Genomic DNA, 55,998 nt, shown 5'->3' with positions numbered 1-55,998 from the left:
GCAGCACCGCCGCGCACACCATGCTCACCTTGTCGCGGGAAAAGCGGCGGCCCACGGTGGCCCAATAGCCGCGGGCCTTCTGCACCGGGGCGGCCTGGAGGGCGGCGTCGGATGTGGCGCTCATGTCCTCAGCTCCGCTTGATGCGCGGATCGATGGACGCCTGGGCGATATCGACCACGAGGTTGAGGAAGACGAAGAACAGCGCCAGCACCAGGATGGTGCCCTGCAAGAGCGGCAGGTCGCGCTGGAAGATCGCCGAATTGAGCAGGAAGCCCGTGCCCGGCCAGGAGAACACCGTCTCGATGAGGATGGAGCCGCCGAGCAGGTAGCCGAGCTGCAGGCCCATCACTGCTACGGCGGTGGGAGCGGCATTCTTCACCACATGGCGGAATACCTGGGTTTCCCTCAGGCCCTTGGAGCGCAGCGCCTCCACGAAGTCCTGCGAGAGGATGTCGCCGGTGAGCGCGCGCACGGTGCGCGTGACGATGCCCATGGGGATCACCGACATGGTGACGGCGGGCAGGATGAGGTGGCGCATATGCACCCAGTCCCACGCCCAGCCGCTGGGGCCGTTGCCCACCGCCGGCAGCCAGTTGAGCCACACCGAGAAGATGATGACCAGCACCATGCCCAGCCAGTAGTGGGGCACGGACACGCCGGCCACCGCGATGGAGGTGGCGAGCTTGTCCACCCACGTATTGCGGAAATAGCCGGCGAGGAGGCCGAAGAAGACGCCGAAGACGAAGCCGATGAGGGAGGCCGTCACCGCGAGGATGAAGGTGTTGCCCACCGCCTGAGTCACCTCCGCCAGCACCGGGCGGCCAGTGGCGATGGAGGTGCCGAGATTGCCGTGCAGCGCCTGCCACACCCACAGGCCGAACTGCACCGGCAGCGGCCGGTCGAAGCCATAGGCGGCACGCATCTGTGCGGCGAGTTCGGCCGAGGCATCGGCCGGCAGCACCGCCACCAGCGGGTCCCCCGGCGTGATGTGGACCAGCAGGAAGCACACCAGCGCGACGGCGATGACGATCGGGATCACATAGATGATCCGCCTCAGGATATAGACCAGCACGGGGCCACCTTGCGCAGGGGGAAGAACACGCGGGGCGCGTTCAGCACCCCGCGTTCCGGTTCAAGGCATCACTGCGAGATCGACACCGGCGAGAAGTCCACGAACCAGCTCTTGGGCTGCACGAAGCCCTTGATCTTGGGGCTCATGGCGCGGGGGCCCACGTCGTGCGCCACATAGAGGAAGGCGGCGTCGTCCACCGAGGCAGCATGCAGCTCGGCGAGCGCCGCGTCCCGCGCAGCGGGATCGAACGAGGTACGAGCCTTCTTCACCAGCTCGTCGAACTTGGGATTGTTGTTGAAGCCCCAGTTGTTGGACACCGGCGGCGCCATGCCCGACTGCAGGAAGCGCACCATGGCGAAGAACGGGTCCATGGCCGCATAGGTCACGTTGATGGCGTTGGCGCCGTTTGCGGTCGGGTCCTTGGCGCCCTTGCGCCAGTTGGTGAACAGGGTGTTCCACTCGATCACGTCGAGCTGAACGTCGAAATAGCAGTCCGCCAGCGCCTGCTGGAGATATTCGTTCATGGGCAGGGGCAGCATCTGGCCGGAGCCGGAGGCGGAGGTCTGGGTCTTCACCGTCAGCTTCTTGTCGGGGCCGTAGCCGGCCTCCTTCATCAGCTTCTGGCCGGCGGCCACGTCATACTTGATCTGGAAGGTGGGGTTGCCGCGCCAGGGGTGGCCGGGCTCCACGGTTCCGGTGGCCGGCACCATGAGGCCGCCGAGCAGGCCGTCCTTCATGCCTTCCCGGTCGATGCACAGGTTTGCCGCCTTGCGCACGCGGATGTCGTTCCACGGCGAGCCTTCGACGCGGGAGAACTGCCACGGCCACACGTGGGGCTGCTCGTTGCTCTCGATCTTGAAGCCGCGGGATTTCAGCTGGGCGATGGCGTCGGGGGCGGGGGCCTCGATCCAGTCCACCTGGCCGGCCATGAGCGCGGCGGTGCGGGCGTTGGCCTCGGGCATTGGCAGGAGGACCATCTTGTCGGTCTTGGGCACCCGCGCCTTGTCCCAATAAGCCTCGTTCTTCACCAGCTCCAGCCGCTCGCGGGGCACGAAATTGGTCATCTTCCACGGGCCGGTGCCCGACGCGTTCTTGGCGAAGGCGGTCCAGGCGGCTGCCGCCTTGGCTTTCGCGTCGGCGCCGTCGGCGGCGTCATAGAATTTCTGCCACTGGGCGGGGCTCGCCATGAACAGGTTGGTGAGGTTGTAGGGCAGGAAGCTGTCCGGCTCCTTGGTGGTCAGCTCCACCGTCAGGTCGTCGATCTTCTTCGCCGAGACCAGGGTCGGCATGCGCGAGGCGGTGACGCCCACCTGGCTGGCGTCGAATTGCGGGGCCTCCTTGTTCAGCACCTTGCCCACGTTCCAGACCACGGCATCGGCGTTGAACGGCGAGCCATCGTGGAAGGTGACGCCGGGGCGCAGCTTGAATACCCACTTGGTCTTGTCGGCGTCGTCCACCTTCCATTCGGTGGCAAGGCCGGGGATGAGCACGCTGGGCTTGGTGGCGGAGGACAGGTCCCAGTTCACCAGAGCGTCATACATGGTGACGCCGGTGAAGCGGTTGCCCTCGAAGCCCTGGTCGGGCTGGCCGAGGGTGCGCGGAATGTCGGCGGCGGTCATGCCGATGCGCAGGGTGGTCTCGGCACCGGCGATGCCGGGAGCGATGCAGGCAAAGGTCGTGGCCAGCAGAAGGGCGGCGGTCTTCATCGTGTGGCGACCGGAGCGGATCCGCTTTTCAGTTTGCAGCATCATGGAGTCCTTTGCGGCGGGATGCCCAATTCACGAGATGCCCAGAACGTTAGCAACCGCCGTGCCACACCCCGCAAATCGAAGAGAACAAAGCTCCCGCTGCGGGAGTCTGGGAAAATTTGTCGTCAAATTATCCGCGAATTATCTTTTTGCCTAAAGTACGGGCACAAGTTGCGCATAAGTATGCGATGCTGCTCTGTTCCCTGCTCCTGATCGCCGCTCCCAAGGCGGACGTTTTCCCCAGACCGGAAGGGTCGGTGTGCCCGGGCCTCATGAGAGGCAGGAAGGGAGATCATCTTACCGTTCGGATTGCGGTCCGGTCCCATGGCCTCGTAGTGTCGCCGACGATTGACCCTTCGTGACCCGGCGAGGCCGCCTTGAAAATCCTGGTGCTGAACGGAAATACCACTGTCGCCGTGACGGAGCGCATGATTGCGGCGCTCAACCCCCTGTGCCCTGAAAATGTGCAGCTCATCGGCGCGACGGCGCCCTTCGGCATGCCCTATTTGTCGACGCGCGCCGCCGTGGCGGTGGCCGCCCATGCCGTTCAGGATGCAGCGCGCGCGGCGGTGGAGCGCGAGCAGGCGGCGGGCCGCGCGCCCTTCGATGCCTGCTTTTATGCCTGCTTCGGCGAGCCGGGCATCGAGGCGCTCAGGATCGAGCATGCCTTTCCGGTGGTGGGCATGGCGGAAGCCAGCGTCCTCACCGCCCTGCAATTGGGAGAGCGTTTTGCCATCGTCACGGTGGGGGCGGCGTGGCCGGCCATGCTGCGCGACCTGATGCGGCGTACCGCCCTGGAGGCGCGCTGCGCCGGCATCGCCGTGGTGCCGGGCGATGCCCTTGCCGTCGCCACCGACCGGGAGGACGGGCTGAAGCTGGTGCGCGCGGCGGTGGACGAAGCGATCGTCCGCACCGCGCCGGACGTGGTCATCGTCGCCGGCGCGGCGCTGGTAGGCTATGGCACCGCCCTCGCCGGGCAGGTTCCGGTTCCGGTTCTCGATTCCCTCACCGCCGGCTTCGAGCAGGCCCTCGCCCTGGCCCGGCTGGGCCTGAGGCGAGGGGGCTGAGGCCGGCCACCCGGCTTCCTCAGGACAGGGACCCGGTCGCCACCGCGACCAGCAGAAACGTGCCCATGGCGATGCGGTAGAACACGAACGGCCAGGCGGAGAGCCGCTCCATCACCTTCATCAGGGTCCAGATGGCGACGAAGGCCGAAAGCGAGGCCGTCACCAGGCCCACGCCCAGCACGATCCAGCCCTGGGTATCAAGGCCTGCCTGGTGGAGCACCAGCAGTTCCTTCACGCCGGCGGCGAAGATGGCGGGCAGGCCGAGCAGGAAGGAAAAGCGGGCGGCATCCTCGCGCTTCAGGCCGAGGAACATGGCCGCCGTCAGCGTCGAGCCCGAGCGCGACACGCCGGGGATCAGCGCGCCCACCTGGGCGAGGCCGACCACGAGCGCGTCGCTCAGCTTGATGTGCTCGAATGAGCGGGTGTGGCGGCTGACGAGTTCCGCGATGGCGAGCAGCAGGCCCATCACCAGGCTCGCGGCGCCGATCACCCACAGCTCGCGGAACGCGGAGCCGCAGGCGTTCAGCTTGTCCTTCAGCAGCACACCGGCGATGACGATGGGCAAGGTGCCAAGGATGATGCCCAGCACCGTGCGCGGGGCGTGGGCGCTATAATCCCCCGTGCGCACCGCCCGCAGCGAGCCGCAGGCCAGATCGCGCAGGTCCGACCAGAAATAGGTCACCACGGCGAACAGGGCGGCGAGCTGCATGGCCGCCGAAAAGGCCGAGCCGGGATCCGGCCAGCCGAGCACCGCCGGAACGAGGCGCATGTGTGCCGTGGAGGAAATGGGCAGCAGCTCGGTGATCCCCTGAACCACACCGAGAACCGCCACCTTGGTGGTGCCGAGGGCGACGAAACCCGTGTCCACCCCGTTCGTGCAGACGCTGGCCATGATGTCGGTTTCCAATTGCAGATGAAGACGAGGATGGTCCGCCTGCCGCCGCCCCCATCGCGCGGCGCGGGGGAACGTGGCGCCGAGGTCTCTGACTAACCGGTTCGCGACCGCGCCGGAACCGGGCGGGGTGCGCGTTGTCAGCGCAGTGGCGTTGGGGAATGCTTACTCCGCGCCGCTTTGCTGCCCTTGGGACACCGGCGCGGTGGCGTTGCGGCAGGGGCGCGTCACACCGCGTGTTACGGATATTTAATCTGCCTCCCGCTCAGCATCAGGCAGCTGAAAACGCACGACAATCGCCCTCCTGCCGCAGGCGACGCGAGACGCGCGACAGGGCGCTGACTGGTCAAATCCAAAAAAACGCAGATAGGACGAACCGACAATTCCTGTTTAGCGCGCCCCGATGACAGTTGAAAAACGTCTTCCCAAAGGTCATCGCGCCCATTACCTGTCCCAAGGTCAGTCTCTATGGCGAATATAGACACGGTACCGCGCGAGGAGAGCCCAGTCCCGCCCCAGGTCCCGCTCGAGGCCGCGCCCCCGCAGGCGAAGGAACCGTTCGAGGCCCTGGCGCGCGATCAGGTGGCCGACATGCTGCGCCTGCCGCACTTCGGGCGCTGGGGGGCGCTCATGGTCGCCGGCATCCTCGTGTTCCTGTGGGCGGCGAGCGGTTTCTACCGGGTCCAGCCGGACGAGCAGGGCATCGTGCTGCGCTTCGGCAAATGGGTGTCCACGCAGGCGTCAGGGGTCCACTATCACTGGCCCTATCCCATCGAAACCGTGCTGCTGCCCAAGACCACGCAGATCAACCAGCTGGTCATCGGCAAGCGCGACGGCTCCCGCGAGCGCAACCAGATCCTGACCGGGGACGAGAACATCGTCGAGGCGGAGGGCGTGGTGTTCTGGCGCATCCGCGATGCCGGGCAGTTCCTGTTCAAGGTGGCCGACTCGGAAGGCACGCTCAGGGTGGCGGCCGAGAGCGCCCTGCGCGAGGTCATCGGCCAGAACCCGATCCAGTCGGCCCTCTCCGACAAGCGCCAGCAGATCGCCCAGCAGACCGAGGTGGTGCTGCAGCGGCTGCTGGACAAATACGAGGCCGGCATCACCATCACCCAGGTGCAGCTGCTGCGCATCGATCCGCCGCCCGCCGTCATCGACGCTTTCAACGACGTGCAGCGGGCGCGGGCGGACCAGGAGCGGGCGCGCAACGAGGCGGAAGCCTATCGGAACGACATCCTGCCCCACGCCCGCGGCGAGGCCGAGCACATCACCCAGGAGGCCGCAGCCTATGGCGAGCAGGTGGTCGACCTGGCGCGCGGCGAGGCCCAGAGCTTCCTCGCCGTCGCCGCCGCCTACGAGCGGCACAAGGATGTGACCCTGCGCCGGCTCTATCTGGAAGGCGTGGACGAACTGCTGAAGCGCTCCGGACGGGTGATCGTGGACCTGTCGGCCCACGGCGGCGGCGTGGTGCCCTACCTGCCCCTGATGGAGCCGGGGCCGAAGCCGGCCGCGGTCGCCGAGGCCCCGGTCGCGGGAGCGGTCAAATGAAGCGCTATGGTTTCGTCGCTCTGGCGGCGGCGGCCATTCTGGGGGCCGTCGCCCTGTCCTTCGCCTTCACGGTGGAGGAGACCCAGCGGGCGCTGGTGGTGCGCCTCGGCATGCCGCTGGCGGTCCATGATGACCCTGGCCTGTACTTCAAGGTGCCGTTCATCGACACGGTGATCTTCTTTGAGCGCCGGCTGGTGTCGCTGGAGCCGCCCGCCGAGCAGATCATCCTGGGCGACCAGAAGCGGATCGAGGCGAGCACCTATACCCGCTTCCGCATCAGTGATCCGCTTGCCTTCTACCAGGCGGTGGGCGGCATCGAGCAGGGCCAGTCGCGCCTTGCGCAGATCGTCAATTCGGCGGTGCGCCGGGAGCTGGGGCAGGCGAAGCTGGTGGACCTCCTGTCCACCGAGCGCGACCGCATCATCGATGCCATCCGCTCCCAGGTGATCGAGCGCAGCCGGTCGCTGGGCGTGGACGTGGTGGAGGTGCGCCTTTTGCGCGCCGACCTGCCGGCGGAAACCAGCCAGGCCATCTACGACCGCATGAAATCCGAACGCCAGCGCGAGGCCAAGGAACTGCGCGCCCAGGGCTTTGAATGGGCGCAGGAAATCCAGGCCCGCGCCGACCGCCAGAAGACCATCATCCTGGCCGAGGCGCAGCAGAAGGCCAAGGTGACGCGGGGCGAGGCCGATGCAGCGGCCTCCCAGATCCTCGGCGACGCCTATGATCGCAGCCCCGCCTTCTACACCTTCCTCCGGACCCAGCAGACCTACCGCCAGACCCTGGCAGGGGCCTCCCCCACGCTGCTGCTGTCGCCGGACGTGGACTTCCTCGGCGCGCTGACGAAGGGGCCGTCGCCGGAGCCCGTGACCGGCGAAAAGCCCAGCGCGCGGGCCGAAGGCGGCCCAAGGCCATGAGGCATGCCGGATGCCGCACCCGGCCCCGCGTGTTGACCGTAGAGGACGCACCCCATGGATCTCGGCGCTGATCTTTCCTGGTTCGGCATCAGCCTGAAGATTTTCTTCATCGACCTGTTGCTCAGCGGCGACAACGCCATCGTCATTGCGCTGGCCTGTCGCGGCCTGCCGGCGCAGCAGGTGCCGAAGGCGGTCGCGCTCGGCGCGGCGGGGGCAATCTTCTTCCGGCTGGTCATCGCGGCGGTGGCGGGGATCCTGCTCACCATCCCGCTGCTGAAGATCATCGGCGGGGCGCTGCTCTTCGTCATCGCCATCAACCTGCTCGCGGGAGAACATCTGCGGCGGCGGGAGGGCGAGCCGAGCCCCGGCCTTGACCCGGCGATCAGCAACGACAGCGGCTTCATGGGGGCGGTTTTCGTCATCCTGATCGTGGACGCGATCATGAGCCTCGACAATGTGGTGGCCCTCGCCGCCGTGTCGGAAGGCAACCTGCTCTATCTCATCGGCGGGTTGCTGTTCAGCGTGCCCCTGATCTTCTTCGGAAGCTTCGTCGTCACGGAGGCGATGAAGCATTTTCCGGCGATCATCCTCGTCGGCACCGCTTTCCTCGGCTGGGTGGCGGGCGGGATGATCGTGTCCGACCCGCTGTGGTCCGGCTGGATCGCAAGGCACGCCGAAGCGCTGTCGGTGCTGGTGCCGCTGGCATCGGTGGTGTTCGTGCTGGTCGAGGGCCGGATCACGGCGCAGGCGCGTTTCAGGGAGGCAAATGTTGCCGTGGCCAGCGGCGGCACGCCGAGCCGCGCCGAAGCAAAACCCCGCACGCCGGCGCGACCCGCGCCCCGCAAAGTCGAGGCGCCCGCGCCGCGCGCGCTGGAGCCGCGTGCTCTGGACGTGGATGCGTCCGCGCCTGTTCTTCTCGCCGCATCCCTTCCGGCTTCGCCCGGCGTCCTGCTGGCGGCCAAGGACGACCAGGGGGCCGTCGCCCCGACGGAAAGCAAGGGGGACCGGCTGGTCCTCGTCGGCCTCATCCTCTTGTTCTGCGTCATAGCGGTGGTGATGGCGACCGTCGTGGCCGCCGGCAGCCGGCTCGGCTAGCCGGCTGCCTCTGGGCCTCCTGTCGCCGCGCCCTACTTGCCGACCGCGTCCGCCACGCACTTGGTGGTGAAGCTCTTCTTGGCCGCGCCATAGAGCTTCTTCTCCGCGGCCTGTGTCTCGCAGGCGGCGGTTGCATCCTTCTGGCACTTGGTGAGGAAGCTGGTCTTGGCTGCGCCCGCCAGGCTCTTGCTGGCAACGGTGGCGGTGCAGGTTTCCGCGAAGGCGCCGGCGGCCGAAACGGCCAGGAGGGCCAAGGCGAGGGCGAATGTTTTCATTGTCGATCCTCCCACCGGACCTTGAAAGGTCCCGTGGCGAAGCTAGCACCGAAGCGATGGCCATTCGACGGTGCCGGAACGTCAGTGCTGACCCGCTTTACACGCCATTTGCCGTGCTCCGGATCTGATGGAACCAGTTCGCCCGCCGCAGGTCGCGACCGGAGCGGACAGGCGCCACCCCTTGCGCCCGCGTGCGAGGTGGCCCCAACTGTGCGGCCTGTCGAGGGCAGGGGGTCGGGGTGGACGTGACACCGGAGAGATCCAATCACGGCACGCGCGCAGACGGCTTCGGCCCGGATCTGCCACATGGGCGCTGGCGCGTCATCTGGCTCGCCTGGCGCGGCGTCGCGATCTGCCTCGTGTTGATGGGAGCGGTGGCCCCCGCCCGCGCCGAGACCGCCCGCCGTCATGTGCTGGTCCTGTTCGAGAACAACCGCCTGTTGCCGGCCAACGTGCTGGGCGACCGGGGCATCACCAGCGCGCTGGGGGAGGTGGACCGCAGCACCGAGATCAGCACCGAGTTTCTGGATTATCCGCGCTTCAGCGGCGCGGCCTACGTGGGAACCATCACGCGCTTCCTGCGTGAGAAATACGCGGCGCGACCGCCCGGCGTCATCATCGTCGCCGGCGACACTGCGCTCGACTTCGTGCTGAACACCCGGGCCGAGCTTTTTCCGCAGGTGCCGGTGGTCCATGTGGGCGTCGCGAGTTCCTTCCTGGCCTCCCGCCCGCCGCTGCCTGAAGACGTGGTGGGCGTGCCCTTCGCGCAGGATTTCGCCGCCACCGTCGCGCAGGCGTTGAAATGGCATCCGCAGGCCCGGCATCTGGTCCTGATCACCGGCGCGGCCGAGCGTGATCGGGAATGGGAACAGGACCTGCGCCGGGCGGCCGGAGGCTTCGAAGGCCGGGTGAGCATCGAGATGCTTGCAGGGCGCCCCATGGCGGAGGTGTTGAAGCGGGTGGCGGAGCTGGGTCCCGACACCGTGGTGGCCACGCCCGGGTTTTTCCGCGACGGGGCGGGCAGCATCTACCTTCCGGCGGACTCGGTGCGGCTGATCGCGCAGGCGGCGACGGCGCCGGTCTACGGACCCTTCGTCACCTTCATCGGCACCGGTGTCGTGGGCGGATGGATGACCAGTTTCGAGGCCATGGGCCGTGAGGGCGGGGCCATCGCCAATCGCCTGCTGGACGGGCAGGCGGCTGCCACCCTGCGCCTGCCGCAGATGATGCCGTCCGCGCTTTATGTGGACTGGCGGCAGATCGAGCGCTGGGGCATCGATCCGGATGCGGTGCCGGCTGATGCGGTCATCCAGTTCCGCGCGCCCGGGTTCTGGCAGACCTACCGGAAGGAGGCGATGGCGGTTGCCCTGGCCTTCCTGTTGCAGAGCCTGCTTCTGACCGCCCTGCTGCTTGAGCGCAACCGCCGGCGCCTGGCGCAGTCGAGCGTGGACCGCCATCGGTTCGAGCTGGCCCATGCGTCCCGGCTGGCGGTGGCGGGGGAACTGACCGGCTCCATCGCCCACGAGATCAATCAGCCGCTGGCCGCCATCCTGAGCAATGCGGCGGCGGCGGCAATGATGCTGGACCGCGGCACCGCACGGCCCGGCGAACTTAAGGACATCCTAGCCGACATCAGGCGCGACGACCTGCGGGCGAGCGAGGTCATCCGCCGGCTGCGGGCGCTGCTTGCCAAGCACGAGGTGGAGCGCCAGCCCGTCGACCTCAACGACATCCTGAGCGACGTGATCGCCCTGCTGAATGCCGAGGCCCGCCGCCGGCGCATCGCCCTGAGCGCACGGCCGGTGGGGGAGACAATCACGGTGGTGGGCGACCGCATCCAGCTCCAGCAGGTGCTCATCAACCTGATCATGAATGCCATGGACGCGCTGGCGGATACTCCCGAGGAGCAGCGCAACATCGTCCTCTCGCTCGAAGGCTCGGCCACCGACGCGACCATCCGGGTGCGCGACCGTGGACACGGCATTACTGCGGAACACCTGCCGAAGCTGTTCGACTCCTTCTTCACCACCAAACGCAAGGGCATCGGCCTCGGCCTGTCCATTGCGCGCACGCTGGTCGAGGCCCATGGTGGCACCATCACGGCCGAGAGCGCGCCGGGGGAGGGCGCCACTTTCACCATCCAGCTTCCCCGGGTCGCGCCCGGCGGCAGCGCATGGGTTGGGAGAGCATGAGTTCGTCACCTCTGGTCCACGTGGTGGACGACGACGATTCCCTGCGCACCGCCGTGGTGCGACTGCTGACCGCCGCCGGCCTGGAGGTGCGGGCCTACGCCTCCGCCGGCGATTTCCTGCTCCATCCGCTGCCGCAGGGTCCCGGCTGTCTCCTGCTGGATCTCAGGATGCCCGGGCCGTCCGGACTGGAGCTGCAGCGGGCCCTTCAGAATCTCGGCGCAACGCTGCCCGTGATCTTCTTCACCGCCCATGCGGATGTGGCCTGCAGCGTGGAGGCCATGAAGGCGGGGGCGGTGGATTTCCTCATGAAGCCGGTGGAGCCGCAGGTGCTGCTGGATGCCGTCCATCGCGCGCTTGAGCGGGACAGGCGGCTGCGGGCCGCACGCGCGGATGCGCAGGACCTGCGGGCCCGCTTCGCTCTGCTGACGCAGCGTGAGCGCGAAGTGTTCGACCTGGTGGTGGCGGGCAAGCTGAACAAACAGATCGCCGATGAACTCGGCATCGCCGAGCGCACCGTAAAGGCGCAGCGCGCGCAGCTCATGACCAAGCTCGGAGCCGAATCGGCCGCCGAGCTGGGGCGCCTTGCCGAACGGCTGCAGCGCCTGCCGGAAGGCCCGCTAGACTCAAGGTGAGCGCACGGGGCCGGGACTTTGTCGTTCGGTACAGGTCTCCCCGTTTTTGTGATCCGCGCCCAAGGCGGGCCCGTGCGGCAGAGGCGTATCCTGAAATATCCCTCTGCCCTTTCGGGCATCGCGTATGGCCCCTTTTACGGATGGTCCGAAGGGCGTTCCGGCTCCAAAGATGCGTGGCAAGTCCCGTGTCGATGACGCGCGTCACGGGGAGGCGTCGCTCATTGCGTGTCAACACCCTCGGCGGCGGCTACATGAACGACTTCTCCGCCCTCGAGTTCCGGGCCCTCGAGTTCCGGGCCCTCGCGTTCTGGCGCTGCGTCGGCGTCCGGGAGGCGGTGGGCAGGCTGGCCGCCATCGCCATCTACGATCTGCCCATGCAGGCGCCGGCCACGTTCACCCTCGACGCCGTGAAGCGCAAGACCGACGCGGCCATCAAGAACCACGCCGGACAATGGGCTTGATCTGCGGTCATCACGTCTCCCGCCCCGTCCTCCGCGGTGGCGGGCTAGACCGGTAGCCGCCGACCAGGGCCGCCGCGATCGCGCCGCAAGGCCCGGTCGCGGCGGATAGTCCGCTGCCCCGCCCAGGGCGGAGAAGCCCATCTTGAAGGTGCCTGCGCGGCCTATGAGGTGGCCGGCGGCGCGATGTGGACCGGCCCGAAGGGCGCACGAACCAGCCGCCTCCTTCCTGCGTCGGGGTCAAACCGCCGCCGCCGAGGGGGAACTGAGCGCCGGAATGCGCGCAACAGGCTTGCGCGTCACTCCACCGCCAGCCGCTCTGCCAGTTCCGTCACATCGTCCCAATTCAGATGGCGGCGCCCCTCCGCCGTTTCCACATGAAGGCCGTCCTGGGTGACGGCCGCCGAGAATTCATCGTCGCTCCCGACCGGGCTCAGGTAGATGGAATCGGTCCGCCGCCAGTCAAAGGCAACGGCGGTGAAGGCGCGCGACAAGGTCCGGCCCTCTTCCAGGGTCAGATCGAAATACAACTTGTCGCTCAACATCATCCTCAGCATGTCGCCGAGCCTCCGATGCGGCACGCGCTTGACGAGAGGATAGCTCATGTGTCGTTGCCCAATATGGGTCGTGGACAGCCCTGTATCTTGAAAGATACGGGGCGCGCGCCGATCAACACCCCGCTAGACAGCGCGAACCTCCTCCGGCTTCGCGATGAAATCCAAGCGGTCGGCCTGATCGAAATCCGCCATCGGCACCTCGAACACAAAGCGGTTCGGATACCAGAAATTGGCGTAGGGCAGGAACAGCACGCTGGAGGACAGGCTGGCCAATGGCTGCGCGCCCGCAAACAGCGTTGCTTCGAACCCGCCTCCGCTTGTCGCCGCTGCGGTGTCGTCGCCGAACACCTCGAACTGGATGAACACTTTGGCCGACGGAACCCCGGCCTCCATCGTCTTGATCCCGATGACGCGAAGGTCCTGGAAGCGACGGCCGATCTTGCCGTCCGCCAGAAGCTGCGGGAACTCGTGCACGCGTCCCTTCTTGACCAGGGCGGCATCGACCGACGGCACGCCCAGATCGGCCAATCCGGCAGGCTTTGCGGGCGCCAATGTCACGGCGGTGCGGGTTTCCTGCAATGCGGGCAAGAGCTGCTCCTGTATGGCTCGATGTCGCAAACCCGACCAAAAGCCGGGTCCGGGCCGCATAAGGCATATTGCGCGCCAGATTGGAGCGGGGAGCTTGTGACCGGTTGCAGCGGGCCGGCTCGGGCCGCTACCGCGCCGCGCCCATGGATTGCAGCACCGCCTCGCTCGGCCAGCAATCCACCTTCAGCCCGGCCGATTTCTGGTAGGCGCCGAGGGCGGCGCGGGTCAGCATCCCCGCCTTGCCGTCGATCTTGTCGGCGTAGAGGCCGACGCGCGTCAGATGCTTCTGCATCGCCGCGACCGAGGTCGTGCGCAGCTGGGTCGAAGCCGCCCACGGCGTGGCGAAGGGCCCGGCGCCGGCGATACGGTCGGAGAGATGACCGACGAACAGCACGTAGAGGTCGGAGAAATTGTACTGCTTGATCACGAAATAGTTGGCCGTGGTGAGGAACGAGGGGCCGTAGATGCCCTCGGGCTGGAGCAACGACGCCGGCTGCGCCTGCTCGCCGGCCGAGATCCGCGCGAACGGCGCGAACCCGGTGCGCAGCCACTCCCCGATGGGCTTCTTCACCTCCGGCACGCCCAGGGTGCAGTCAGCGTTGGCCGGCGCGCGGACCTCATAGGCCCAGCGCACGCCGGGCTGCCAGCCCTTGTCGGCCAGCTGCTTGGCGGCGGAGGCCAGCGCATCGGGCACCGAATGCCAGATATCCACGCGGCCATCGCCGTCGAGATCGACGCCGTGCTTGAAGTATTCGGATGGCAGGAATTGCGTGAGGCCGGTGGCGCCGGCCCAGGAGGAGCGGAAGTCCTTGCGCGCCACCGCGCCCTCATCGAGGATTTTCAGTGCGAGGATGAACTCGTCGCGATACTGGTCCTTGCGGCGCCCCGCATAGGCCTGTGTCGCCACCACGCGCAGGGTGTCATAGGGGGAGGTGTAGCGGCCGTAATCGGTCTCGCGGCCCCACAGCGCCAGCACCATGGTCCCCGGCACGCCGAACCGGCTTTCGATCTGGTCGAGGGCGGCGCGATGCTTCTGCATCAGCCGCTGCCCGTCGGCGGCAAGCCGGGCGATGGTGGCCTCCTTCACATAGCTCGCGGGAACCTGCACGAACTCGGCCTGCGCCGACGCGCCTGTCGCGGGCCGCCCCGGCAGGGCGAGATCGGGCAACTTATAGTCCGGCTCCAGGCCGCGCGTTTCCCGCTCGAACGTCGCGCGGGAAACCCCGGCCGCCTGGGCCTGCGGCCAGAGGGAGGCGATGAACTGAGTGAAGGCGGCGTCAGCCGCATGGGCGGAAGCTTGAAGCGCCAGCGCCGACAGCAGCAGGGCGAGGAGGAGGGTGCGGCAAGCTGATGGCAAGGAACCGCTCACGTTTTGATGTCGAAATCGGGCATCCGCGACGCTAGCACGGGGCGGCGCTGGCGTGAACGCGGGCGGAAAGGCTCGCCGACGGCAAAGCCGCCGGCGGCAAAGTCCCGCCTTGAGGCCGCACCGACGCCCGCGGTGGCATGGAACAGGTCGATGGGCTGCCCTTGTGGTTAAGGCGGCACAAGGTCAAGCAGCTCAAGGCCAGGCTTCCAGCACCGTGCCATCGGTTCGCACGAACAGGGCGGCGAGGCCCTGCCTGCGGGCGAGCTCGGGTCCGCGCACGGCGCCGGCCACCAGCAGCGCGGTGGCCCAGGCGTCCGCCACCATGCAGGTTTCGGCAAGGACGGTGACGGCGGACAGATCATTGTCCAGCGGCGCGCCGCGGCGTGGGTCCATGGTGTGAGAGGTGGTTCGCCCGTCAACCTCGACACGATGGCGATACGAGCCGGAGGTGGCGACGGCGGCGCCCGAGAGCTCCAGCATGCCGAGGACCTCCCGCGCGCCGGGAACCGGCTTCTCGTGGGCGACGGCCCAGGGGCGCCCATCCGGCTTCACGCCCTCGGCCCGCATCTCGCCGTCGATGCCCACCAGCCAGCAGGAGCAGCCGGTCGCGCCCAACTCCCGCGCCAGTTCGTCCACGCCGAAGCCCTTGGCGATACCGGACAGGTCCAGCCGCAGCGGCGCGAGGCGCCGGGCCCGGCCGCCGGCCATGTCGAGTTGCAGCGTCTTCGGCGGCTCGAACGAGGGGTGTCCGGCGAGCCCGGCGATCAGTTCCGCATCGGGCGTGCGGGATCCACCGCCGCAGCCCCAGGCCCGGACAAGGTCGCCGACGCCGATGTCGAACGCGCCCTCCGAGCGGCGGCCGATGTCGAGCGCGGTGGCGAGCACCTTCGACAGCTCTCGCGGGATCGCCGTCCACGCGCCGATTGGCGTGGCGTTGAGGCGTTCGAGGTCGGAATCGCGCCGCCACGCCGACATCTGCTGCTCCACGCGATCGACAGCCGCCTGGAGACGGCCGGTCAGCGCGTCGATATCGACCTTTGCGTTCGACCAGAAGACAGCGGACCAGCGCGACCCCATGGCGGGGCCGCTCAGCGCGTGGCGGCTCAGCGCCGAGGCCGAGGGTCGGGAAACCGGCTCAGTAGACATCTTCGACGTAGCGTCCGTGAGATTTGAGGGTCGCAAGATCGAGGCCCAGCGGTCGCACCACCGGCTCGAAGGCACGCGTCACCGCCTCGGCCATGTCGCGGCCGCCGCATACCAGGATCTGCGCGCCCTGCCTCACCAGCTCGCGCAGGCGGGGGGCATCGGCGGCGATGCGGTCCTGCACATAGGCCCGGCCATCCGGGCCGCGCGAAAAGGCCGTCTGGAGCGAGGTCAGGCGCTTCTCTGCGAGGTGCTGGGCCAGTTCGTGCTCGTAGAGGAAGTCGGACGAGGGGCTCCGGCCGCCCCAATAGAGGTGGACCGGCCGACCCGCCGCGTTGGCCCGCACCAGCCCGGCGAGCGGGCCGATGCCGGCGCCGGCGCCAATCAGGATGAGCGGCGCCCGGCCCTTGGCCGGCCGGAAGACGGGATTGGCGCGGACGAACGCTTCCACCCTGTCGCCCGGCGCAAGGCCATGCAGGAAGGTGGAGCAGAGCCCGCCCGCGCGCAGGCGGACGCAGATTTCCACCATCCCGTCCCGCGACGACGATGCGAGAGAGTAGAACCGCGGCATGTCGGCCCCCGGCGCGAGAATGCCCAGAAGGTCGCCAGGCTCGAAGGCCGGCAGGCGTCCCGCAGCCGCGCCCCGTCCGGGCCCGCGAAACCGCAGGATCGCCACCGGTGCGCCGATGGCCGCGCCGTAGTCCTCGCGCGACGCCAGTTCGAGCGCGAGGGTCTTCGGCCGCTCCGCCGTATGTTCGAGCACCAGATCGTGGCCGAGGCTGGATCCGAGGTCGCGGCCCCACTGCGCGAATTCCTGCGCCGAGCGACGGTCGATGCGCTTCAGGGGCTGGAGTTGCGGAAAGCCCTGCGCCGCGAACGCGGCCGACACCTGCTCGGCATAGCCGCAGAAGCGGGGGAAGGTGCGGTCGCCGAAGCCGAGCACCGCCACCGGTACCCGGCGGTCCAGCCGGGGCGCGAGGTGCGCGAGGCGCGACAGGAACGAGCTCGCCGAGCCGGGAGCCGCGCCGTCCCCGTGGGTCGCGGCCAGGACCAGCAGGCGTTGCGTGGCCTCGGGGAGCGCTCGGAACTCATTCATGGCCGTGGTGTGGACGCGATGGCCGGCGCGGGTCAGCGCGGCGTGGAGCGTCGCGGCAAATCCCCAGGTGGAATTGCCGTCGCTGCCCACCAGGATGAGAGTGTCGGCGGTGCGCAGGGGGACGTTCATCGCAATGCGCGGCCGGGCGGCGCGGCGGCGCCACCACATCACGACGCCGGTCGCACCCAGCACCGGGACCGTGGCCGCCGAAAGGCCGAGCAGAAGCCCGAACGTCCAGGCGCCCCGGCCGGTATGGAGGGTGCGCACCAGGTCGTTCAGGCGGTCGAGCGGCGTCGCGGGGGTGAAGGACAGCTCCGCGCCCGTCGCCGCATCGATCCGCGCTTCGCCCGCCGCCGTCCGCAGGCCGTAGGTGTCGGTCGGATCGCCGGGGGCGGGGAAGGTCAGTTCGCGCATGCGCGTCACATCGACGGACCGCAGCGCCGCCAGCGTTCCGATCGGCGCTGGCACGCCGCCGCTCGCCACGACTTCCGGTGCCGTGCCCTCGGTCCCGGGGATGAGGCCGAAGCTGCCCGCCGACATCCACAGTCCCGTGAGGGATGAGAGGATGAGGCCGGTGGCGGCGAGGCGGCCGAGCTCGCCGTGCCAGCGCTGCGCCGGCGTGCCCCGGATGGGGCGCAGCAATGCGCCCGCGCCGCCGAGGCGGCGGGCAAGCAGGACGGCGCCCGAGACCGACAGGATGAGCATGGCGAGGGCGCAGATCCCCGCCACGGCGCGTCCGGCATCGCCGGAAAGGAAGGCACGATGCAGGTTCGTCACGAAACGCGTCGTCGCGGAAACCCGGTAGGGGCCGAGACCCGCGCCGGTGGCAGGATCGACCTGCTCCACGCCGCGCCCGCCGCCATCGTTAAAGGCGACGGTGAGGCTTCCGTCCGCCCTGAGGCGGATGGCATCGACGCTCTGGTGGCGGACGGACACCGCCTCGGCGAGCGCCGCCACGCTGGTGCCGGACGGGATTGCCGGCGCAGCGAGGCGGTCGAGCGCCGGCTGGATGGAGAGCGCGGCGCCGGAGAGGGCGGTGACGGTGAGGCCGAGCGCAAGCACCAGACCCGGCAGCGCATGAAGGCGGCGAAGCATGAGGACCTGTCAGGTTCAGAAGGTGACCGAGAAGGATTTGACGTAGCCCTTGCCGGGCACCGGCTTGCCCGAGGCTGCGGTGTCGAGCGGCACCACCACTTCGGAGGGATTGTCCAGGCCGTCCTCCACGGCGGTGTCGACATGGACCTTGTATCCGGCGTCGATCATGGCGTCGGCGAGGTCGAGGCTGATCTTCAGTGTCTTGCCGGAGCCGATGCTGGCGCCGGTGATGCCGTCGATCTCGGTCGCCCGCCCGCCGGAGGCGCGCTGCCAGTCACTGAGGTGGCGGTAGTATTTCGCCTTGCCGCCAGCCATCCACAAAGTGCCTTTGTAGGCGCCCGCGGCATCGGTGACGTAGAGCGCCACATAGGCGCCGTTGCCGCCATAGGCCTTGAGGGTGGTCTCGAAGGTGACCTGGCGGGCCTCGGCGACCACCGGGGCGATCAAGGCGGCGGTGGCAGCCACGGCGGGGAGGATGAATTTCATCGGTCTGTTCCTGGGGGAGAAAGGGGGAGAGGGTCGGCAGCGGCTCACTGCACCTCGACCTTCGGGCGGGCCTTGCCGTTGAAGAGGCCGTTGTCGGGCACCGGGGCGCCGGGATCGGCCGGGCCGGCCTGCGGGATTGCGCCGCGGCGGCCACCCTCGTCGTCATCATCATCATCATCGTCGTCCTCCGCGTGATGGCGGCGGCCGTGATGCCGCTCGTCTTCGCCGCGCTCGCGATCCTTCTGCGCGACGCGGAGCGGGCGAGGGGCGGTGGCTTCCTCGCTGTCGTGGTGGGTGCGGAAGCGGTGGCCCAGGTGGTCGGCCTGCGTCGCCGCCAGGACGACGCCGAGGCCGGCGGTGGACAGGAGAAGGGACGCTGCGATGAGGGTCCGTGGCTTCATGGGGGCCTCCCGGCGGGTGTTGACCGGGAGTACCCTTGCGTCCCCATCTGACGGCGACCTGAAGCGGATGCGGATCTGCGTTCAGCTTCCCGTCAGGATCGCGGCGCGGCGGGGAAGCGGACCGTGGTGCGGAAGCCGTCCGCCGCGCCCGGGATCGGCGAGGCAAGGTCGAGGGTGAGGCCCGCGCCGCGGCAGATGGCGGCGGCGATCGCGAGGCCGAGGCCGGAGCCTTCCGCGCCCGTGGGGCCGCGCTGGAACGGGCGCACGAGGCCCGCCAGAACGTCTGCCGGCACGACGGGGCCGCAATTTGCGACCTCGAACAGGCCGTCGTCCAGCCGCACCTCCACCGGAGTCTCGGGCTTGCCGTGCTTCAGCGCGTTCTCGATGAGGTTGCGCGCGAGGATGGCGAAGGCGTCCGGATCGAGATCGGACAGCGGGCCGCCGTTCGCCGGGATAGACAGCGCGATGTCGGTGCCGCGGCCGGTCTGGCGGTCAATGTCCGAGACCACGTGGCGCAGCACTGGTGCGAGCGGCGCGGGCACCTCGGCGACGAGGCCGCCCCCCTCGGCCTTGGCAAGCTGCAGCAGCTTTTCGGACAGGCGCGAGAGCCGGCGCAGGGCGCCCGCGATGGCGCGCGCCCGTTCCTGTTCCGGACCTTCGGGCAGCTCGACCATGAGGCGCTGGGTCTGGGCCAGCGCCGCGGCGATGGGGGTGCGCAACTCGTGGGCACTGTTGGCGGTGAAGCCACGCTCCGCATCGAGCGCTCCGCGCAGGCGGTCCAGCAGCGCGTTCACCGCGGCCGCGACGGGCGCAACCTCCTCCGGCAACCCCGCCGTTGCCACGGGCGTGAGATTGCCGTGCCCGCGCGCCTCGATGGCGCGGCGGAAGGCGAGCACCGGCTTGAGCGACAGCCGGACCGAGAGCCAGACACCGGCGAGCGCGATGGGCACCAGCGCGACGAGAGGCCAGATCAGCGCCGCCACGGCCCGTCGCACCGCCGCGGCGCGGTGCCCGAGATCCTCGGCCGTGGTGACCACGATGGTGCCGCTTACCGCCGCCTCGGTGTAGGTGCGCAGCCGGTCGGTGCTGTGGAAGCCAGGGGCAAGGCCCGCCGGAATCGCCATGAGCTCGGCGTCACTGGACTGGAGCAGCACGCGGCCCGCGCCGTCGCGCACCACATAGGTGATGTATTCCCGGTGGGGTCCGATGGGCGCCATGTGCTGGGGCGCGTCTCCGGCCTCGCGGGAGAGCAGCTCGGAATAGGCCAGCGGCAGCACACGCTGCGCCACTTCCTGCAACGCGCTGTCGAACACCTCGCCGATCTCGTGCTGCAGCACGAGGCCTGCCACCGTGGCCGCGGCCAGCCACAGCGCCGCCATCGCCCCCGCGAGCCCCAGCCCGAGGCGTTGGCGCAGGCTCCACCGGCCGGGCTGGCGCGGCCCGCTCACGCACGCACCTCCGGCGCACCGAGGCGATAGCCCATGCCGCGCACCGTCTCGATCACCTGCGCTCCCAGCTTCTTGCGCAGGCGCCCGACATAGACCTCGATGGTGTTGCTCTCCACCTCGGCATCGAAGGAATAGAGCCGCTCCTCGAGCTGTGGCTTCGACATGAGCTGGTGGGGACGCTGGACGAAGGCCTCGAACAGCGACCATTCGCGACCGGTCAGCACCACCGGCCGCCCCGCCCGCCACACCGAGCGGGCGGCCAGATCCACCTCGATATCGCCGAACGACACCAGCGGATTGGGATTGCCGGCATAACGCCGCCCCACCGCCCGGATCCGCGCGCTGAGCTCGAACAGGTCGAACGGCTTGACCAGGTAGTCGTCGGCGCCGGCATCGAGCGCCGCGATGCGATCGGAGATCTGGTCCCGGGCCGTCAGCACGATGACGGGCGTGACGTCGCCCGCAACTCTCAGGCGCTTCAGGAAATCCAACCCGCGCCCGTCCGGCAGCATCAGGTCGAGCAGGACCAGCTCGAAGGCGGCGGCATGGATCGCCTCGGTGGCGTCGTCCAGACGGGTCACCCAGTCGGGCGTATGCCCGTCGGCGACGATCTGGTCGCGCACGGCCATCCCGAGGACAGGGTCGTCTTCGACCAGTAGAATCCGCATGTGTCGCCCCGGCGTGTTCCTTGCCAGTTTAGCGCGGCGGCCGCGCCGGTGGGGCGCCATAATTCCGGCGGGCGTTCAGGTGGGTGTCAGTTCGGCGTGTTTTCTGGTGGCGGGCCGCGCATGTCGGAGGAGCTTTGGTGAGACGCACAGTTGCAGCGACACTGGTTCTCGCCGTGTGTCTCGGCGCGGGGCCGGCGGTGGCCGATCGGGCCTGCACCGTGCCGCTGGCTGACTGGCAGCCGCGCGACGCCCTCCAGAAGAAGCTGGAGGGGGAGGGGTGGACCGTGCTCTCGATCCGGTCCGACGACGGCTGCTACAAGGTCAGGGCGACCAATACGCGCGGCGAGCGCCTGAAAGCGAAATACGATCCCGCCAGCCTACAGCGGATTCCACGGACGCCGGACGATTCAGACGACGACTGATAGGTGGACGTGCAGGAGTGCCGTGTCGGGCGGCGGATCTTCGCACCACTCCCATAGGGTCCGGCAAGGGGAGGGGAGTGGTTTACATAGGGTAACCCCCTATATTATAAATCGATCATGGCGCATACGATCAAGCACAAGACCAAGCTTCTCGCCCGCATCCGCCGGATCAAGGGGCAGGCCGAAGCCGTGGAGCGCGCTCTGGAGGCGGAACTCGGCTGCACCGACGTGCTGATGCTGGTCGCCTCCATGCGCGGCGCCATCAACGGACTGACGGCGGAGCTGATGGAGGACCACATCCGCCATCACGTCGTGAACCCGGATGCCGAGCCGGACCCCGAGCGTGCCAAGGGCGCGGCCGACCTGATCGAGGTCGTCCGCACCTACCTCAAGTGATCTGAGAGCAAGATGACTGGCTTTACAGACCTGCTCCAGCAGGGGGCCGCACACGCCTGGCTGTTCATCCCCTCGGCCATCCTGCTCGGTGCCCTGCACGGGCTCGAGCCAGGCCATTCCAAGACGATGATGGCCGCCTTCATCATTGCCATCCGGGGCACGCTGACCCAGGCCGTGCTGCTGGGCCTCGCCGCGACGGCCTCGCACACGGCGGTGGTCTGGCTGATTGCCCTCGGCGGGCTGTATTTCGGGCAGCAATGGGGTGGCGAGGCCAGCGAACCCTATTTCCAGCTCGCTTCAGCCGTGGCGATCATCGCCATCGCCGCCTGGATGGCCCGGCGGACATGGCGCGAGCAGAGCGCCGTGCATCCCCACCACCATGAGGACGAGACCCGTCTCGTCCCGACCGTGGAGGGGGAACTGGCGCTCGACATCTTCGAGGACGGCGTGCCGCCGCGCTGGCGCATCTCCAGCCCCGCCGGGCGCAGGCTTCCTGACGCCGAGCGCGTCTGTCTCGAAATCCTGAGGCCCGACGGTGGCCGCCAGGTCTTCCCGTTCGTGAACCGGGGTGAGTTCATCGAGAGCGCGCACGACATTCCTGAGCCCCATGCCTTTTCAGTGGTGCTGCGACTGCCCCTCGCCGACGGCGGGGAGGAGGTTCATACCCTCGCCTTCGAGGAGCATGACCACGCCCACATGAATCTCGGCGACGAGGACGATGCCCACGCCCGCGCCCACGCCGCCGATATCCGCAATCGCTTTGCCGGCCGCTCGGTGACGACCTGGCAGATCATCCTCTTCGGGCTGACCGGCGGGCTGATCCCGTGCCCGGCGGCGATCACGGTGCTGCTCATCTGCATGCAGCTGAAGGCGTTCAGCCTCGGCTTCGTGCTGGTGCTGTGCTTCAGCATCGGCCTGGCGCTCACGCTGGTTGCGGCCGGGGTGCTCGCCGCGCTCAGCGTCCGGCACGTCTCGCAGCGCTGGTCAGGCTTCAGTGCGTTCGCCCGGCGCGCCCCCTATGCCTCGGCCGCGCTGATCCTGATGGTTGGCCTTTATACCGGCTGGCTGGGCTGGCATGGTCTTTCACGGGAGCACGCGCCGTCGGCCGGCATCAGCGCGGCCACGGTGCGGGGCGCTCTCTCGCCGTTGCCAACTTCAGATGGCGAAGCCGGCCTGCTGGGATAAAAGGGCTTGTCCGCGAAGCCGCCGGCGCGCTTGCGGGACGGCTACGCAGGAGTGCGTCACCCCGTGTCCCCCGAAGGCCATATCCTGATCGTCGACGACGACGCGGAGATCCGGCGCCTCGCCGGCAAGTTCCTGCGCGAGCATGGGCACAAGGTCACCACGGCCCAGGACGCGCGCGAGATGCGCGAGGCGATGAAGGCGGGGCCGGTGGATCTCATCATCCTCGACATCATGCTGCCGGGCGCGAGCGGGCTCGACCTGTGCCGGGACATCCGCCGCACCTCCAGTGTGCCCATCATCATGCTCACCGCGCGCGGCAGCGACGTGGACCGCATCGTGGGGCTGGAGCTGGGTGCGGATGACTATCTGTCGAAGCCGTTCAATCCGCGCGAGCTGCTGGCGCGCATCCATGCGGTGCTGCGGCGCATGCGGCCTTCCGGTGGCGTCGCGACCGGCGGCTCCCTGCTCAACTTCGCCGGCTGGACGCTCGACACCCGCCGGCGCGAGCTCACCAATCCGGCTGCCGTCGTGGTGGACCTCTCCACCGGCGAATACGACCTGCTCCTGACCTTCCTCGAACACCCCCAAAGGGTACTGACCCGCGACCAACTGATGGACGCCGCCAAGAACCGCACCGCCACGGGCTTCGACCGCGCCATCGACATCCAGGTCAGCCGGCTGCGCAAGAAGCTGGAATCCCACGGTGGGCCGGAGATGGTGAAGACCGTGCGCGGCGCCGGATATTTCTTTGTCCCGGAGGTGGAACGCTCGTGATCCGCGCCCTCATACACGCATCGGACAGCCTCGCCGTGCGCACCGCCGTGGTGGCGGTGCTGGGCATCGTTGTCGTGCATCTGCTGAGCCTGTGGACCTACGAGCACGCCATGGAGCGCGAGCGCCACGCCGCCCACGCGATCCGCCTCGCCGACCAGATCGTCTCGCTGCGCCGGTCGCTCATGGCGGCGGCACCGGAGAGCCGCGAGGATGTGGCCCATGACCTGTCCGGCGGCGCCATCGACGCCCACTGGAGCCGGGAAGCCATGGCCGCGCCCGGCTCCCATGTGGTGGAGGGATGGCAGCGCCTCGCCGACGACGTGCGCACGCTGGCGCCCGACCTCGGGCCACGGGACGTGCTGGTTGGGGCGGGCACCGACCCGCACCTCAGCCTCGTCGCCGTGCGCCTTCCGGACGGCAGCTGGCTGAACGCCCGCCTGTTCGCCTCCGTGCCGCAGGCGGCCGGGGCGCACGGATCGGTGCTGTCCACGACCCTCATGGCGTCGGGCGTGCTGCTGCTATCCCTCGCCATCGCCGCCTGGCTGACGCGGCCGCTCCGGGCCATGGCGCGCACCGTCGCGACCTTGCCTCCGGATGCCTCGCTGGTGCGGTTGCCGGAGACCGGCCCCAAGGAGGTGCGGGAGCTGGCCCACGCCTTCAACGGCATGCAGGCCCGCATCGCCGAGCTGATGGAACGGCGCACCCAGGCCCTTGCCGCGGTCTCCCACGATCTGCGCACACCCATGACGCGCCTGCGCTTCCGCATGGAGGACGTGGGCGATCCGGTCCTGCGCGCGGCCATGACCGCGGATGTGGCGGAGATGGAGCAGATGGTGGACGCCACCCTGTCCTACCTGCGGGGCGAGGCCAGCGAGGAGCCGGTGCGCCCGCTCGACCTCGTGGCGCTGGTGGAGACGCTGGTGGACAATGCCCGCGACCGGGGCCTTGCCGCCGATCTTTCCGCGCCGCCGCGCCTCGTCGTGGCGGGCCGCCTCGTCAGCCTGAAGCGGATGGTGTCGAACCTCTTGGAGAATGCGCTCCTTTATGGCGGCGCAGCGCATGTCGTGCTTGCGGAGGAGGGCGGCGGGGCGGTGCTGACGGTGCGGGACGAGGGCCCCGGCATTCCCGATGACCAGCTTGCCGCCGTGCTGGAGCCCTTCGTGCGGCTCGAAGCCTCCCGCAGCCGCTCCACCGGCGGGGTGGGGCTGGGCCTTCCCATCGCCCGCGCGGTGGCTGAGGCGCATGGCGGCTCGCTGACCCTCGAAAACGGCGCTGGCGGCGGGTTGGTCGTCACGGTGCGTCTGCCCAAGGTCCAGCCTGAAACAATCTGATACAGAAGCGATACGCGGCGTGACAGCCCGCGCGCTATCTGGCTCCCGTACCACCGGATCAAGGATCGGACGGGTTGAAGGATGGCGCGTCATTTCGTGCGGAGAGCATGCCTTGGGCTGTGCGCCCTTCTCGCCGGCCTGATGCTGGCGACGGGCGCGAGCGCCCACGAGGGCCATGACCATGGCGCGCCCGCCACACCACCGGTGACGACGCTCGCCCCCCGCGCCGAGGCCGCCTCCGCCGATTTTGAGCTGGTCGCGGTGCTGCGCGACGGCATGCTCGCCATCCACCTCGACCGCTTCGCCGACAACGCGCCGGTGGACGGCGCCACCATCGAAATGGACACGCCTGAAGGCGTGCAGGCCGCAAGGCCGATGGCGCCCGGCACCTATGCGGTCGCCGCTGCCTTCGCCGCGAAGCTGGGCGCGCACGATCTCGCCTTTACGGTCACGGCCGGCGGCACGGTGGACGTGCTCGCAACAACGCTCACGGTGCCCGCGGCCCCGGCGCTGGCTGACTCCCGTGCCACCCCGACGGTGCTGGCGCTGCTGGGCGGGTCGCAGCTGGGCTTGCTCGCGGGCGTGGTCATCGGCTTTCTCGCGGCCGTGCTCTTGATGTCCTTGCGGCGGCGCATGGTGGCGCTCGTTCTCGCCGCCGGCCTGGGGCTTGCCGCATCCCTGCCGCCGGAGGCGCAGGCCGCGGATGCGCCGAAGCCTTCAACCCGCGATGCCGCCCAGCGCCTGCCTGACGGCTCGGTGATCGTGCCGAAGCCGGGCCAGCGCATCCTCGGTGTGCGCACCATCGTAACGGCATCCGCGAGCCATGCCCGCGCGGTGGAGCTGCCGGGGCGGGTGGTGCCGGACGCCAATGCCAGCGGGCTGGTGCAGACGGCGGTGGGTGGGCGGCTGGCGCCGCCGCAGGGCGGCTTCAAGCCGCTCGGTACCAAGGTGGCGGCGGGCGACATCCTCGCCTACGTGCACCCGCCCATCGGAGCCTCGGATCTCAAGGATCTGGAGCAGCAGGGCTTTGAGCTGGACCAGCAGATCGCCATCGTGAAGCGCCGCTACGAACGCCTGTCCGCCATCCAGAACGCCGTCACCCGCCGCGAGGTGGAGGAGACGGAGATTGAGCTGAAGGGCCTTCAGACCCGCCGCGCCACGCTGGAGCGGGTACAGCGCGAGCCGGAGGCGTTGCGCGCGCCCGTCGCCGGAGTCATCGCCACGTCGGACGCGGTGGCGGGGCAGATGGCGGACCCGAACACGGTGGTGTTCCGCATCATCGATCCCGAGCGGCTGTGGGTGGAAGCGCTGGGCTTCTCGCCGGAAGTCGGCAGGTCCGGCGCTTCGGGCCGGTTGCCCGATGGCCGCTCGGTCACGCTCGCCTTCCTCGGCGCCGGGATGTCCGAGCGCAGCCAAGCCGTTGCGCTGCAGTTTTCTGTCACCGCAGGTGTCGAGGGACTGCGCCCCGGCCAGTTTCTCACGGTCCTCGCGGAGGCCGGCGCCCCGCGCACGGGCATCGCCATCCCCCGCACGGCGGTGGTGCGCGGGGCGAACGGCCAGGCCATCGTCTACGAACATGTCAGCGCTGAACGCTTCGTTGCGCGCGAGGTGAAGACGGAGCCGCTCGATGCCGGCCGCGTGCTGGTGACGGCCGGCCTGCCGCCCGATCGCCGCGTGGTCACCGAGGGCGCCGAACTCATCGACCAGATCCGCTGAGGCCGGCCGATGTTCACCTTCCTCGTCACCCAGTCCCTCAACAACCGCCTGCTGGTGCTGGCGCTGTCCCTCGCGCTGGTGCTCACCGGCGCCTATGCGGTCACGCGCCTCCCGGTGGATGTGCTGCCGGACCTCAACCGGCCCACCGTAACCATAATGAGCGAGGCGGAGGGCCTTGCCCCGGCCGAGGTGGAACAGCTCGTCACCTTCCCGCTGGAGACGGCCATGAACGGCCTGCCAGGCCTCATCCGCCTGCGCTCGGTGTCGGGGGTGGGGCTCTCCGTCCTCTATGTGGAATTCGATTTCGGCACCGACATCTTCCGCGACCGCCAGCAGGTCGCCGAGCGCCTCGCCTTGGTGCGGGACCGGCTGCCGGCGAACGTCGCCCCGCAGATGGGGCCCATCAGCTCCATCATGGGGCAGATCCTGATGTTCGCGGTGACGAGCGACACCGCGTCCCCCATGGCGGTGCGCGAGGCGGCGGACTTCATCATCCGCCCGCGCCTGCTCGCCATTCCCGGCATCGCGCAGGTCATTCCCATGGGCGGGGAGGTGCGGCAGTTCCGCGTGTCGCCGGACCCGGCCGCCATGCGCGCCCTCGGCATCTCCGTCGATGCGCTGGAACAGGCGGTGGCGCAGTTCGGCACCAATTCCGGCGGTGGCTTTGCCGACCATGGCGGGCGCGAGTTCCTGATCCGCAACATCGGCCGCACTCTCAGCCTCGACGACCTGAAGGGCCTGGTGCTGCCCCGTCCCGGCGGCGGCACCGTCTTCCTGCACCAGGTGGCGCAGGTGGATTATGCGGCCCGCCTGAAGCGCGGCGATGCCGGCTATATGGGTCGGCCGGCGGTGATCGTCTCGGTGGAGAAGCAGCCGGAGGTGGACACGATCGCCCTCACCCGCGCGGTGGAGGACGCGGTCAACGATCTCAACCGCACCCTGCCCGACGGCATCCGCATCTCGCCGCCGGTGTTCCGGCAGGCGGACTTCATCTCCGCCTCCATCGGCAACGTGGAAAAGGTGCTGCTGGAGGCCATGGCGGTGGTGGCCGTGGTGCTGTTCGCGTTCCTGCTGAACTGGCGCACCACCTTCATCTCGCTCACCGCCATTCCGGTTTCGATCCTCGCCACGGCCATCGTGTTCCACGCCTTCGGCCTCTCCATCAACACCATGACGCTCGGCGGCCTCGCCATCGCCATCGGCGAACTGGTGGACGACGCGGTGGTGGACGTGGAGAACATCTTCCGCCGCCTGCGCGAGAATGCCGCCGCAGCGGCGCCGCGGCCCGTTTTCGACGTGGTGGTGGCGGCGAGCCGGGAGGTGCGCTCCGGCATCGTCTATGCCACCGCCATCATCGTGCTGGTGTTCGTGCCCTTGTTCGCGCTGCCGGGCATCGAGGGGCGGCTGTTCGCGCCGCTGGGGCAGGCCTATATCGTCTCGATCCTTGCGAGCCTTGCCACCTCCCTCACGCTCACGCCGGTGCTTGCCTTCTACCTGCTACCCGCGCTCAGCCGGCATCGGGAACGCGAGAGCGTGCTGGTGCGCGTCCTTAAGCGCGGATATGCCGGCCTGCTCGCCGCCGCCTTTCGCCATCCGCGGCTGGTGACGGGCGCCGCCGCGCTGCTCTTCGTCTCGGCGGTGGCGGCGGCCGTGGGCTTGCCGCGCGCCTTCCTGCCGCCCTTCAACGAGGGCTCGCTCACCATCTCCATGTCGTTCCGGCCCGGCCTTTCTCTGGCCGAGAGCCATCGCATGGGCCTTGTGGCCGAACAGCTCATCCTAGAGGTGCCGGAGGTGAAGGCGGTGGGACGCCGCACTGGCCGGGCCGAGCTGGACGAGCATGCCGAAGGCGTCCATGCCTCCGAGATCGAGGTGGATCTGCGCCCCTCAGCGCGCAGCCGGGCGGAGGTCACCGCCGACATCCGCGACCGCCTCTCGGTGCTGCCGGCCGCCTTCAATGTCGGCCAGCCCATCTCCCACCGGCTCGACCACATGCTCTCCGGCGTGCGGGCCGAGATCGCCCTCAAGCTGTTCGGCGATGACCTCGACACCCTGCGCACCACGGCGGAAGACCTGCGGGCGCGCCTCGCCGGCATTCCCGGCCTCACGGACCTGCAGGTGGAACGGCAGGTGCGCGTGCCGGAAGTGACGGTGCGCGTGGACTATGGCCGCGCCGCCCTTTACGGCCTCCAGCCCGCGCAGGTCACCGACGCGCTGGAGCGGCTGTCCAACGGCCGCGTGGTCTCCCGCCTCGTGGACGGCGCGCGGCGTTTCGACGTGGTGGTCCGCCTGCCGGATGCGGCCCGCACCACGCAGGGGCTCTCCGACCTTCTCATCGAGACGCCCTCCGGCTGGGTGCCTCTGTCCGAGGTGGCCGAGGTGAAGGAGACGGACGGACCGAACCAGATTCTGCGCGAGAGCGGGCGCCGGCGCATCGTCGTTCTCGCCAACACCTCCGGCGGGCGCGACATGGCGGCGGTGGTGGCCGACATGCGCGGGGTGATCGCGGCGGCGGCCCTGCCGGCCGCTGTCTCCGCGGGCCTTGAAGGCACCTTCGCCGCGCAGGAAGAGTCCATGCGCACCATCGGCGGCCTGTCGGCGGTCTCGGCGCTGCTCGTCTTCGCGCTCCTCTACAGCCGCTACCGCTCGGCGCTGTTCGCCGCCATCATCATGGGTAGCGTGCCCTTGGCGCTCATCGGCGCGGTGGGCGCGCTGTGGATCGCCGGGCAACCCCTGTCGGTGGCGAGCATGATCGGCTTCGTGACGCTCACCGGCATCGCCGCGCGCAACGGCATCCTGAAGATCAGCCACATCATCAATCTCGCCATCGCCGAGGGCATGGCGTTCGGCCCCGCGCTGGTGATGCGCGGCAGCCTGGAGCGGTTGACGCCGGTGCTGATGACTGCCGCATCCGCCAGCATCGCTTTGCTGCCGCTCATGAGCGGGGCTGAGGTGCCGGGCAAGGAAATCCTTCATCCCGTCGCCATCACCATTTTCGGCGGCCTGGTCAGCGCCACGCTGCTCGACGCCGTTCTCACCCCCGTCCTCGTCCTGCGCCATGGCCGCCGCCCGCTGGAGCGGCTGGTGGCGGCGGCGCGGGAGACGGCCCCCACCCCTGCCGCCGTCCGCGCGGACGCCTTCTGACCGGAGCCTGCCATGATCTTTCGCCGTCTTCTGCTGGCCGTCCTCAGTCTCCCGCTGCTCGCCTTGCCTGCTCTCGCCCATGAGCCCGGCGCGGGGGCGAACGGCGGGGTGCGGGTGGATGCCGGCCATTACCACGCGGAGCTGTTGGCCGACGGCACGCCCGCCGTCTCCCTCTATCTCAGCGACGGCGCCGACAAGCCGGTTGCGGCGGACGGATTCAAGGCCAACGCCATCCTCGTGGTGGACGGCAAGGCCCAGCGCTTTGCCCTCTCGCCCGCCGGCGGCAACCGGCTTGCCGGGACGGCACCGGTCGCCATCCCAAAGGGCGTGAAGGGCGTGGTCCAGATTTCCGCGCCCGACGGCGCCTCCGCGCAGGCCAAATACTGAAGACCGACCGCCCCCTTCGCTTCGCCTTGTCTGCCCGGCGACGAGCCAAAGAGACCGACCATGACCCGACCCATGTTCCAGTCCGCTCCCTCGCGCCGCACCGTCCTTGCCGGCGGCGCGGCACTCGGCGCCCTCGCCCTTTCCGGCGGCTGGCAGCGCGCCCTTGCCGCCCCGCTGCTCACGGTGGAAAGCCTGACCCTCGACGTGAATGGCAAGGCGGCGAAGGTCTTCGCCGTGAAGGGCCCTTCCGGTGAAGGCCTGTTCGCGAAAGAAGGCGACCGGCTCACCGGCGCGGTGCTCAACGCCTCGCAGAGCCCGGCGGTGATGCACTGGCACGGCCAGATCTTTGCCCCGCCGGACCAGGACCGCGCCCGCCCCAATGGCGGCGAGCTTGCCCCCGGGGGCATTGATCAGGTGGATTTCCGCCTCACCCCGGGCACCCACTGGATGCACTCCCACACCTTGAGCGAGCAGCAATTGCTCGCCGCGCCGCTGGTCACCCGCGAGGCGGATGCGGGCGATGTCCAGGACGTGGTGGTGATGCTGCACGATTTCTCCTTCCGCAGCCCGGAGGAGATCCTGGCCGAGCTCGGCGGCGCGAACACGCACGGCGGCCACGGTGGCCACGGCATGGGCCAGCAGATGCAAGGCATGCCGGGCATGGCGATGCCGGGAATGGACCATTCCGGCCACGGCATGGGCGCAATGGGGGCAGGGCAGGGCGCTATGCCGGGCGGCGCCATGCACGGCGGGGGCATGCAGGGAGGCGGCATGCAAGGAGGCGGCATGCCAGGTGGCGGCATGCCGGGCGGCGGCATGATGGTGCACGCCAATGATGTTGCCTACGACGCCTTCCTCGCCAACCGCCGCACCCTCGCCGATCCGGATGTGGTGCAGGTGGAGAAGGGCGGCCGGGTGCGGCTGCGCATCATCAATGGCGGCACCGCCACCGCCTTCTTCATCACCGTGCCCGGCCTGAAGGCGACCTGCATCGCCGTCGACGGTACGCCTTGCGTCCCGTTGGCGGCGGATGCCTTTCCGCTCGCCCAGGGCCAGCGCATCGACCTCCTCGTGGAGATCCCCGCGAGCGGCGGCGCCTTTTCGGTGCTGGCGCAGGTGGAAGCCTCACCCCGCCGCACCGGCCTCGTGCTCGCGACGGCGGGCGCTGCCATCGCCCGCGTTGGGGAGATGGCCGACAGGCCGCAGGGCCTTCTCGACCTCGCTTTCGAGGGGCAGCTTTCCGCCTTGAATCCTCTCTCGGTGCGGCAGGCAGACAAGGTCTTCCCCATCATGCTGGGGGAAGAGCCAGGCTACCGCTGGACCCTCAATGGGCGCATCCATGGGGAGGACGTGCCCTTCAGCGTGCAGCAGGGCGAGCGGGTGGAGATGACATTCCTGAACCCCACCGGCATGAGCCATCCCATGCACCTGCACGGTCATCACTTCCAGGTGGTGGGCATCGGCGGGCGCCGCTTTTCCGGGGCGCTGCGTGACACGGTGATGGTACCACCGCATACGCCGGTGACCATCGCCTTCGATGCCGGGCAGAAGGGCGAGTGGTTCCTGCACTGCCACCACCTCTATCATATGGCCACCGGCATGATGGCCGTGGTGAAGGTGGCCTGATGCCGAAGGCGGAGGGCAAAAGGCGGTTCCAACTCACCATGGGTCATCAGAGGCGGCCGATCCCTGCTCCGTGGCCGTCCCCGGCCCGGGGACGGAGGGTGCGCCGGTGCCGGTCAGGGGCATGCCCCAACGTCACCGCTTCCCCTTCAGCGCGTCACGGAGGCGCGCGGAGGTTCCCGGCTTTGGTGCATGGCGGGTTGTGCGCACCGAAGGCCTGAGCTTGCCAGTTGAGCCGTGCGACGGCATGTTCGGCCCGGCGAGATGTTCAGCGGGTGGATGTTGGGGTATTTTCTCGTCGAGCAATAGGACATGGGACACTCAAAAATCATGATCATGGACGGTCAGAACGCCGCGGGTAGCGAAATTGACGAGGTCGCCGTGCCTGGGCATCGGTCGGGGACTCTCAATCGCCGGTCGTTTTTGTTCGGCTCCGCCATCGGTCTCGGCGCGCTCGGGCTGGCCGGTTGCTCGACGTCCGACGGTATCAGCCTCGCTGAGGCACAGCAGATCTACGGGCCGGTGCCCACCGAGAAATTCCCAATTCCGGCGGTCGACCTTAGCAAGGTCAATCCCAAGTATTTTCGCCGCACCGTGAGCTACGAATCCAAGGAAGCCCCCGGTACGATCATCGTCGATCCCGGCAATTATTACGTCTACCGCATCGAGGACGGCGGATCCGCCACCCGCTATGGCGCCAATGTCGGTCGCGCCGGGTTCCTGTGGAGCGGTGATGCCTATGTCGGGCGCAAAAGTGAGTGGGCAACCTGGACGCCGCCCAAGGAGATGATCCAGCGCCAGCCCGAGGCGGCCAAATACGCCCGCGGCATGCCGGGCGGGCTGGACAATCCACTCGGCGCCCGCACGCTTCATCTCTACCAGAACGGCACGTACACGCTGTACACGATCTATGCCACCAGCGATCCCGAGTCGATCGGCTCGGGCGTCACCAGCGGCTGCGTTGGCCTTCTCAGCCAGGACATGATCGAGCTCTACGCACGAACCCCCGTCAAAACCAAGGTCGTCGTGCTGCCGGCATAGCAACGGCCGGCTAAGGGTCCTGTTGGCGCTGATGCGGCTGGCGCCAAGATCTGGGGCGGTGTCAGAATTGGGGCGGTGTGGAGGGGTTTCGGCAGGCTTCGGCGTCGTGAAGTCCCTCTTTCCGGCCTTGATGATCCATGGCAGGTCGGATTTTGGTTAGGCCGACCTTGCTGGCGCGACACGCTGCCTACGGCGCGTGAGCCGCGGCGGGGGGAGAGACCAGCGCCGTCGGCGACCTGCATTCGGCCACACCGGTAGGAGGTTCCCTTCCAGCGCGGGTCCGGTGATTGCGTAAGTTTGCGCAGCGGTCCCGGTGGTACGCGTGCCGGGAAGCTGAAACGCGTCGCTCAGGCCGTCGATCATCGGGAACTGAAAATTGCCTCGCTTCATGCTGCGGGCCGTCTGTCGTTCGTAGCGCAGCAGGCGGGTACAGTGGCGCTCGTTCGACGATTCCCGAGGGTATGAACCATGTCCTTCCGCCGGTTGATTGGCGCCTGCGTCTCAGCGCTCGCTGCCGGCATCCTTTCCGCCGGGGTGATCGCGCTGGCAGCGGAATTCTCCTCGCAGCGCCCGGGACAGGCGCTCGGGCCCGGCGGGATCGGCGCGCTGACAGACCAGGCGCCAACGGGCTTCGTCGGCTCCGCAGCCTGCGCGGACTGCCATGGGGCACAAACCCGCGCCTGGCTCTCCTCCCAGCATGCCCATGCCATGGCCCGCGCCGAACCGCAGACGGTGCTCGGCAATTTCGACGACGCCCGCGTCTCGCACCAGGGCAGTTCGGCGCGCTTCTTCCGCGACGGATCGCGCTACATGGTCGAGACCGAGGGCGCCGACGGCAAGACTGCCGCGTTCGAGATCACCGATACGTTCGGCGTCCACCCTCTGCAGCAGTATCTCGTGACCTTTCCGGACGGGCGCCGCCAGGCACTGCCGTTCGCCTATGACACTCGGCCGGCCGCCGAGGGCGGACAACGCTGGTTTCATCTTTATCCGGACCAGATGATCGCACCCACGGACATCCTGCACTGGACCGGGTTGCAGCAGAACTGGAACTTCATGTGCGCCGAATGTCACTCGACGGCGCTGCGCAAGAATTATGATCCGGCTGCGAACCGCTTCGACACGCGCTTCTCCGAGATCAGCGTCGGCTGCGAGGCATGTCACGGTCCGGCAGGGCGCCATGTGGAATGGGCCCAGGGCCCTCGCGACCGCGAGGCGCCGAACAAGGGCTTTGCCTCGGTTGCCGCCCTTCGCCCGCCGGCGGACTGGACCATCGACCCGGCCACCGGCAGCCCGGCCCACGGCGTGTCACGGCCTGCAGGCGATGTCGTGGAGACTTGCGCCCGCTGCCATGCCCGTCGCAGCATCCTTTCGGAGGACTGGCGCCCCGGCCAGCCCCTGACGCAGACCCACCTGCCGACCTTCCTGTCCGAAGGCCTGTTCGAGGCGGACGGCACCATGCGGGATGAGGTCTTCAACGACCATTCCTTCAAGCAGAGCCTGATGTATGCCCGGGGTGTCACCTGCGGCGACTGCCACGAGCCGCATTCGGCCGCCCTGCGTGCGCCAGGCAGCGCGGTCTGCGCCCAATGCCACCTGCCGGAAAAGTTCGCGTCCGAGGCACACACGGGCCACGCGCCGGGACCGAAGGCTCCGGATTGCATCTCCTGCCACATGCCGGCGCGCACCTACATGGTGGTGGACAAGAGGCACGACCACTCCTTCCGCATTCCCCGCCCCGATGTTTCGGCGCAGCTCGGCATGCCGAACGCCTGCAACGACTGCCACAAGGACCAGTCGGCGAATTGGGCGGCCGAGGCCATCGCGCGCTGGCATGGGCCCGAGCGCAAGGGCTTCCAGGATTGGGCCGCGGCGTTCCACGACGCGCGCGGCGGCGATCCCGCGGCCCGCGAGGCGCTGATCCGGCTCGCCACGACGCCGGCGACGCCCGCCATCGTTCGCGCCACGGCGGTGAACGAGCTGCGGGGCTTCCCCTCCATCGCGACCGACGCTGCGATGCAGAAGGCGCTGTCCGATCCCGATCCGCTGGTACGCATCGCTGCCGTGGAGAGCGCCGCCGGACTGCCCCTCGAGACGCGCTGGCGGCGGCTCGCGCCGCTGCTGATCGATCCGGTTGCCGGCGTCCGCGTCGAGGCGGCGAACCAGCTTGCGGACCAGCCGCTGGCGTCGCTTTCAGCCGCCGACCGGGACCGGCTCAGCACCGCGTTCAGGGAATATGAGGCGGCGCAGCGCCTCAACGCGGACCGGCCGGAGGCCCGCTCCAATCTGGGCGGCTTTCTGCTACGCCGTGGCGACGTGGCGGGGGCCGAGGCCCAGTACCGTGCCGGCCTGAAGCTTCAGCCGGACTTGCCGGCGCTCGCGGTCAATCTCGCCGATCTCTACCGCCTGACGGGCCGCGAGCGCGAGGCGCAGGATGTCCTGGAGCGGGCGATCAAGGCCAATCCCGATGCAGCGGCGCCAAGGCATGCGCTGGGGCTCGCGCTCATCCGCCAGAAGCGCTATGGCGAGGCCCTGAACGAGCTCAAGCGCGCCTATGAGCTGGCGCCGGACAACGCCCGGTATGCCTATGTCTACGCGGTGGCGCTTCAGTCCCTCGGGCGCGCGCAGGACAGCGCCGCAGTGACCCGCGATGCCCTAGCTCGCGTCCCCAATGATGTCGACCTGCTGTCCTTGCAGCTGAACGAAGCCCTGCGCGCCGGCGATGTCGATCGCGCGCGGGAAGCCGTTTCGAAGCTCACGCTTCTGCGGCCGGATGACACCGAGATTGCGCGCCTGAATGCGCGCCTGCGCTGACGCCACCCATCGTATGGGTGGGGTAGCGCCCGCCGCGCGCTGCCCGCCGCCCCAATGCATCGGTGATGCCGACACGAAAACGCCCCGGCACCTCAACAGGTGCCGGGGCGCGATCGGCGTACCGCCTTGGCAGGCGCCTACTGGCCCCCGGCTACGTTCTTGAACTGCTCTTCGAGCTGGCTCTGGATCTGATCGATCGAGAAGCTCGCCGGGCGCTGCGCTGGCGGAAACTCCTTGAAGGTGCCCAGGAACTTCGCGACCCCAGCCTGGGCCGGCACGACCAGGTAGGCGCGGTCGAGCATCCAGTCGTAATAGGTGTTGGATGTGAGGTCGGCCCGCTCATAGGGATCGGAACGCAGGTCGAACATCTTGGGAAGACGCAGCTGCGTGAACGGCTCCGCCCAGACGCGCAGCGTGCCTGTCGCGCGCTGTTCAGAGAAGACCAGCTTCCAGTTCTCGTAGCGCATGGCCACGATCTGGCCGTCGTCGTTGAAGTAGATGAACTCCTTGCGGGCGCTCTTGTCGCTCTTTCCGGTGAGATAGTCGAGCTGGTTATAGCCGTCGAGATGGTTCTTGTACTGCTTGCCGGCAATGGTCGTGCCCTTGAGGAGCCGTTCCTTGATGGTCGTGTCTCCCGCCGCGGCGAGCAGGGTGGGGAACCAGTCGAGGCCGGAGAAGATGCCGTTGGCGACCGAACCCGGCTGGATATGCCCCGGCCAGCGGATCAGGGCCGGAACGCGGAATGCGCCTTCCCAATTGGTGTTCTTCTCGCTGCGGAATGGCGTGGTGCCCGCATCCGGCCAGGAATTCTGGTGGGGGCCGTTGTCGGTGGTGTAGATGACGATGGTGTTGTCGGCCAGCTTGAGCTGGTCGATCTTGTCGAGGATCGTGCCGATCACCTTGTCGGTCTCGATCATGCCGTCGGCATATTCGGTCAGCGCGGTGAGACCGGGCTTGCTGCGGTTTTCAGCGCGGACATGGGTGCGGAAATGCATCCGCGTGGTGTTCATCCACACGAAGAAGGGCTTTTTGGCCGCCGCCTGTCGGTCGATGAAGTCGATGGCGGCCTTGGAGGTCTCGTCGTCCACCGTCTCCATGCGCTTGCGCGTCAGCGGGCCGGTGTCCTCGATCTTGCCGTCGGCCGAGCTCTTGATGACGCCGCGCGGGCCGAACTGCTTGCGGAAGGCGGGATCCTGCGGATAGTTGAAATTCTCCGGCTCCTCCTCCGCATTGAGGTGGTAGAGGTTGCCCATGAATTCGTCGAACCCGTGCGCGGTCGGCAGGAATTCGTCGCGGTCGCCGAGGTGGTTCTTGCCGAACTGGCCGGTGGCGTAGCCGAGGTCCTTCAGCGCGGAGGCCATGGTGACGTCGCTGGCCTGAAGGCCGAGATCGGCGCCGGGCAGGCCCACCTTTGACAGGCCCGTACGCAGGGTCGACTGGCCGGTGATGAAGGTCGAACGGCCCGCCGTGCAGCTCTGCTCGGCATAATAGTCGGTGAACTTCAGGCCCTCGTTGGCGATCCTGTCGATGTTCGGCGTGCGATAGCCCATCAGGCCGAAGCTATAGGTCGACAGATTGGTTTGCCCGATATCGTCACCGAAGATGACGAGAATGTTGGGCTTGGAGGTCGGCTGCTGCTGTGCGGCTGCCGGCGTGACGGCTGTCAACGTCGCGGTCGCCGTGAGCATGAATGCTCCCAGTAATCCTCGGATACACATCCTCGCCTCCCATGAAAACTTGCGACGTATAGATACCGCTGAAGACGCCGCGATGACATGCTGCGCGCTGTTCCCGTCGATAAGGGGAAGCAACGGCCTCAATGCAGGGAAAGGATCCTTTGGCAAAGATGCAAAAGCAAGACAGTTTTTAGCGATCTGAACTGAGGTACAATATTGATGTTCATGGCAGGGCTTGTGTTTATTGACCTGTTTGTGCGGCGCAGAAACGATTTCGGGCCTGAGGCGGAGCCGGCCGGGTCGCCCTGGCGGTCGATCAGAGCACCTCTGCCGCAGTGTTCGCCATGAGGGCGCCGCGGGGTGCCCTGTCGTTCCTTTCGTTCTATTTCTTCTCGAAGGGGTAGATGACGTTCCAGTCGCTCTTCATGTCGACCACGGTCCAGCCGCGCCGGGGGGCCTCGTCGAGGGCCTTGTCGAGCCGCCCGAACGGGGAGGCGCGGTCATAGGCCCATTCCCGCTCGGCGTCGGTATGATGGACGATGAGGCCGAAGCGAGGTCCTGAGTTCAGCGTCGTCCATTGCAGCATCTGCAGGTCGCCGTCCGAATTGCCGGCGGCGAAAACCGGACGCCGGCCGATGAAGCGATTGATGCCCACCGGCTTGCCGGACCCGTCGTCCACGAACTCGACGGCGGGTAGCTTCACGATTTCAGGCTTGTCGCCGTCGAGGCGGAATTCGGTCTTTCCGGACGATCCCACGATCTGCTCGGGCGGTATGCCATAGATGCCCGGCGCCCACGGCCGCATGAACTCGATGCCGCCGCCGGAGACGATGAAGGTCCGAAACCCGTTCGCCCGAAGATAGGCGAGCAGTTCCAGCATGGGCTGGAAGACGAGGTCGGTATAGGGGCGGTCAAAGCGGGGATGGCGGGCGGTGGTGATCCAGTCGGTTACCAGCGCGCCGAAGTCCGACACGCTCATCCCGGCATGGGTGGCGGCCACGATTTCCAGCAACCCTTTCTCACCGGCGCCCGCCAGGGTCTTCATATCGCCCTCTAGCACGGCCTTGAAGGGTTGCTTGTCCTTCCATTCGGGATGGTCCTTGGCCAGGGCGCGGATGCGGTCGAAGGCGAATGCCGCCTGGAAATAGGCCGGCTGCTCGCTCCACAGGGTGCCGTCATTGTCGAAAACGGCGATGCGGTCCTCGACCGGAACGAAGTCCGGGCCGCCGTCCCGGGTGGTACGGGCGACGAAGTCGACGATCGCGGCCTTCGTGGCGCCCTGGTTCCAGGAGGGAAGGGGATCGGTCTGCGCGTGCGCCAGCGGCACGGCGACCAGAGCCAGCAAGGCCATGACCAGGAAGCGGCGTGTCAGGGGCAGTATCATCGCGCGCATCGCTAGCTCCTGCTGTTCCGGCTTGTCCCGGCGGTCCGCGGGGCACACGGGGAAAGGCTGCCTGGCTTATGAAGAGGCCTTCAACATGTCCGGCCGTGTGCCGGAACAATTCTTCGCGTCAGGAGAGATTTGGGGGCAATTAAATACCGTGCCGCGTTCTCGTGAGCGCGAAACCGGCGTCGGTGACGGACATCTCTGGCGGATCGAACGGCTCATTTCGCCCCCGTCACCGGAAAGGCCACTGTGAAGTAGCCGGCCGTGCCTTCAAGACGGTTCACCACGTCGAACTCGCGATAGATTTTCACGCGAGTCGACAACGGTGTGCCAGCGAACTCAAAATTGCAGGCAACGGTCCCACCGAGCGCAATCGCGCGTCCCTCGAACGGGCCGAGCCGCGCCCCCGGTCCGCTGTCGCCGGTGATCTAGTCGTAAAAGTAGCCCACGAGGCCGAGGGAGAACTGCTTCGTCAGCATCTTCGTGACGGCCCACTCGGCGTGAAACTCGGTACCGGTGGTGTACTCAGTCACCGGGTTGGTGCCGTTGAAGGTGACGCCAACCGCAGCCGAGGCCTCCCAGCCGCTGGTCGGGTCGAGCCAGGTGATCGCGCCCGAAACATCGGCTGCGACGCGGTGGAAGGCGAGGTTCGCGATCTCCCCTTCCCGGTAGTCGCCCACCGGGATGTTGAGAAGGCCAGTGACGTTCCAGTGCCAATTGCCGGAATGCCAGCCGAGCGACATGGTGGCTACCGGATCGCCGAAGATGAAGGCGCTGTCGGTCGCCCGGCGAGAGACGGGATTGACCGCTACCGGATTGACCAGCACGTCGGCAGACACGTCGGGCTGGCCGAGCGGTAGCAATAAACCGACGGCGAGGTTGCCGCCGAAGACCTCCGTGGGCAGCACCCAGGTGGCGGTCAGGAAGTCCGCGACGATCTGAGCATTCACCTCGGCGAGAATCTGCCCGCCCGAAGGAAACTGCTTATTTCCGCCGATGCTGCCGCTGTAATAGTAGACGTCGTCCTGCACGTAGAAGCCGGGGGGCGGGATATAGCCCGCCATGGGACCGCGGCCGCCGAGCAGGTAGAAGCCGATGCCATTCTCGGCGGCCTCGGCGGGGGCGGGCGCGAGAGACAAGACCGCGAGGCTGGAGAGGCCCGCGGCGAAGGTTGCCGCATGCGCAGACCGCTCTTTTGTCCGCATGGCTTCCTCCCTATTCGTGATACCTGCAGCAAGGCGAACGCATTCCTGACGGTACCCTCAATAGGGCCAGATGTAGTTCAGAATCGCCTGTTGACGCAGTATGACCTGACGGATCACGTGGCTAAGCTTCACGTGTTCGGTATAGATCGCCGCGCTGCCCACGCTGCCGGCCGGCAGGCGGTCCTCCAGCGTCGGGTCGTCGAGCGTCGCGCGTACAACGAACGGCTCGGGCGTCAGGTCCCGGTTCTCGGCGGCGGAACCGGACGGCGCGGTCTGTCCGGGTGCGATGGCCTGGAGCACGCTCTCGACACGACCGGTAAAGACCTGCCCGGGCAGAAGCTTGAAGGTGATCTCCACCTTCTGCCCCGGTTCGATATAGCGTGCATAGTTCTGCGGAACCTGAATGATGGTGACCGCCTCGGTGGTATCGATGAAGGCCATCACCGGAGACACCGCCAGGTTCGACACGCGCGCGCCCTTGCGCAGCGCCAGATTGGTGACATAGCCATCCGCCGGAGCGCGGACGATCGTCTTGTCAAGGTTCCACCGGGCACCATCGACCTGCGCCCTGAGCCGGTCCACCTCGCTCTGACGCTCTTCGACGTTGAATTCCGGCGCCGCCTGCTTCCGGGCCAGCTCGGTCATCTGGGCAAGGCGGGTCTCGGCGAGCTTCAGCTGCGCTTCCAGCGCGCGCAGCTGGGCTGAGTAGGGCGTGGGATCGATGCGGAACAGGACATCGCCGGCCTTGAGGGACACGTTGGGCGATACCGTGACCTCGATCACTTCTCCGCTCACGTCGGGAACGATGGAAACGGAGTGCCGCCCGATGATGGCGCCGCCTGTCGGGGCACCCCATCCCATGGGTATGAAGAGCACGACGTTCAGCAGCACCAGCACGGGGATGGGCGACAGTTTCCAGAGCAGGGTGTTGGGAATGATCTTCAGCCAGATCAGGGTGACGAGGATCGCGATATAGAGGTTCAGCAGCAGGACGATCATTGCGCCGCCTCCTGTTTGCGCTCCGGCCGGGCGGGCACGTCCACATAGGCCCAGATGAGCGCAATGGGCCACAGCACGAAGCCGCAGAGGAGCGTCACCCAGCCGGCGACCGAAACCGCCTCCGCCCAGGGGTGGGAGCGCCGCCGGGCGATGGCGCCAGGCGTCATCCCGAGGATGACGAAGAGCGCCACGGCGGAAGCGATGACGACGACGAGGACGATGATGGCGAAGATATCGATGAAGGCCATGATCCCACTCCCCTGCATCAATGCACAGGCACCGACCCTGCATTGAACCTCTGTCAGCAGTTCAAAGCATACACGAGGTTCTCCTCAAAGAAGGTCGATCGATAACTGGTATCTGTTGCCGACTTTGCGCCCAATGAAGTTAATTGCGGCAGGCCATAGTGTCAGAGTTTTTCGGGAGACCATAGTGGTCAATAATATTTGAATGCCGGTCGCAGGTATCTTGATGTGTATTTTGCAATTTGAGACGGCCCGTTTCATATGTCGAACGGAGACATGGCCCTCCCGTTTTCGAAGGGCAGGATTGACGGAGGTTGCCTGATCCCGCGTGGTGCCTGCGCAGGGACGTTGCAGAGGTACGAACTGACCCGCACTGTCGCCCGTCGCGACGAAAGGCGTTTCGTCTAAGGCCAAGTTGTGCGCCCGCACATCGCCGACTGCCGTTGCCCGATGACTTCAGCGCGGCAACGGGGGAATGTTGACGCCGCCCTTGAAGCCTTGAATTGTCCAGTCATAGACTGCAGTTCCAGTGCGGATGTAGCCGAGGCGGGCAGAGGCAAGGTCAAGTATCTCAATGATGACCCATGTCCACATGGCCGTCAAAACCACGATCAACACGATCGAAGCCTGCTTCTTGAGCCCGAATTGATAGCCAAGACAGCCCATGCTGAGCAATGTCATGCCGATGAGGAGCCAGAACAGCTGGGGCGGCAACGTAATATAGTACGCGAATCGCTCGCTGGTCCCGGCGTCGAATGTGTCATTCAAGGCGCTCATCAAGGCCGCCGACACCGGGTTTGGCTGTTCACGCACGATGGCCGACAGATGACCCCACATTTGCGACTGAAGCGCATTGGAACGTTGGTTGAGTGCGTCTATCGCGGCCGGATCGCGGTTTGCCCTGACGAAGTCGGCGCGCACCTGAACATAGTCTTCGAGCAGGCTTGCAATAGCGTCGCCCCGCGCATTGCCCACGGCCTTGGCCCTGAGCCAGGCCGTGCCAATGGCATTGGCTTCGGTAACACTACCTTGCCGGTGTTCGCTGAACCGGCTGTTGGCAAAGGAAAGGGTGAGGGCCAGGACGAAAGCGAGCAGCCCCAACATTCCGCCCACGATCACTCCGACCGCCTCCGGGTTCGCCTGCCGCGTTGCGCCGCGTCGACCAAGCCAGAATCCGATACCGTGCGCAGCCAGCTGCGCGATAAACAGAATGAGACCGAAGGCGAATACGCTTGTCTCGGCGATCGCGAGAGCCAAACCCATGACGAAGCACCAGATCATGACTGAACATTCAAGAGAAATAGTCGGATTCTACACACTGCGCCAGTCCGTCCAGCCGGACGCCATTTGAAGCTGCGGCCCGACGAAAAGAATCCGCGCTTCAGCTCTTGTGCAGGGAAGGTGCTCATGACGCCGGAGAGCTCACCGCAGCCGCCCACCATGATCCGGGCCGAGCTTCCGCGGCCCAGCCTCCCGAACCTCGGCGACGGGCTGGCACACCCGAAAACGTCATCACCGATGGCCGAAATCACCACGCTACCGGCGACAGAGGTCGACAGAAAATGCGCTTGCACGCATATGCGCATGAGAGTAACTGTCTCCCATGCAGTCCGCTCTCACCCTCCTGTCGGCCCTGGCCGAGCCCACCCGCCTCGCAGCGGTCCGCCTCCTTTGGGATGGGCGGGAGCATTGTGTCTGCGAGCTCGTGCGCGTCCTCGGCGTGACCCAATCCCGCATGTCGCGCCATATGGCGGTGCTCAAGCAGGCCGGCGTCGTGGTGGATCGGCGGGATGCCCAATGGGTGCGGTACCGCCGTAATCCCGAATTGCCGGCCGAGCAGGCGGCGATCATCGATGCAGTCCTCATCAGTCTCGACGCGACATCGAACAGGAGAGCCGCATGAGCGCCGACCTGTCATTGACCGGGCGCAAGCCGCCCCGGGAGGCATCTCCCCTCGTCTGGGCGGCGGCAACGGTCGCGGCTATCGCCCTCTGGTTCGTGGTCTACGCCCAGCTCGCGCCGTTCTCCCAATGGTTGGTGGCCCGCCTGCCGGTGGAGCCGGGCAGCCATCTTGCCGAAGCGGTGGCATTCTTCGTCTACGACACGCCCAAGGTGCTGATGCTGCTGACCCTGGTGGTGTTCGCCATGGGCGTGGTGCGCAGCTTCTTCTCGGCCGAGCGCACCCGTGCGCTGCTCGCCGGAAAGCGTGAGGGGCTCGGCAATATCGCGGCCGCTGGCCTCGGCATCGTCACACCGTTCTGCTCCTGCTCGGCGGTGCCGCTGTTCGTCGGCTTCGTCTCCGCCGGCGTCCCCCTCGGCGTTACGTTTTCCTTCCTCATCGCCGCGCCCATGGTCAATGAGGTGGCGCTGGGCCTGCTGTTCGCGCTCGTAGGCTGGAAGGTGGCGCTCACTTATCTGGCCTTCGGCCTCGCTGTCGCCATCGTCGCCGGCTGGGTCATTGGCCGGCTGCACCTGGAAGGCTGGCTGGAAGACTGGGTGCGCAATGTGCGCGCCGCTCCGGTCGAGCTGCCGCCAAACGGCATGACGCTGGTGGATCGCATCAGGGCGGGCCTCGACGCGGTGCGCGACATCGTCGGCAAGGTCTGGATGTGGATCATCGCCGGCATCGCCGCGGGCGCCTTCATCCACGGCTTCGTGCCGGCGGATCTGCTCGCCTCCATCATGGGGCGGGATGCGTGGTGGTCGGTTCCGGCGGCGGTCCTGTTGGGCATTCCCATGTATTCCAATGCCGCAGGCATCATCCCGGTGGTGGAAGCTCTGCTGGCCAAGGGCGCTGCGCTGGGCACCGTGCTCGCCTTCATGATGGCAGTCATCGCCCTGTCGCTGCCGGAAATGATCATCCTGCGCAAAGTGTTGAGCCTGAAGCTGATCGCCGTGTTCATCGGTGTGGTTGGCGCCGGCATCCTCGCCGTGGGCTTCCTGTTCAACGCGCTGTTTTCCTGAAACAAAAAGGCACAAGCCATGAAGGACGTGAAGGTGCTCGGCCCCGGCTGCTCCCGCTGCGAGGCCACGGCGCAGATGGTGCGGGATGAGGCGGCCAAGCTCGGGCTCGACGTCACGGTGGAAAAGGTCACCGACTATGCGCTGATCGCCGGCTACGGCATCGCCTCGACCCCCGGCATCGTCATCGACGGCAAGGTGGTGCACGCCGGCGGCCTGCCGAAACCGGATGATGTCGCCCGCTGGCTCGCGGCCTGAGCGTCTATACGGTTCGCAGGGCTGCTCCGTCCGCTCTCCCTGCGCGATGATCGGGAGGCATCGCCGCGCAGCGGCCTCAGCAGGACTTTCGCGTCGTGCTGCGGCGACGGCATCCGGCCTCAAGCTCATCGGCCCCCGTAAGCGCCACGGGGCATGGTTTTTGGGTGGTTGACGCTCAAGTCGGACAACAGGATGCCATTGATGGCGGCCTCGCAGGCCACCCACTCGCCTCCCTCAGTTGAGTGCGACCCGTGAGAAGACCGTCAATTTAGTCTAAAGTATTGATATATTTGGTGGCCCGGCAGGACGGACAATAGGTAGAAATATTTGTTAAATATCAAATATATAAGTCTAATGGCTCTTTGCAGATACCAGCAAAAATACCAGCAAATCGCGACGTTGGCCCCTGGATGGCACCTTTCGGGATTTGCCGGGATCAGGCGGGATTGGATGGGACAGCGGCCGTTAGGCCAGCTCCAGGCCCAATCCGGGATCGGCGCTATTGCATCATGCTACTTCGCCGCATGTTCAGCGACGACAGTAGCGCTATGGTTGCATAGTCAAGGTTGGGGGGGGGGTGAGAATGGGCAGGATAGGGCGAGTGGTGATCATGGCCGTAATGCTGGCGACTGTCGGCGGGTGTCAGCTCTCGAACCCTAGGTTCTCCGTGGCCCAGCGCTCAAACCCGATGGGGCCAACCCCAAATTCGGCACCTGACTATGCCCCGCATCCGTGAGACCCATTTATTATAGGTCCACTCCTGCGGCGCTTTTCATCCCTGCCCAGCCCGCGCTCGCCAGCGGACTTTTTCATGTGTGCAGCTTGCGCTAAGTCCCGTCCATGTACGAGCAGCATGATGAGCCACGTCAAGCAGGGGGCACCTGAGCTAATCTTCTCAGCAGCGTCTTCGGTGGTGAAAGAGGCCTGCAGCTACAGTCGCCTTGCCCGCGTCGGGACGCGCCGTCTAACGCCGCCTCCCACACCCGGTTGAAGATCTTTGCTGCGAGCGCGGCCTTGTCCTCGTTGCCAGTCCGGGGCTGACGAAGAGGGCGGACTTGCGAAATCAATCCGGCAGGCTGCTGTGCTGATCCCAAATAGGAAGGGTATGCTGATGCTGTACCGATCGACGCGTGCTCTCGCACTCGCCGCCGTTCTCATGCCTGTGCTCACGGCACTGGCATGCGCCGATCAAATTCCGGCCGCACCGTCCGGCTCTGTGGAAACGTACCGCCTCGGCAATCAAGCCTTTCAGGTCGACAATACAGGGAAAGGCGCCGTCCTGTGCATTTGGAGCATCTTCGATGCCGTCCGGCTTGTCGGTCGAGAGTGCCATCCCAGCCAGGACGCGGCGTTCCAGGCCGAGCTGGATCAATCCATCGCGCGCATAGACGAGTTCATCATCGCGAACAGTACACGTCCTATTTCTAAAGAACAGCTTAACGCTCTTCGAGCCAAAGGACTCGAAATGTTAAGGTTGCACGGCAATATATGTGCGGGAGACACAGAGAAGTTTTACCAGATGTTTCGCAGTCGTGGTGCCTCAGCGCTTCGTGAGCAAACGACGGACCTCTTATCGATACCGCGCGAGCCGGTGATGAACCCTTGTTTGTAGCCTAAGGCCAAGCTCACCGCCTCGGCACCCACACCCCCACGACGCGCCCCACCAGCTTCTCGGCGGCGTGTTCGGTGGTGAAGGGGCCTTCGCTGGTGCCGACGCAGACCGAGCGCAGGGCGGCGGTGTATGCCTCCCGCGTGCCCGGCGGGAACCAGTGGCAGGCGGTCCAGCACACGGACGGCACCGCGCCATCTTCCGGCCGGAGCACCACGCACCCATCCGGGCGTTGGAATTCCATCCGGCTGCGCATTTGGCAGATGCGATAGACAAAGCCGCATTCGGTGTTCGGTGACCCGTAGGAAATCAGGAACAGCTCGCCCTCGGCCGGCTGGTGGTCGGCCAGGTCCACCACGGCGAACTCGCCGCGGCGCAGGCGCGGATAGAAGGCGTCATCCGGGACCGGAAACGTCATGTGGCCCGGCGGCAGCGTCGGGAACATCATGAGCGCCCGCAGCTCGGGCTGGTGCTCAAATTGGACAGCCGGAAGCTGCGGGCCAGCATGCACCGGCTTGCCGGCGGAGGTGCGGCGGGTCATGCTGCGGCTCCTTCAAGGAAGCCGAGGGCGGCATGGATGAGGTTCTTGATGGCCTCTGCGCCCCCGAAACTATCGCTCAACTCCACCGCCAGCTTAAGGGCCGCAGTGGCCCCTTCCTTGGTGGTTGCAGTCGGCACGTGGCCCAGGTTCAGCGCGTCCCAAACCGGCATTGGGGTGACGTCTGAAAATCCGCCATCGAGTGCATCGAGCCACGCGCATTCATCGTGATAGGCGGTGACGAGGTCGAATAGCGGGTCTGCCTCCAAGGCCGTGATGGTGGCCGGCACGGTGAGGAGCGCGGCGGTTGCGCCCTTCAGGAGGGAGCGGCGGGAGGGGCTGCGCTCAGACATGGGCCGCCTCCCTCGCCATGCGCTCCACCTCGCGGAAGAAGGACAGCAGGCATTGATTATCCCACTCTTGCAGATCGGGATGGTTGTCCGGCTTCAAGAGGATGTGGGAGTCATAGGCTGCGACACGCGCTCTGACCGCAAGTCCGGCTACCCCCGTGGCTGGCTTTTCCCTGATCCGTTCCGCGAGCGCGTCCATCGCGTTGAAGAAGGCGTCTTCCCGGTCGATTGCATCATCATGTTCAACGACGACCCTCCGCTTCACGAAGTTGTCGAACGGCTCGCGATTGAGGTCGCCTCTCCGCCGCTCCACAGCGCGGGCGTAACGCTCACGCACCGGCGCGTTGCGCTCCATCTCCGCTTTCAGCAGGACCAGATTGCGCTCGAATTCAGCGCCCAGGCGCAGCAGCTCGGCGTCGGGGTGCTCCGCCGCCTCCGCCTTCGGCAGGACGGCCACAGGCACTGCGAGGGCAGCAACGGTGCCCAGCGCTCCGCCGGCTTTGAGGAAGGTCCGGCGGGTGGTGATGGGCATAGGGGCGGCGTTTGCCGCCGCGGTGGGCTTCGGCATTGGTGTTCTCCGGTGATGTTGGAAGCGGTCAGAGGGGCGGACACGCCGCCGGGCGGGATCAGGCGATGCGGGAAAGGCGAAGGGCTTCGTCGGCGGCCCGCACCTTGGCGAGCATGGCGGGGAAGTCCTCCCATGATGCGAAGGTGGTGCCCGCCCGCTCGGCGAGGGCAGCGTCGGTGGTGGTGAAGGTGAGCGCACCGGCCGACCCGGTGAGGCGTCCAAACTGGACACCGTTGCGCTTCAGGACGAAGCCGGTCCCATCACGCCGGGCGGTGTAGGTGGCCGCGATGCCGGCGGCGGCCTTCTCATCGCGCACGATCAATTCGAGGGCGTTGAGCCGCTGGAGGTCGGCGCTGCGCTTGCGTGCGGCGTAGGCGTCGCGGGGCTCGGGCGCATTCCGGTAGCGCGCCGCAGTGATGCGGGCGGCATTCAGGGCGTGCTCGGCGCGGCGGATGACCTCGGCTCGGTGGCAGCCGCGCGGCACCGACACGTAGCGCTGCAGCACCGCCCACGGCGTCACCGGGGCATTGCGGGCCTCTTCCCACGCCTGCCGCAGGTGGGCGGCGAAGGCTGGCCGGCTGAAGGGCGCCATGGACTGCCGCAGGAGTGACCAGGCACGGCGCATGATGTGGGAGAGGTTGAAAGTGGGCATTGCCGCTTCCGTTGCTGCATAATCGTAACACTGATACGATATGAGCATCTGGCGATAAGCGTCAACATAAATCGTAACGAGGTTACGAATTGCTCCCTATCCAATGCAAGATGGCCCGTACTGCGCTTGACCTAGGGGTTCGGGACCTCGCCGAGTTGGCGGGAGTTTCGCCGGACACGATTGCGCGCCTAGAACGAGGCGAAGGGCTCCGCGAAAAGACGGTTGCCGCTATTCGTGCCGCGCTGGAGAGTGCCGGGATCATTTTTCTGGCGGAGGGGGAGGCGCTAGACGGTGGACCGGGCGTGCGGTTGGTGCGGCGGCAATGACCCGGTATCTCAGGAGCCCCCGCACCGCCGGCGTTGAGCTCCTGAACCATGGGCAGCCGGGGGTGAGGCTGAAAAGCCAGGATTTAGCATGGGGGCACGAGGTGGCTCTCCGTCCTCGCCCTATGACTTCCCCAGTCGATTTCGCACCCATCGCTTCACGTATTGAATCGCGATGAAGGCCGCTAAGGTAGTGGGAAGTATCGCGTAGAAGCAGAAGACGAGAAACACGAATAAGAAGAGCCAGAAGATCACGGGCGGCTCGCTGTGTCGGCGCCGAGCGGTGCGCCCAGCGCGGCACAATGTGTTACACTGCATTCATGGTGACAAGCGCAATGGCGGCCGCGATGTAGAGGTGGCCTGAAGCATTGCGACCGGCATCTGGTTTCCACGATGCCGGTCTTTGCCGCTGCCCATGATACGTTCAGCGTCTGCCCCAAGCCCTGACCGGGGCGGGCGGGAGCCGGGCGGTCTGCCCCCGCGGTCGCCCGGCTCCCCCGATCTGATCGATGCCGAGCCTGGTCACGTCGCGCACAGGAACAGCCGCGTCGCCCTCATCGCTCGTAGAGGCCGACCACCAGCGCTTCCGCGAGGAGGTGCTTGCGCGCGACACGCTCCACCTCGGTACAGGACGCGCCTTGCAGGACCGGCAGGTGCTCCACATCGACCGCCAGCGCATGGAAGCGGTAGCGATGTGCCTTGTGCCCGTGCGGGGGACAGGCGCCGCCGTAGCCGATGCGGCTGAAGTCATTTATGCCATGCCGGAATCCCAGTTGCTCTGCATGGCCGGCCGCATCCGCCCCCAGGGCCGTCACTTGAGGTGGGATGTCGTAGGCCGCCCAGTGGTGCCAGATGCCGGAAGGGGCATCGGGATCCTCGCACAGGACCACGTAGCTTTTCGTGCTCGACGGCGCGCCGGTCCAGGCCAGAGGCGGCGAGATGTCCTTCCCATCGCAGGTGAAGCTGCGCGGAAGGGATGCTCCGTCGATAAATGCGGGAGACGTGAGGCGCATGTCTTGGCCCTCCGTATTGTCCCAGCCCCCGTTTACAGCTCCCTCATTGGTGACATCGGAGGACGCTCAAGGCAAATAAACAGGTCCTGAGCCGCACTAGCTCATCACGGCGCGGGCGGCGCGCAGCCGTCCTGGGCCACCTCGATGGCGAACCATTCGCCCGAGCCACTAGGAAGCTTCGTTCTCGCCCGCCCCATACTCCGCCGCCCATTCCTCATCCGACATGGGCTTGTCGGTAATCGTGTGGGTGACGCTCACGCTCTCGCTCTTGTCCACCACCAGCCCGTTGAGCTTCGCCACGTCCATCCAGGCGGCGCGGGCCACCGAGAGCCCCGGCGCGCCGCCTTCTGCCTCTGCGGCCATGGCGATGCGCTTCAGGTGCTCGGTCACGTCCGCCAGGGTGATTTCCGCGCGCATGGCGCCTCTCTCCTGTAGCTCGGCAATGCGACGCCGCACGTCCGGATCGTTGGCCAGACGGTGGGCGTTCTGTCGGTTCTCGCGAAAGCCGGCCTCGGTATAGGCTTCCACCGCCGTCCGACCTTCGGCCACGAGCTGGGCGAAGCGCTCCCGGCGGCCGTTGCGAAGTGGGGGCATGGTCACGGCCCCACGCCCAGCAGGCGCTCGGCTGGCGAGCCAGAACCGCCCCATGCTGGTGTGGGAATCCAGGGAGCACGGGGCGACGCAGGCGCGGGAGCCGGCCGTTGCCGCTCCTCGCGGTCTCCAGCGCCAGCCGTCACCGCCCGCATGTAGACGCGAGCGAGACTGATCGCCTGCCCGCGCGTCGGCGCATCCGGAACCTTCGCCAGCAGCGCCCGCGCCCGCTCCGGGTTCAGCAGCGCGTCCTTCACGATGTCGTCCACGCTCGCGAGGCCGGCCTGTCGCATCGCCTCGATTACGCGGCCGATGTGGGCACCACCACCGGCGCCAGCTGCCGCCCCGAGGCCGCCGCTGGCCATGCTGCCGGCCGCAGCACCAGCACTGGCCAGCGCACCAGGCGAAAGCAGGCGCGAGAGCCAGGATTGCGCGCCGCCGGCCTGCCCCACCGCCAGCGCGTCCTGCACCGTATTGGACTGGCCCGGAAGCTTCACGGCCGCCACCGAGCGGTTGGACCGCTTCAGGTCGGCCGCGATGGCGTGGAGCGTCATGATTTCGGGACCGGAAAGCACCGTCTTGAGCGCTGGAGCGGACTGCCGCAGGAACTGCTGGAAGGCGTCCGAGCGCATCATGTCCGCGCCGGAGGTTGCGCCCTCGGTGTTCCCGATGAAGCGCAGGTTGACGTAATCGGCCACGGCCTTGCGCAGGCCCTGCCGCGCTTCCTCGCCGCCAGCGGTTTCGCGGGCGAGACGGTTCATCTGCTGCACGGCGTCCTGCCGGCTGAAGATGCCGCCGATGGTTCGCGTCACGTCCGCCGGGTCCTCCACCCTGAGCAGGCGAGCCACGGCGCCCTGTTCGAAGGCGTCCAGCTGGGCTTTCCGCTCGGCGGCCAGGCGGGCCATGGTCTCGGACGCCTGCACTGGGTCGGCCAGCATGCGGTCCACCTCGGGGATGGCCCGGAGCGCATCGGCGTGCTTCTGGCGCCACGCCTGCACCTTGGCCGGGTCGAGCGTGCCATCTAGAGGGCTTTCCGCCGCCTTGCGCAGGGTGGAGATGGCATAGTCGCGGATCTGCGGCAGAGCCTCTGGCGCGGCGGTGCGCAGCGCCTGCATGGCCTCGAAGCCGCGCGGGCCGGGCAGGAAGAAGCGGGCGGGAACGACCGAGGCTTCCGCCTGGAACGGACCGGAGGCTCCAGAGCGCCTGGTGACGGCACCCACCCTGCCACTGTCGAAGGTCTGCGCCCGCTGCTTTGTCGCCTCGGATGCGGCGCGAAGACGTTCTAGGGCTGCCTCATCGAAATTAGGACTGACCAGCCCTTCTCCCGGAAAGCCTTGATCTCCCGGAGCACTCCCAAATCGCCATCCCGGCGAGCGCCCTTCTCCAGAAAATCCAGAAAACCCGCCCGCCGCGCCTCCGGCATATCCAGAAGTTCCAACGCCAACGCCGCTCCCACCACCGGGCGGCGCGGCCTCTGGCCCGGAGGCGGGGGATTCTGATCCATATTGGCCCGCTCGGTCCCTGATGCGGCTCCGTTCTCCTGGAGCGCCAAGGCCGTAAAGCTCGGCATCCCGGCGGAGCAAGTCAAGCGCCGCCTGTCGCGAGCGAAGCGAAATACCCTCTTCGGCGGCAATTCGCGTCAGATGATCGGCAAGGCGCGCTGCGTCCTGCCGGTCAGGGCTCGCATGGAGCGCGGTCCACCAGTCCGGCTCGCGCCCGTTCGCGGCCTCGGCGATCCAGTCGAGGATTTCATTCTGGTCCGGACGATCCGCCCACCCGGCACGTTCGGCAATCGAGACGCCCCATTCATCGACGCTGCGGCCGGACCGGTTCAGCAGGTTCCCGTGCCGCCGATCCGCGGCGTCCAGCGCGGCCGCCACGTTGTCGTCGTAGCGGATGCCGCCATTGCGCTCGATCCACTTGAGGAAGGACGGCGGTCGGTAGGGTGCCTTGCGGCCCAGCGCGATATCCGCGGCCTCGTTCATCACGGCATCGGAGCGACCCGGCCCGGCACCGGCAGCCGTGCCGCCCGCCCTCATGGTCGCGCCAGGCGTCGGGCCGGGCCAGTCGCCAGGAGCGCCCACGACCGCTTGCATCCGGCCGAACATGGTGTCTTCGAGCGAGACTGCGCCCGATGCCATGCCCTGCGCTTCCCGCTCGGCCTGATCAAGAACGGCCGTTTCCAGATCACGCTCGACGGCGGCGCGAAGCCGGGCAAGGCGGGCATATTGCACCGTCTGACCGTTGTCCTTCATCTCCTGCCGCATGGCATCGGAAATCCGGCTGCGCAGCGCCGTCACCTCGGAGAAGGGTGCGACGGCAGCCCCGAAGCGACGCGCCATCCCGAAGATGGCCGCTTCCTCCCCCGACATAGGCTTGGCACTCGCCGGCATCGTGGCCTGCGTCTCAGCTGCGGTGCGCGCCGTCTCTGTCGCCGGCAGCGCCAGCGTTCCGGCCGGATCAACAGCCTTCCACAGGGCGCGCTCGCGCTCCTTTACCACCTCGCGGGCATCCATGATGTTCTGCCGGATGCCGGCGCCGTAGACCTCGGGCGCGCCCTCGCCGCCCAGCCGGGCCGCCGCCTCCCGCGCCGTGTTCGTGGCGCTGGTCAGAGCCTGCCCCGTGGCTTCGTCCAGCGCGGCGAGGTTCTGGCGCAGCACGCCAACCACCTGCTCAGGCGCACCCTTGGGCTGGATGCCCTCCAGCGCGCCGACGCGGGCCGCGTTCTGGTCGGCGCGGCGCTGCATGAACTCAGCCGGGTACTGGCTGGCGCTGGCCCGCTCCAGGCCGCCAAGGCCCATATCGCCGGTCAACTGGAAGGTGGTGGGCTCGGAGCCCGCTACCAGATTACGCGGCACGGCGCCGGGCTCGGAGGGCAGGCCCACCGTCTTCGACGCTGCGGCCACGTCCAGCGCATCGCGCACCGCCGCCGGATCGGTCGCAGCCTGGCGCAGCCGCGCGCCGGCCGCCGCCTCCTGCGTTGCCGGATCGGACAGGCGGAAGTCGCGCCACGCCTGCGGCAGTTGGGCAGCGCCCCGGCTGGCCGCGATGGCGCCGGCGCCCGCTGCGCCGCCCACGAGGTTGCCTGCTGTCTCGGCGAGAGGCTTCCACGGCTCGGGCACCACCTGGCCGGCCATCTGGCCGCCGACGCCGGCAGCAGCACCCACCGCCGCATTGGTGGCGACATCTCCCACCGAGGCAGAGCGGCCGAAAATGGAGCCAAGCGTGTTCATAGCGCCTTCGCCGACGGCACCGGCCCGGTTGAGTGCGCCCAAGGCCGCTTCGGGGGCAATCATGCCGCCGACACCGGTGCCGGCCGCGCGGGCCAGCTTCTCCGGGATGGTCGTGGCCTGCACCTTGGCGGGATCGTTGACGCCCACCGCTTCACCGGCGCCGGCCAGCCACCGGCTGGAGCCCGGCAGATTGGCGCGTGCCTGCGGCAGCTCGGCGCCGGTCACGGCATTGACGCCCTGCACGCCCTTGTTGGTGAGCCACGTCGCAGCATCCACCGGAGCGCCGAGGGTAGAATAGATGGCGTCGTTGAGTCCGGCCGTCAGGTTGTTCCAAGGGCCAGACGGAGCGGGCTGCTGAGGCTGTGCCGCTTCGTGACCGCTCCAGTCCATCTCCCACGGCATCGGGCCGGAAGCCTGCGCGGCCTGTTGCGGCGCCGGGGTGCCCCAGTCCATCTCCCACGGCGGCCGGCCATCATCCACCGGTGGCGCTGGCATGGACTGAACCGCACCATCCTGCCAGGGGCGGGCCTGTCCGCCGAACTGCGGCCGCGGCGGGATGGGATCAGCGCCGGGAACGGGACGGATGGCGTTTTCGATGGCCTGCACTCCTGCCGGCTTCGGCGGTTCGGGGGCATAGGCCATGGCGGCCCCCTGCCGCGGCACGAACTGCACGCCGGAAAGCCCCTGGTTGGTGTCGCGCGGGTTGAGGTCGCGGCCGATGGGCACGTCAAACCGACCGTCGGGCGCGTTCCGGAAGGCGCTGCCGGTGTCGTGCACAACCACGGGCACGTCGCGCAGGGTGTAGCGCTGGCCGCCGACAGCGTAGGAGACCTCGGGAACCGTGTACTGCCGGCCATAGAGGTTGGGGTTCCCGGCAATGGTCACATAGGGCGCGGCGCCGGTACGGAAATCTTCCAGCGTGCGCACGACGGCCTGTCCGTCCGGGCCCGGCCGCGACGCCTCATATCCGCCTTCCATCCGGTCACCACCGCGCTGGGGCGAATAGGTGGTGACGCGCGGTGTGGGGCCAAGAAGGCGCGTCGCGTAGCTCGGTCCGGCGGCGGGGGCGCTGGTAGCAGCCCAGTCCATCTCCCACGGGTTCATTGTGCCTGCCCCCACGACTGCGGGCTCTTCGGGTCGCCACCACGATAGACGTAGCCGTTGACGACGGCGCCGGGGACGAGCGCAGGGCGGCCGCCCTGGCCACTGGCGGGAGACGCGCCCGCAGTCGGTGTCCCGCCCGGAGCCCCGAAGTTCTGGCCCGCACCCGGCACCATCGCCCCCTGCGCCTTGAGCTTTGCGAGACCAGTGGTGAGCGCATCCTTGAACTCGCCGAGCGCCGCCTTGTAGTCGTCCAGGCTCTGCGCGGCACTGAGGCGGGCCATGGCCTGTTCGGCCTTCAGCCCCTCCACCTCCGTGATGGCGCCGCCGCCCTTGAGCATCCCGTAACCCTGAAGGAACACCCCGCCGCGAAGCTGGTCCATCTTGGCCTGCACGCGGGCGGCGTCAGCCGAGACGTTCGGCATGTGCGACGCCATCGGCCCGAGCATCTCCGGCAACTTGGGATCGCTCGCGAGCGCGTCGATCTGGTCGCCGATCTGCTTTGCCATGCCCTCGGCGCCGGGCAACTGGGCTTGGGCTTGGCCCGCCGCCTTCCCGACCTCTCCGGCTGCCGCCTTGCCCGCCACGTTCTTCGGAATGGTGGTGATGGGCTGGTGCGTGATCGGGTCCGTCAGGACGAAGTGCGTGCCGGCATCGCTCACGATGGGCTTGTTCGACAGGCTGACGCCCGGCGGCGTTTGTGCCTGCCGTACCGTGCCGTTGCTGCCCAACTGCAGCATCACGGGGTTGCCTTGCGCGTCCACCCCGAATTGCGGCGTGAGCCCGTAGGTCGGGCGCCCATCCTTGTCCAGCCGCTGGCGCATCAGGTCGATGCGCTGCCGCTCGAAGTCGTTTTGCGTCGCCTGCTGCCCGAGTTTCATGAAGGTGCCGGCGCCCTCCAGGTCGCCATTCCCGAGCAACCTTTGGGCATAGGTCTGGTAATTCGGCGTCGCTGTTGGGTTCGCCGCCATTTCCTCGCCCAGTGCCTTGCGACCGGTGAGGATGTCCTGTTCCCGGCGCGAGGCGCGGCCCTGGTCGAAGCTGCCCAGCAGCCTGTCGGCATAGGATGCGATCTGGCCGCCCTGGTTGACCTGAACAGGAATTGCGAACGAAGGAATGTCCCACATGGATCAGCCCTCCCGCTTCACGGTGTGCTTCACGGCCGGCGGCGTCACGCCGGTGCGCTCGATGCGCTCCAGAATGGCGCGCCGGGCGAATTCGCTCAGCGACAGGTTTTCCCGCGCCGCTGCTTCGTTGATCGCCGCAGTGAACCCCTGAGGGCCACGCATGGTCATGAATTCAGGGTAACTCGCGATCATCTGCACATCTCCGTTTTTTTGAAGAATACATTAGATCACGAGGCGTGGTGAGGATGCGTCTCACGATATTTGTTGATGTATTACATCTTCCGAGAGTCCATCGGAGTTCACAGAAGTTCACGAGCGGTCGAAACATCAATTTAATTGAAGTTTCCGGGCAATTTCCGCTTCTTGCGCGCGCTCTCCTTCCGCGAAGCGCTTCCAGTGCTCGGCCTCGTGCTGCGACGTGGCGCATTGGTCCAGCAGGTAGGCATTGCGCCGGCCGAGGTCTTCCATGCATTCGTGATGGATCTGGATCTGCTGCTGCAGCCGCTCGCGGTCCGCATTGAGCCCGTCCACCATCTGGCGCAGGGCATCGACCTGAGCGCCGAGGTTCTCGGCGGCGGTCTGGT

53 protein-coding genes and 1 pseudogene (2 of these 54 only partly in view) are annotated in these 55,998 nt (G+C 67.7%); 23 read left to right on the top strand and 31 right to left on the bottom strand.

The genetic code is table 11. From position 1 onward, the window contains the following. The 3 genes from V5F66_RS18260 to V5F66_RS18250 form a co-directional block, all read right to left on the bottom strand. On the bottom strand, nt 1-124 hold the beginning of the coding sequence (locus tag V5F66_RS18260) for an ABC transporter permease (RefSeq protein ID WP_012115354.1). Its footprint begins 764 nt before the window's first position; only the first 124 of its 888 coding nucleotides appear in the window; the start codon lies at nt 122-124; its stop codon lies off the left edge, out of view. 4 nt (nt 125-128) lie between these two features. Then, nucleotides 129-1,073, bottom strand: a complete 945-nt coding sequence (locus tag V5F66_RS18255) for an ABC transporter permease (protein ID WP_394001142.1) — start codon at nt 1,071-1,073, stop codon at nt 129-131. Between the two features lie 68 nt (nt 1,074-1,141). Continuing rightward, complete coding sequence (locus V5F66_RS18250) at nt 1,142-2,779, bottom strand: ABC transporter substrate-binding protein (RefSeq protein WP_394009247.1); 1,638 nt, start codon at nt 2,777-2,779, stop codon at nt 1,142-1,144. Between the two features lie 419 nt (nt 2,780-3,198). On the opposite strand from V5F66_RS18250, the gene V5F66_RS18245 reads away from it, so the two are divergent. Then, nucleotides 3,199-3,888 carry an aspartate/glutamate racemase family protein gene (locus V5F66_RS18245; RefSeq protein ID WP_394094441.1) on the top strand — a complete coding sequence of 230 codons (690 nt, stop codon included), beginning with the start codon at nt 3,199-3,201 and terminating at the stop codon, nt 3,886-3,888. A gap of 19 nt (nt 3,889-3,907) precedes the next feature. Here V5F66_RS18245 and V5F66_RS18240 read toward each other — a convergent pair whose 3' ends face one another. Further along, nucleotides 3,908-4,780 carry an undecaprenyl-diphosphate phosphatase gene (locus tag V5F66_RS18240; RefSeq protein WP_394001146.1) on the bottom strand — a complete coding sequence of 291 codons (873 nt, stop codon included), beginning with the start codon at nt 4,778-4,780 and terminating at the stop codon, nt 3,908-3,910. Between the two features lie 468 nt (nt 4,781-5,248). Between V5F66_RS18240 and hflK the strand changes: the two genes are divergently transcribed. The 3 genes from hflK to V5F66_RS18225 are packed head-to-tail and all read left to right on the top strand — an operon-like array spanning nt 5,249 to nt 8,340. Then, entirely contained in the window at nt 5,249-6,328 is a 1,080-nt protein-coding gene (hflK, locus tag V5F66_RS18235) for an FtsH protease activity modulator HflK (protein ID WP_394053913.1), read from the top strand. After that, entirely contained in the window at nt 6,325-7,245 is a 921-nt protein-coding gene (hflC, locus tag V5F66_RS18230) for a protease modulator HflC (protein WP_394009209.1), read from the top strand. The genes hflK and hflC overlap by 4 nt, the downstream gene beginning before the upstream one ends. A 54-nt stretch (nt 7,246-7,299) precedes the next feature. After that, nucleotides 7,300-8,340, top strand: coding sequence for a YjbE family putative metal transport protein (locus V5F66_RS18225; protein ID WP_394094440.1), 1,041 nt, complete (start codon nt 7,300-7,302; stop codon nt 8,338-8,340). Nucleotides 8,341-8,372: 32 nt separating this feature from the next. On the opposite strand, the gene V5F66_RS18220 is transcribed toward V5F66_RS18225, so the two are convergent. Next, entirely contained in the window at nt 8,373-8,615 is a 243-nt protein-coding gene (locus V5F66_RS18220) for a hypothetical protein (protein WP_394094439.1), read from the bottom strand. Between the two features lie 239 nt (nt 8,616-8,854). Here V5F66_RS18220 and V5F66_RS18215 point away from each other — a divergent pair, with 239 nt between their 5' ends. The 3 genes from V5F66_RS18215 (at nt 8,855) to V5F66_RS18205 (ending at nt 11,900) form a co-directional block, all read left to right on the top strand. Next, nucleotides 8,855-10,807, top strand: a complete 1,953-nt coding sequence (locus tag V5F66_RS18215; RefSeq protein WP_394094438.1) for a sensor histidine kinase — start codon at nt 8,855-8,857, stop codon at nt 10,805-10,807. Next, a complete protein-coding gene (locus V5F66_RS18210) occupies nt 10,804-11,439 on the top strand; it encodes a response regulator transcription factor (protein WP_394094437.1) in 636 nt (211 codons plus the stop codon). Before V5F66_RS18215 ends, V5F66_RS18210 begins: the two co-directional genes overlap by 4 nt. A 221-nt stretch (nt 11,440-11,660) precedes the next feature. Then, a complete protein-coding gene (locus tag V5F66_RS18205; protein ID WP_394001158.1) occupies nt 11,661-11,900 on the top strand; it encodes a hypothetical protein in 240 nt (79 codons plus the stop codon). Nucleotides 11,901-12,196: 296 nt separating this feature from the next. Here V5F66_RS18205 and V5F66_RS18200 read toward each other — a convergent pair whose 3' ends face one another. The 9 genes from V5F66_RS18200 to V5F66_RS18160 all read right to left on the bottom strand — a co-directional run bounded on the left by V5F66_RS18200 (nt 12,197) and on the right by V5F66_RS18160 (nt 20,748). Next, nucleotides 12,197-12,502, bottom strand: a complete 306-nt coding sequence (locus V5F66_RS18200; protein ID WP_394094436.1) for a hypothetical protein — start codon at nt 12,500-12,502, stop codon at nt 12,197-12,199. A 75-nt stretch (nt 12,503-12,577) separates the two neighbouring features. Continuing rightward, nucleotides 12,578-13,042, bottom strand: coding sequence for a hypothetical protein (locus V5F66_RS18195; protein ID WP_394094435.1), 465 nt, complete (start codon nt 13,040-13,042; stop codon nt 12,578-12,580). A 127-nt stretch (nt 13,043-13,169) separates the two neighbouring features. Beyond that, nucleotides 13,170-14,366: a lytic murein transglycosylase gene (locus tag V5F66_RS18190; protein WP_394094455.1), complete on the bottom strand. Its 1,197-nt coding sequence runs from the start codon at nt 14,364-14,366 to the stop codon at nt 13,170-13,172. A 237-nt stretch (nt 14,367-14,603) separates the two neighbouring features. Further along, nucleotides 14,604-15,557, bottom strand: a complete 954-nt coding sequence (locus V5F66_RS18185; RefSeq protein ID WP_394094434.1) for an FAD:protein FMN transferase — start codon at nt 15,555-15,557, stop codon at nt 14,604-14,606. Further along, nucleotides 15,547-17,745 carry a PepSY domain-containing protein gene (locus V5F66_RS18180; protein ID WP_394094433.1) on the bottom strand — a complete coding sequence of 733 codons (2,199 nt, stop codon included), beginning with the start codon at nt 17,743-17,745 and terminating at the stop codon, nt 15,547-15,549. The genes V5F66_RS18185 and V5F66_RS18180 overlap by 11 nt, the downstream gene beginning before the upstream one ends. A gap of 15 nt (nt 17,746-17,760) precedes the next feature. Then, a complete protein-coding gene (locus V5F66_RS18175; RefSeq protein WP_012115371.1) occupies nt 17,761-18,231 on the bottom strand; it encodes a DUF2271 domain-containing protein in 471 nt (156 codons plus the stop codon). Between the two features lie 44 nt (nt 18,232-18,275). Then, nucleotides 18,276-18,632 (bottom strand): hypothetical protein, encoded by a 357-nt coding sequence (locus V5F66_RS18170; protein WP_394001166.1) that lies wholly within the window; start codon nt 18,630-18,632, stop codon nt 18,276-18,278. Between the two features lie 92 nt (nt 18,633-18,724). Next, entirely contained in the window at nt 18,725-20,011 is a 1,287-nt protein-coding gene (locus tag V5F66_RS18165; protein WP_394094454.1) for a sensor histidine kinase, read from the bottom strand. Between the two features lie 65 nt (nt 20,012-20,076). Then, nucleotides 20,077-20,748 (bottom strand): response regulator transcription factor, encoded by a 672-nt coding sequence (locus tag V5F66_RS18160; protein ID WP_012115374.1) that lies wholly within the window; start codon nt 20,746-20,748, stop codon nt 20,077-20,079. A gap of 137 nt (nt 20,749-20,885) precedes the next feature. Between V5F66_RS18160 and V5F66_RS18155 the strand changes: the two genes are divergently transcribed. The 10 genes from V5F66_RS18155 (at nt 20,886) to V5F66_RS18110 (ending at nt 32,764) form a co-directional block, all read left to right on the top strand. Continuing rightward, nucleotides 20,886-21,170, top strand: coding sequence for a PepSY domain-containing protein (locus V5F66_RS18155; RefSeq protein WP_394009195.1), 285 nt, complete (start codon nt 20,886-20,888; stop codon nt 21,168-21,170). 117 nt (nt 21,171-21,287) lie between these two features. Further along, nucleotides 21,288-21,566 carry a metal/formaldehyde-sensitive transcriptional repressor gene (locus V5F66_RS18150; RefSeq protein WP_012115376.1) on the top strand — a complete coding sequence of 93 codons (279 nt, stop codon included), beginning with the start codon at nt 21,288-21,290 and terminating at the stop codon, nt 21,564-21,566. Nucleotides 21,567-21,578: 12 nt separating this feature from the next. Continuing rightward, entirely contained in the window at nt 21,579-22,751 is a 1,173-nt protein-coding gene (locus V5F66_RS18145; RefSeq protein ID WP_394094432.1) for a nickel/cobalt efflux transporter, read from the top strand. Between the two features lie 63 nt (nt 22,752-22,814). Then, on the top strand, nt 22,815-23,525 hold the full coding sequence (locus V5F66_RS18140) for a response regulator (protein WP_394094431.1): 711 nt from the start codon (nt 22,815-22,817) through the stop codon (nt 23,523-23,525). Further along, nucleotides 23,522-24,856: an ATP-binding protein gene (locus tag V5F66_RS18135; RefSeq protein ID WP_394094430.1), complete on the top strand. Its 1,335-nt coding sequence runs from the start codon at nt 23,522-23,524 to the stop codon at nt 24,854-24,856. Before V5F66_RS18140 ends, V5F66_RS18135 begins: the two co-directional genes overlap by 4 nt. A gap of 81 nt (nt 24,857-24,937) precedes the next feature. Next, a complete protein-coding gene (locus V5F66_RS18130) occupies nt 24,938-26,572 on the top strand; it encodes an efflux RND transporter periplasmic adaptor subunit (protein WP_394094429.1) in 1,635 nt (544 codons plus the stop codon). Between the two features lie 9 nt (nt 26,573-26,581). Continuing rightward, nucleotides 26,582-29,713, top strand: coding sequence for an efflux RND transporter permease subunit (locus V5F66_RS18125; RefSeq protein ID WP_394094428.1), 3,132 nt, complete (start codon nt 26,582-26,584; stop codon nt 29,711-29,713). Between the two features lie 12 nt (nt 29,714-29,725). Next, a complete protein-coding gene (locus tag V5F66_RS18120) occupies nt 29,726-30,100 on the top strand; it encodes a hypothetical protein (protein WP_012115382.1) in 375 nt (124 codons plus the stop codon). 60 nt (nt 30,101-30,160) lie between these two features. Beyond that, nucleotides 30,161-31,726, top strand: coding sequence for a multicopper oxidase family protein (locus V5F66_RS18115; RefSeq protein ID WP_394094427.1), 1,566 nt, complete (start codon nt 30,161-30,163; stop codon nt 31,724-31,726). A 327-nt stretch (nt 31,727-32,053) separates the two neighbouring features. Beyond that, nucleotides 32,054-32,764, top strand: a complete 711-nt coding sequence (locus tag V5F66_RS18110) for a L,D-transpeptidase (RefSeq protein WP_012115384.1) — start codon at nt 32,054-32,056, stop codon at nt 32,762-32,764. 156 nt (nt 32,765-32,920) lie between these two features. Here the strand turns inward: V5F66_RS18110 and V5F66_RS18105 are convergent, their stop codons facing one another. Continuing rightward, nucleotides 32,921-33,154, bottom strand: coding sequence for a DUF1254 domain-containing protein (locus tag V5F66_RS18105; protein WP_394094426.1), 234 nt, complete (start codon nt 33,152-33,154; stop codon nt 32,921-32,923). Nucleotides 33,155-33,232: 78 nt separating this feature from the next. Between V5F66_RS18105 and V5F66_RS18100 the strand changes: the two genes are divergently transcribed. Next, a complete protein-coding gene (locus tag V5F66_RS18100) occupies nt 33,233-35,578 on the top strand; it encodes a tetratricopeptide repeat protein (RefSeq protein ID WP_394094425.1) in 2,346 nt (781 codons plus the stop codon). 137 nt (nt 35,579-35,715) lie between these two features. On the opposite strand, the gene V5F66_RS18095 is transcribed toward V5F66_RS18100, so the two are convergent. The 6 genes and pseudogenes from V5F66_RS18095 to V5F66_RS18070 all read right to left on the bottom strand — a co-directional run bounded on the left by V5F66_RS18095 (nt 35,716) and on the right by V5F66_RS18070 (nt 42,371). Further along, nucleotides 35,716-37,266: an arylsulfatase gene (locus tag V5F66_RS18095; protein ID WP_041575752.1), complete on the bottom strand. Its 1,551-nt coding sequence runs from the start codon at nt 37,264-37,266 to the stop codon at nt 35,716-35,718. 370 nt (nt 37,267-37,636) lie between these two features. Then, nucleotides 37,637-38,647, bottom strand: a complete 1,011-nt coding sequence (locus tag V5F66_RS18090; protein WP_394053139.1) for an HAD family hydrolase — start codon at nt 38,645-38,647, stop codon at nt 37,637-37,639. 212 nt (nt 38,648-38,859) lie between these two features. Continuing rightward, nucleotides 38,860-39,705 (bottom strand): annotated as a pseudogene (locus V5F66_RS18085) (SphA family protein). Between the two features lie 198 nt (nt 39,706-39,903). After that, nucleotides 39,904-40,845, bottom strand: coding sequence for an HlyD family secretion protein (locus V5F66_RS18080; protein ID WP_394001192.1), 942 nt, complete (start codon nt 40,843-40,845; stop codon nt 39,904-39,906). Continuing rightward, entirely contained in the window at nt 40,842-41,093 is a 252-nt protein-coding gene (locus V5F66_RS18075; RefSeq protein WP_012115390.1) for a DUF3302 domain-containing protein, read from the bottom strand. The genes V5F66_RS18080 and V5F66_RS18075 overlap by 4 nt, the downstream gene beginning before the upstream one ends. A gap of 453 nt (nt 41,094-41,546) precedes the next feature. Beyond that, the gene (locus V5F66_RS18070; protein ID WP_394032589.1) at nt 41,547-42,371 is read right to left on the bottom strand and encodes a bestrophin-like domain; all 825 of its coding nucleotides are present in this window, start codon (nt 42,369-42,371) and stop codon (nt 41,547-41,549) included. A gap of 322 nt (nt 42,372-42,693) precedes the next feature. Here V5F66_RS18070 and V5F66_RS18065 point away from each other — a divergent pair, with 322 nt between their 5' ends. From V5F66_RS18065 to V5F66_RS18050, 4 genes are all read left to right on the top strand, one after another. After that, a complete protein-coding gene (locus V5F66_RS18065) occupies nt 42,694-42,993 on the top strand; it encodes an ArsR/SmtB family transcription factor (RefSeq protein WP_394094424.1) in 300 nt (99 codons plus the stop codon). Next, the gene (locus tag V5F66_RS18060; protein ID WP_012115394.1) at nt 42,990-44,054 is read left to right on the top strand and encodes a permease; all 1,065 of its coding nucleotides are present in this window, start codon (nt 42,990-42,992) and stop codon (nt 44,052-44,054) included. Before V5F66_RS18065 ends, V5F66_RS18060 begins: the two co-directional genes overlap by 4 nt. An 18-nt stretch (nt 44,055-44,072) precedes the next feature. Then, nucleotides 44,073-44,309 (top strand): thioredoxin family protein, encoded by a 237-nt coding sequence (locus V5F66_RS18055; RefSeq protein WP_012115395.1) that lies wholly within the window; start codon nt 44,073-44,075, stop codon nt 44,307-44,309. Nucleotides 44,310-45,414: 1,105 nt separating this feature from the next. Further along, nucleotides 45,415-45,921: a hypothetical protein gene (locus V5F66_RS18050; protein ID WP_394094423.1), complete on the top strand. Its 507-nt coding sequence runs from the start codon at nt 45,415-45,417 to the stop codon at nt 45,919-45,921. 13 nt (nt 45,922-45,934) lie between these two features. Here V5F66_RS18050 and V5F66_RS18045 read toward each other — a convergent pair whose 3' ends face one another. Genes V5F66_RS18045 through V5F66_RS18030 form a run of 4 tightly spaced genes read right to left on the bottom strand, consistent with a single transcriptional unit; the run spans nt 45,935 to nt 48,026 of the window. Beyond that, on the bottom strand, nt 45,935-46,459 hold the full coding sequence (locus V5F66_RS18045; RefSeq protein ID WP_394094422.1) for a hypothetical protein: 525 nt from the start codon (nt 46,457-46,459) through the stop codon (nt 45,935-45,937). Then, nucleotides 46,456-46,809, bottom strand: coding sequence for a hypothetical protein (locus tag V5F66_RS18040; RefSeq protein WP_394001204.1), 354 nt, complete (start codon nt 46,807-46,809; stop codon nt 46,456-46,458). Before V5F66_RS18040 ends, V5F66_RS18045 begins: the two co-directional genes overlap by 4 nt. Continuing rightward, nucleotides 46,802-47,374 (bottom strand): twin-arginine translocation signal domain-containing protein, encoded by a 573-nt coding sequence (locus V5F66_RS18035; protein ID WP_012115402.1) that lies wholly within the window; start codon nt 47,372-47,374, stop codon nt 46,802-46,804. Before V5F66_RS18035 ends, V5F66_RS18040 begins: the two co-directional genes overlap by 8 nt. A gap of 58 nt (nt 47,375-47,432) precedes the next feature. Continuing rightward, nucleotides 47,433-48,026 (bottom strand): hypothetical protein, encoded by a 594-nt coding sequence (locus V5F66_RS18030; protein ID WP_394094421.1) that lies wholly within the window; start codon nt 48,024-48,026, stop codon nt 47,433-47,435. Between the two features lie 110 nt (nt 48,027-48,136). On the opposite strand from V5F66_RS18030, the gene V5F66_RS18025 reads away from it, so the two are divergent. Then, nucleotides 48,137-48,352 carry a helix-turn-helix domain-containing protein gene (locus V5F66_RS18025; protein WP_394094420.1) on the top strand — a complete coding sequence of 72 codons (216 nt, stop codon included), beginning with the start codon at nt 48,137-48,139 and terminating at the stop codon, nt 48,350-48,352. A gap of 551 nt (nt 48,353-48,903) precedes the next feature. Here the strand turns inward: V5F66_RS18025 and V5F66_RS18020 are convergent. The 6 genes from V5F66_RS18020 to V5F66_RS17995 all read right to left on the bottom strand — a co-directional run. After that, nucleotides 48,904-49,362: a YbhB/YbcL family Raf kinase inhibitor-like protein gene (locus tag V5F66_RS18020; protein ID WP_394094419.1), complete on the bottom strand. Its 459-nt coding sequence runs from the start codon at nt 49,360-49,362 to the stop codon at nt 48,904-48,906. A 168-nt stretch (nt 49,363-49,530) separates the two neighbouring features. Further along, entirely contained in the window at nt 49,531-49,956 is a 426-nt protein-coding gene (locus V5F66_RS18015; protein WP_394094418.1) for a terminase small subunit, read from the bottom strand. A gap of 2 nt (nt 49,957-49,958) precedes the next feature. Further along, entirely contained in the window at nt 49,959-54,290 is a 4,332-nt protein-coding gene (locus V5F66_RS18010; protein ID WP_394094417.1) for a hypothetical protein, read from the bottom strand. Next, on the bottom strand, nt 54,287-55,414 hold the full coding sequence (locus V5F66_RS18005; RefSeq protein WP_394009147.1) for a hypothetical protein: 1,128 nt from the start codon (nt 55,412-55,414) through the stop codon (nt 54,287-54,289). The genes V5F66_RS18010 and V5F66_RS18005 overlap by 4 nt, the downstream gene beginning before the upstream one ends. A gap of 3 nt (nt 55,415-55,417) precedes the next feature. After that, entirely contained in the window at nt 55,418-55,606 is a 189-nt protein-coding gene (locus tag V5F66_RS18000) for a hypothetical protein (protein WP_394009145.1), read from the bottom strand. Between the two features lie 135 nt (nt 55,607-55,741). Continuing rightward, nucleotides 55,742-55,998: the 3' portion of a hypothetical protein gene (locus tag V5F66_RS17995; RefSeq protein WP_394094416.1), read on the bottom strand. The gene runs 157 nt beyond the window's last position; the window shows 257 of its 414 coding nt (coding positions 158-414); its start codon lies off the right edge, out of view; the stop codon is at nt 55,742-55,744.

It is taken from the genome of Xanthobacter versatilis (assembly GCF_043193975.1).
In the GTDB taxonomy this organism is placed as follows: Bacteria; Pseudomonadota; Alphaproteobacteria; order Rhizobiales; family Xanthobacteraceae; genus Xanthobacter; species Xanthobacter autotrophicus_E.
Note: the sequence above shows the minus strand (reverse complement) of the source record. Positions and strands in the feature narration are given on the sequence as shown.

Excerpts from the sequence above, each read along its gene's own strand:
- V5F66_RS18250 (WP_394009247.1), bottom strand. The coding sequence starts at position 2,779 with ATGAAGACCGCCGCCCTTCTGCTGGCCACGACCTTTGCCTGCATCGCT.
- V5F66_RS18240 (WP_394001146.1), bottom strand. The coding sequence starts at position 4,780 with ATGGCCAGCGTCTGCACGAACGGGGTGGACACGGGTTTCGTCGCCCTC.
- hflK (WP_394053913.1), top strand. The coding sequence starts at position 5,249 with ATGGCGAATATAGACACGGTACCGCGCGAGGAGAGCCCAGTCCCGCCC.
- hflC (WP_394009209.1), top strand. The coding sequence starts at position 6,325 with ATGAAGCGCTATGGTTTCGTCGCTCTGGCGGCGGCGGCCATTCTGGGG.
- V5F66_RS18225 (WP_394094440.1), top strand. The coding sequence starts at position 7,300 with ATGGATCTCGGCGCTGATCTTTCCTGGTTCGGCATCAGCCTGAAGATT.
- V5F66_RS18220 (WP_394094439.1), bottom strand. The coding sequence starts at position 8,615 with ATGAAAACATTCGCCCTCGCCTTGGCCCTCCTGGCCGTTTCGGCCGCC.
- V5F66_RS18210 (WP_394094437.1), top strand. The coding sequence starts at position 10,804 with ATGAGTTCGTCACCTCTGGTCCACGTGGTGGACGACGACGATTCCCTG.
- V5F66_RS18200 (WP_394094436.1), bottom strand. The coding sequence starts at position 12,502 with ATGAGCTATCCTCTCGTCAAGCGCGTGCCGCATCGGAGGCTCGGCGAC.
- V5F66_RS18185 (WP_394094434.1), bottom strand. The coding sequence starts at position 15,557 with ATGTCTACTGAGCCGGTTTCCCGACCCTCGGCCTCGGCGCTGAGCCGC.
- V5F66_RS18180 (WP_394094433.1), bottom strand. The coding sequence starts at position 17,745 with ATGCTTCGCCGCCTTCATGCGCTGCCGGGTCTGGTGCTTGCGCTCGGC.
- V5F66_RS18175 (WP_012115371.1), bottom strand. The coding sequence starts at position 18,231 with ATGAAATTCATCCTCCCCGCCGTGGCTGCCACCGCCGCCTTGATCGCC.
- V5F66_RS18170 (WP_394001166.1), bottom strand. The coding sequence starts at position 18,632 with ATGAAGCCACGGACCCTCATCGCAGCGTCCCTTCTCCTGTCCACCGCC.
- V5F66_RS18165 (WP_394094454.1), bottom strand. The coding sequence starts at position 20,011 with ATGGCGGCGCTGTGGCTGGCCGCGGCCACGGTGGCAGGCCTCGTGCTG.
- V5F66_RS18160 (WP_012115374.1), bottom strand. The coding sequence starts at position 20,748 with ATGCGGATTCTACTGGTCGAAGACGACCCTGTCCTCGGGATGGCCGTG.
- V5F66_RS18150 (WP_012115376.1), top strand. The coding sequence starts at position 21,288 with ATGGCGCATACGATCAAGCACAAGACCAAGCTTCTCGCCCGCATCCGC.
- V5F66_RS18145 (WP_394094432.1), top strand. The coding sequence starts at position 21,579 with ATGACTGGCTTTACAGACCTGCTCCAGCAGGGGGCCGCACACGCCTGG.
- V5F66_RS18130 (WP_394094429.1), top strand. The coding sequence starts at position 24,938 with ATGGCGCGTCATTTCGTGCGGAGAGCATGCCTTGGGCTGTGCGCCCTT.
- V5F66_RS18125 (WP_394094428.1), top strand. The coding sequence starts at position 26,582 with ATGTTCACCTTCCTCGTCACCCAGTCCCTCAACAACCGCCTGCTGGTG.
- V5F66_RS18120 (WP_012115382.1), top strand. The coding sequence starts at position 29,726 with ATGATCTTTCGCCGTCTTCTGCTGGCCGTCCTCAGTCTCCCGCTGCTC.
- V5F66_RS18115 (WP_394094427.1), top strand. The coding sequence starts at position 30,161 with ATGACCCGACCCATGTTCCAGTCCGCTCCCTCGCGCCGCACCGTCCTT.
- V5F66_RS18110 (WP_012115384.1), top strand. The coding sequence starts at position 32,054 with ATGATCATGGACGGTCAGAACGCCGCGGGTAGCGAAATTGACGAGGTC.
- V5F66_RS18105 (WP_394094426.1), bottom strand. The coding sequence starts at position 33,154 with ATGAAGCGAGGCAATTTTCAGTTCCCGATGATCGACGGCCTGAGCGAC.
- V5F66_RS18100 (WP_394094425.1), top strand. The coding sequence starts at position 33,233 with ATGTCCTTCCGCCGGTTGATTGGCGCCTGCGTCTCAGCGCTCGCTGCC.
- V5F66_RS18095 (WP_041575752.1), bottom strand. The coding sequence starts at position 37,266 with ATGCTCACGGCGACCGCGACGTTGACAGCCGTCACGCCGGCAGCCGCA.
- V5F66_RS18090 (WP_394053139.1), bottom strand. The coding sequence starts at position 38,647 with ATGCGCGCGATGATACTGCCCCTGACACGCCGCTTCCTGGTCATGGCC.
- V5F66_RS18080 (WP_394001192.1), bottom strand. The coding sequence starts at position 40,845 with ATGATCGTCCTGCTGCTGAACCTCTATATCGCGATCCTCGTCACCCTG.
- V5F66_RS18075 (WP_012115390.1), bottom strand. The coding sequence starts at position 41,093 with ATGGCCTTCATCGATATCTTCGCCATCATCGTCCTCGTCGTCGTCATC.
- V5F66_RS18070 (WP_394032589.1), bottom strand. The coding sequence starts at position 42,371 with ATGATCTGGTGCTTCGTCATGGGTTTGGCTCTCGCGATCGCCGAGACA.
- V5F66_RS18065 (WP_394094424.1), top strand. The coding sequence starts at position 42,694 with ATGCAGTCCGCTCTCACCCTCCTGTCGGCCCTGGCCGAGCCCACCCGC.
- V5F66_RS18060 (WP_012115394.1), top strand. The coding sequence starts at position 42,990 with ATGAGCGCCGACCTGTCATTGACCGGGCGCAAGCCGCCCCGGGAGGCA.
- V5F66_RS18055 (WP_012115395.1), top strand. The coding sequence starts at position 44,073 with ATGAAGGACGTGAAGGTGCTCGGCCCCGGCTGCTCCCGCTGCGAGGCC.
- V5F66_RS18050 (WP_394094423.1), top strand. The coding sequence starts at position 45,415 with ATGCTGATGCTGTACCGATCGACGCGTGCTCTCGCACTCGCCGCCGTT.
- V5F66_RS18045 (WP_394094422.1), bottom strand. The coding sequence starts at position 46,459 with ATGACCCGCCGCACCTCCGCCGGCAAGCCGGTGCATGCTGGCCCGCAG.
- V5F66_RS18040 (WP_394001204.1), bottom strand. The coding sequence starts at position 46,809 with ATGTCTGAGCGCAGCCCCTCCCGCCGCTCCCTCCTGAAGGGCGCAACC.
- V5F66_RS18035 (WP_012115402.1), bottom strand. The coding sequence starts at position 47,374 with ATGCCGAAGCCCACCGCGGCGGCAAACGCCGCCCCTATGCCCATCACC.
- V5F66_RS18030 (WP_394094421.1), bottom strand. The coding sequence starts at position 48,026 with ATGCCCACTTTCAACCTCTCCCACATCATGCGCCGTGCCTGGTCACTC.
- V5F66_RS18025 (WP_394094420.1), top strand. The coding sequence starts at position 48,137 with ATGGCCCGTACTGCGCTTGACCTAGGGGTTCGGGACCTCGCCGAGTTG.
- V5F66_RS18020 (WP_394094419.1), bottom strand. The coding sequence starts at position 49,362 with ATGCGCCTCACGTCTCCCGCATTTATCGACGGAGCATCCCTTCCGCGC.
- V5F66_RS18015 (WP_394094418.1), bottom strand. The coding sequence starts at position 49,956 with ATGCCCCCACTTCGCAACGGCCGCCGGGAGCGCTTCGCCCAGCTCGTG.
- V5F66_RS18010 (WP_394094417.1), bottom strand. The coding sequence starts at position 54,290 with ATGAACCCGTGGGAGATGGACTGGGCTGCTACCAGCGCCCCCGCCGCC.
- V5F66_RS18005 (WP_394009147.1), bottom strand. The coding sequence starts at position 55,414 with ATGTGGGACATTCCTTCGTTCGCAATTCCTGTTCAGGTCAACCAGGGC.
- V5F66_RS18000 (WP_394009145.1), bottom strand. The coding sequence starts at position 55,606 with ATGATCGCGAGTTACCCTGAATTCATGACCATGCGTGGCCCTCAGGGG.